The sequence below is a fragment of the Microcoleus sp. Pol11C3 genome, from assembly GCF_036701485.1.
Classification (GTDB): Bacteria; Cyanobacteriota; Cyanobacteriia; order Cyanobacteriales; family Microcoleaceae; genus Microcoleus.
In genome coordinates this window covers 1-40,821 of record NZ_JAUBQW010000046.1, presented here as the reverse complement: position 1 = coordinate 40,821, position 40,821 = coordinate 1, and the positions used below count along the sequence as shown (strand labels likewise).

The 40,821-nt window shown below is 45.3% G+C and carries 34 protein-coding genes and 1 pseudogene; 15 read left to right on the top strand and 20 right to left on the bottom strand.

The window, feature by feature from the left end:
* Window positions 1-99: 99 nt before the first annotated feature.
* Window positions 100-396: pseudogene (locus tag QUA40_RS13095) on the top strand (IS630-like element ISMae27 family transposase); the annotation flags it as partial.
* Here QUA40_RS13095 and QUA40_RS13090 read toward each other — a convergent pair.
* On the bottom strand, window positions 385-738 hold the full coding sequence (locus QUA40_RS13090; RefSeq protein ID WP_333126194.1) for a hypothetical protein: 354 nt from the start codon (window positions 736-738) through the stop codon (window positions 385-387). The pseudogene QUA40_RS13095 and the gene QUA40_RS13090 overlap by 12 nt on opposite strands.
* A gap of 66 nt (window positions 739-804) precedes the next feature.
* Window positions 805-1,065, bottom strand: coding sequence for a hypothetical protein (locus tag QUA40_RS13085; RefSeq protein ID WP_333126191.1), 261 nt, complete (start codon window positions 1,063-1,065; stop codon window positions 805-807).
* Between the two features lie 168 nt (window positions 1,066-1,233).
* Between QUA40_RS13085 and QUA40_RS13080 the strand changes: the two genes are divergently transcribed.
* Together QUA40_RS13080 and QUA40_RS13075 are read left to right on the top strand one after the other, a co-directional pair.
* A complete protein-coding gene (locus QUA40_RS13080) occupies window positions 1,234-1,446 on the top strand; it encodes a hypothetical protein (RefSeq protein ID WP_333126190.1) in 213 nt (70 codons plus the stop codon).
* Window positions 1,447-2,133: 687 nt separating this feature from the next.
* The gene (locus QUA40_RS13075) at window positions 2,134-5,682 is read left to right on the top strand and encodes a PAS domain S-box protein (protein ID WP_333126187.1); all 3,549 of its coding nucleotides are present in this window, start codon (window positions 2,134-2,136) and stop codon (window positions 5,680-5,682) included.
* A 360-nt stretch (window positions 5,683-6,042) separates the two neighbouring features.
* Here the strand turns inward: QUA40_RS13075 and QUA40_RS13070 are convergent, their stop codons facing one another.
* Window positions 6,043-6,204 carry a hypothetical protein gene (locus QUA40_RS13070; protein ID WP_333126185.1) on the bottom strand — a complete coding sequence of 54 codons (162 nt, stop codon included), beginning with the start codon at window positions 6,202-6,204 and terminating at the stop codon, window positions 6,043-6,045.
* A 7-nt stretch (window positions 6,205-6,211) separates the two neighbouring features.
* Window positions 6,212-7,210: a hypothetical protein gene (locus QUA40_RS13065; protein WP_333126183.1), complete on the bottom strand. Its 999-nt coding sequence runs from the start codon at window positions 7,208-7,210 to the stop codon at window positions 6,212-6,214.
* Between QUA40_RS13065 and QUA40_RS13060 the strand changes: the two genes are divergently transcribed.
* The 4 genes from QUA40_RS13060 (at window position 7,191) to QUA40_RS13045 (ending at window position 8,663) form a co-directional block, all read left to right on the top strand.
* A complete protein-coding gene (locus tag QUA40_RS13060; RefSeq protein ID WP_333126180.1) occupies window positions 7,191-7,421 on the top strand; it encodes a hypothetical protein in 231 nt (76 codons plus the stop codon). The two genes, QUA40_RS13065 and QUA40_RS13060, sit on opposite strands and share 20 nt — an antisense overlap.
* Window positions 7,422-7,574: 153 nt before the next feature.
* Window positions 7,575-7,823 carry a helix-turn-helix transcriptional regulator gene (locus tag QUA40_RS13055; RefSeq protein ID WP_333126177.1) on the top strand — a complete coding sequence of 83 codons (249 nt, stop codon included), beginning with the start codon at window positions 7,575-7,577 and terminating at the stop codon, window positions 7,821-7,823.
* A gap of 57 nt (window positions 7,824-7,880) precedes the next feature.
* Window positions 7,881-8,159: a helix-turn-helix transcriptional regulator gene (locus QUA40_RS13050; RefSeq protein WP_333126174.1), complete on the top strand. Its 279-nt coding sequence runs from the start codon at window positions 7,881-7,883 to the stop codon at window positions 8,157-8,159.
* 234 nt (window positions 8,160-8,393) lie between these two features.
* Window positions 8,394-8,663 (top strand): helix-turn-helix transcriptional regulator, encoded by a 270-nt coding sequence (locus QUA40_RS13045; protein ID WP_333126171.1) that lies wholly within the window; start codon window positions 8,394-8,396, stop codon window positions 8,661-8,663.
* A 39-nt stretch (window positions 8,664-8,702) separates the two neighbouring features.
* Here QUA40_RS13045 and arfB read toward each other — a convergent pair whose 3' ends face one another.
* Window positions 8,703-9,116: an alternative ribosome rescue aminoacyl-tRNA hydrolase ArfB gene (gene arfB, locus QUA40_RS13040; protein ID WP_333126168.1), complete on the bottom strand. Its 414-nt coding sequence runs from the start codon at window positions 9,114-9,116 to the stop codon at window positions 8,703-8,705.
* Between the two features lie 72 nt (window positions 9,117-9,188).
* The gene (locus QUA40_RS13035) at window positions 9,189-9,614 is read right to left on the bottom strand and encodes a restriction endonuclease (RefSeq protein ID WP_333126165.1); all 426 of its coding nucleotides are present in this window, start codon (window positions 9,612-9,614) and stop codon (window positions 9,189-9,191) included.
* A gap of 283 nt (window positions 9,615-9,897) precedes the next feature.
* Here QUA40_RS13035 and QUA40_RS13030 point away from each other — a divergent pair, with 283 nt between their 5' ends.
* Window positions 9,898-10,857 (top strand): NAD-dependent epimerase/dehydratase family protein, encoded by a 960-nt coding sequence (locus QUA40_RS13030; RefSeq protein WP_333126162.1) that lies wholly within the window; start codon window positions 9,898-9,900, stop codon window positions 10,855-10,857.
* Between the two features lie 381 nt (window positions 10,858-11,238).
* On the opposite strand, the gene gnd is transcribed toward QUA40_RS13030, so the two are convergent.
* Window positions 11,239-12,693 carry a decarboxylating NADP(+)-dependent phosphogluconate dehydrogenase gene (gnd, locus tag QUA40_RS13025; protein ID WP_333126159.1) on the bottom strand — a complete coding sequence of 485 codons (1,455 nt, stop codon included), beginning with the start codon at window positions 12,691-12,693 and terminating at the stop codon, window positions 11,239-11,241.
* Between the two features lie 293 nt (window positions 12,694-12,986).
* On the opposite strand from gnd, the gene QUA40_RS13020 reads away from it, so the two are divergent.
* Window positions 12,987-13,406 (top strand): hypothetical protein, encoded by a 420-nt coding sequence (locus QUA40_RS13020; RefSeq protein ID WP_333126156.1) that lies wholly within the window; start codon window positions 12,987-12,989, stop codon window positions 13,404-13,406.
* 39 nt (window positions 13,407-13,445) lie between these two features.
* Here the strand turns inward: QUA40_RS13020 and QUA40_RS13015 are convergent, their stop codons facing one another.
* The 5 genes from QUA40_RS13015 to QUA40_RS12995 form a co-directional block, all read right to left on the bottom strand.
* The gene (locus tag QUA40_RS13015; protein WP_333126153.1) at window positions 13,446-15,311 is read right to left on the bottom strand and encodes an ABC transporter ATP-binding protein; all 1,866 of its coding nucleotides are present in this window, start codon (window positions 15,309-15,311) and stop codon (window positions 13,446-13,448) included.
* An 84-nt stretch (window positions 15,312-15,395) separates the two neighbouring features.
* Window positions 15,396-16,904 (bottom strand): hypothetical protein, encoded by a 1,509-nt coding sequence (locus QUA40_RS13010; protein WP_333126151.1) that lies wholly within the window; start codon window positions 16,902-16,904, stop codon window positions 15,396-15,398.
* 165 nt (window positions 16,905-17,069) lie between these two features.
* Window positions 17,070-19,406 carry a glycoside hydrolase family 31 protein gene (locus tag QUA40_RS13005; RefSeq protein ID WP_333126149.1) on the bottom strand — a complete coding sequence of 779 codons (2,337 nt, stop codon included), beginning with the start codon at window positions 19,404-19,406 and terminating at the stop codon, window positions 17,070-17,072.
* A 1,058-nt stretch (window positions 19,407-20,464) separates the two neighbouring features.
* Window positions 20,465-20,824: a group 1 truncated hemoglobin gene (locus QUA40_RS13000; RefSeq protein ID WP_333126146.1), complete on the bottom strand. Its 360-nt coding sequence runs from the start codon at window positions 20,822-20,824 to the stop codon at window positions 20,465-20,467.
* Window positions 20,825-21,000: 176 nt separating this feature from the next.
* Window positions 21,001-21,240, bottom strand: a complete 240-nt coding sequence (locus QUA40_RS12995) for a hypothetical protein (RefSeq protein ID WP_333126143.1) — start codon at window positions 21,238-21,240, stop codon at window positions 21,001-21,003.
* A 228-nt stretch (window positions 21,241-21,468) separates the two neighbouring features.
* Here QUA40_RS12995 and QUA40_RS12990 point away from each other — a divergent pair, with 228 nt between their 5' ends.
* Window positions 21,469-22,071, top strand: a complete 603-nt coding sequence (locus tag QUA40_RS12990; RefSeq protein WP_333126140.1) for a 2OG-Fe(II) oxygenase — start codon at window positions 21,469-21,471, stop codon at window positions 22,069-22,071.
* Between the two features lie 57 nt (window positions 22,072-22,128).
* On the opposite strand, the gene QUA40_RS12985 is transcribed toward QUA40_RS12990, so the two are convergent.
* On the bottom strand, window positions 22,129-23,907 hold the full coding sequence (locus QUA40_RS12985; RefSeq protein WP_333126138.1) for an SWIM zinc finger family protein: 1,779 nt from the start codon (window positions 23,905-23,907) through the stop codon (window positions 22,129-22,131).
* Between the two features lie 426 nt (window positions 23,908-24,333).
* Between QUA40_RS12985 and QUA40_RS12980 the strand changes: the two genes are divergently transcribed.
* From QUA40_RS12980 to QUA40_RS12960, 5 genes are all read left to right on the top strand, one after another.
* Window positions 24,334-25,584, top strand: coding sequence for an alpha/beta hydrolase (locus QUA40_RS12980; protein ID WP_333126136.1), 1,251 nt, complete (start codon window positions 24,334-24,336; stop codon window positions 25,582-25,584).
* A gap of 900 nt (window positions 25,585-26,484) precedes the next feature.
* The gene (locus tag QUA40_RS12975; protein ID WP_333126133.1) at window positions 26,485-28,659 is read left to right on the top strand and encodes a glutamine synthetase III; all 2,175 of its coding nucleotides are present in this window, start codon (window positions 26,485-26,487) and stop codon (window positions 28,657-28,659) included.
* Window positions 28,660-28,862: 203 nt separating this feature from the next.
* Entirely contained in the window at window positions 28,863-29,864 is a 1,002-nt protein-coding gene (locus tag QUA40_RS12970; RefSeq protein ID WP_333126130.1) for a BMP family protein, read from the top strand.
* A gap of 41 nt (window positions 29,865-29,905) precedes the next feature.
* Window positions 29,906-32,737, top strand: coding sequence for a PAS domain S-box protein (locus QUA40_RS12965; protein ID WP_333126125.1), 2,832 nt, complete (start codon window positions 29,906-29,908; stop codon window positions 32,735-32,737).
* A 284-nt stretch (window positions 32,738-33,021) separates the two neighbouring features.
* Entirely contained in the window at window positions 33,022-34,029 is a 1,008-nt protein-coding gene (locus QUA40_RS12960) for an ADP-ribosylglycohydrolase family protein (RefSeq protein ID WP_333126122.1), read from the top strand.
* A gap of 209 nt (window positions 34,030-34,238) precedes the next feature.
* Here the strand turns inward: QUA40_RS12960 and QUA40_RS12955 are convergent, their stop codons facing one another.
* The 7 genes from QUA40_RS12955 to QUA40_RS12925 form a co-directional block, all read right to left on the bottom strand.
* Window positions 34,239-35,648, bottom strand: a complete 1,410-nt coding sequence (locus QUA40_RS12955) for a cation:proton antiporter (RefSeq protein WP_333126120.1) — start codon at window positions 35,646-35,648, stop codon at window positions 34,239-34,241.
* A gap of 249 nt (window positions 35,649-35,897) precedes the next feature.
* Window positions 35,898-36,671: a 1-(5-phosphoribosyl)-5-[(5-phosphoribosylamino)methylideneamino]imidazole-4-carboxamide isomerase gene (gene hisA / locus QUA40_RS12950; protein WP_332955518.1), complete on the bottom strand. Its 774-nt coding sequence runs from the start codon at window positions 36,669-36,671 to the stop codon at window positions 35,898-35,900.
* Window positions 36,672-36,817: 146 nt separating this feature from the next.
* The gene (locus tag QUA40_RS12945; RefSeq protein ID WP_333126117.1) at window positions 36,818-37,495 is read right to left on the bottom strand and encodes a TIGR02117 family protein; all 678 of its coding nucleotides are present in this window, start codon (window positions 37,493-37,495) and stop codon (window positions 36,818-36,820) included.
* Window positions 37,496-37,509: 14 nt separating this feature from the next.
* Window positions 37,510-38,712, bottom strand: a complete 1,203-nt coding sequence (locus QUA40_RS12940; RefSeq protein ID WP_333126114.1) for a glycoside hydrolase family 10 protein — start codon at window positions 38,710-38,712, stop codon at window positions 37,510-37,512.
* Window positions 38,713-38,846: 134 nt separating this feature from the next.
* Complete coding sequence (locus QUA40_RS12935; protein WP_333126111.1) at window positions 38,847-39,983, bottom strand: serpin family protein; 1,137 nt, start codon at window positions 39,981-39,983, stop codon at window positions 38,847-38,849.
* Between the two features lie 113 nt (window positions 39,984-40,096).
* The gene (locus tag QUA40_RS12930) at window positions 40,097-40,234 is read right to left on the bottom strand and encodes a hypothetical protein (RefSeq protein WP_333126109.1); all 138 of its coding nucleotides are present in this window, start codon (window positions 40,232-40,234) and stop codon (window positions 40,097-40,099) included.
* 16 nt (window positions 40,235-40,250) lie between these two features.
* On the bottom strand, window positions 40,251-40,463 hold the full coding sequence (locus QUA40_RS12925) for a hypothetical protein (RefSeq protein ID WP_333126106.1): 213 nt from the start codon (window positions 40,461-40,463) through the stop codon (window positions 40,251-40,253).
* Window positions 40,464-40,821: the final 358 nt, after the last annotated feature.

The following is a 40,821-nucleotide window of genomic DNA, read 5'->3' as shown; positions in this document are numbered from 1 at the left end:
ATCTTGCACTTTACTCTCGATCGCCCGCTCGAAACCTTTCGCCACGCAATATGCGATCGATTATTCAGCAAGCCCTATTTACAACTTTTGTAAATACAATATCCTCATGAATTACACATCATTCAAGTAGATAACGCACCCGCTCATAATTTAAGCTCATCTGAATTACCCGACAATGTTATTTTACTATTTCAGCCTCCGGCTTGTCCCGAAGTAAATCCGACAGAAAGAGTGTGGGAATATCTGAAAGATTTTTTAGCTTGGTCGGTGTTTAGTAATCTTGACGAACTCCGCACAAAAGTCAAGGAAATTTTGGCATCTTTCACCGCTCGCGTCATTGGTTTTCTCACCGGATGGTCTTGGATTTTACATTCTTTATCTCTATCACATCTTTAAAAAAATGGTATTAAGTCCTACGTTTTGTAAGTATTTGCGTGTTTTGTCGATATCTCGATCGCAGGCAACGAAAATTTCTTCGACCTGAACCAGACATCGTTTTTGAAAATCTGAAAATTTACGGGAATGAAGCACTCGATCGCATTCTGGGCATTCTTCTTCTAGCAGTGTCAGTCGGCGTTTGAATGTCGCTTCCGACATTGGTGCTGGTTTGCGCCTACTTTTACGACCCACACTCCCCAGAATTTGCTTTATTTGCGATCGAGTCCAGTAATTTGCTCTTCCTGCTTCGTCTTTAAACTGTACTGTGTAAGGCTTTCGGCACTTTTTCTCGTATCTCATGAGCTACTTTTAGTACCCTTTCTTTGATCCCTTCAAGTAGCTCACGATAGAGTAAAAAAAATGAATCTATTGCCTGCCAGTACCACGTTTCGGCGCTTCTTCAGGCTTAGCAGACTTAGTTTCTGGTACTGAGAGATTTTCTTGTCCTTGCGGGTAAGCTTTTTCTGCATCCCAGTATCCTAATTCCCGTCTTTGTTCCCAGATTTTTTGGGTTGCTGCTGCTGCTGTTTCCCCGAACCCTCTGACCTGGGAATTTGGATTGAATTGGCGCTCAACTACGATCGGATATTCGTTCCGATACGCCAATTGCGTCATCTGTAGTAACATAATTCTGTCTCCTAGTGTCGTGTATCGACATTGGTTGAAAGTCCAGAAAAGTGGTACCAACACTTTTCTGGACGTTTAAATAAACCGTAACATCCAATGGATGTTACGTCAAGAAAAAACTTGAATATTTAGCTAAGATTTGTTTCGCTCATCGAATATGCTAGATTTATGAGCGAGGAAAACAGTAAAAAAGGAAAAAGTAGGGATACTCGCGATCGGCTCACATTTGATGTGGGTGGGTTACGCGAGCGACTTAGATCTCAGGCGATCGAACCGGGTCAATCGCTGGCATCGATCGTCCGCATGGGACTGCTGGAATGGTTAAGGATTCGCGAAGAAAATCAACAAAATCAAGAATCTAAATCTAAAAAAAGCGATTAAATTGATATATCAGTTATTAAAAATGCTTAAATCCTATATCCCGTATATTTTTGAGCGATGCCAATTAAACCTTGACATCGTAGGGGTCACTGGTTCGAGTCCAGTTGTGTCCATACTAAAAACCCTCTCTGGTAGAGGGTTTTGTTGCTTCTACAACCAAACTGCTAGATTTGGCATTCTCAATTAGGAATGACAGAATATGTATAGGTCAGAGATTTAGTAAAGTCGCCACGTTTCGTCGAGGCTGTTGCTGAGCAGTTGCGTAGTTTGCATGAGTTCGGTGCTAAAGCAACGCTAGCCCGATTCTCCTAGGCACCCTGCCCATCGGTGAACAAAGGGCAAGCAAGCAGAACAAGAAAGAGAATAACTGTTAGAACGCGATCGCCTTGCAAGATCGGAAGCAGAAGCTACTAACCGCATTAAAGACGAATTTTTAGCGGTGCTGTCCCATGAGTGGCGATCGCCCCTTTGCTTAAACACTGAATGGCTGAGGTTTTGAGCATACTATATATTAGGACTTACGCACCAAAAGCCTAAAACCTCGATCGCCCCTAGCCCCCGTTTTTTAGGGGGAGAACAGTCAAAGTCCCTTTTTTAGGCGGCTAGGGGGATCTATGCGTAAGTCCTGTATATCTTGATTCTCTAACAATAACTGGCATAATAGGTAAATAGGCAGGACTAACCGCAATGAATGTAGAACGTACACACTCCTTGAATGATCGAGAAGAGCTTACTGTAAATTTTCCTCAAGAGCTATGTACGGACTGCCAAGCACTCGAAGCACGACGATTTGCGGTGATAGTAGATCACATGGCTGAGGCCTTTATTTCTATTAATTCAGATTGGCACTGCACCTATGTCAACCATAAAGCAGAGCAGCTTTTAAACAGGAAACGGCAACACCTGATAGGCAAAAATATATGGACTATATTTTCGATCGATCTTACCTCTGAGCTATATAAGTATTGTCATCAAGCGATCGCCACGCCAACTGCAATCGAGTTTGAAGAACACTACCCCTCACTCAACAAGTGGTTGAGAATTCGCCTCATCAAGAGTGAAGATGGCTTCCTTATTTACTTCCAAGACACGACTGAAACATCTCAACTCGATCGACAATTGAAATCCGAAATCGCCAAGTGCCAGCAGGTGGAAGCCACTCTTGATAAAAAACAGGACTTTTTGAAGGCAATTCTAAACAACGTTCAAGCTGGCATTGTGGCTTGCGATACCGACGGCATATTGACGGTATTTAACCAAGCAGCTAAAGATTTTCATGGATTACCTCAGCAGCCAGTTCCACCCGATCAATGGGCGCAATATTATGACTTGTATTTGCCCGACGGCAAAATCCGCATGAATACAGAGGATATTCCCCTGTTCCGGGCATTGCAAGGACAGAACGTTCGGGATGTGGAAATGATGATTGTTCCGCAGCAGGGAACTGCCCGAACGCTGCTAGCAACTGGGCAAGCTATCGTAGCTCCAAACGGCGAAAAACAGGGTGCTGTTGTCGTCATGCACGACATTACACAACGCAAGCAGGCAGAAACTGCTCTGCGCGAACGTGAAGCGCAATTATCGAGCATCTTCCAAACTATTCCCGATGGCATCGCCATTCTAGATTCTACCGGACAGATTACTGCCGCAAATAAGGCAGCAGAGAGGATTTTAAGATTAACTCGTAGCGAAATTATAGAGCGAGGCTATAACGATCCATCCTGGTTCATTACAACTGTGGATGGTCATCCTTTCCCACAAGAGGAACTGCCGTTTGTGCGGGTGATGCAAACAGGTGAGCCTGTTTATGGTATAGAACATGGCATTAGCCATGCCGATGGAACTCGCACGATTCTCTCGATCAATGCTTCCCCTTTGTTTGACGCAGAGGGACAAATTATCAATATCATTGCTGCTTTCAGCGACATTACTGAACGCAAGCAAACCGAAGACGAACGACTACAGCTTGTTCAAGAACAGGCAGCCCGTGCTTTAGCAGAGAATTCTCAACAACAATCAGCATTTTTAGCCCAAGTTAGTGCTGTCCTTTCCTCTTCGCTGGAGTACGAACAAACTCTCCAAACCGTTGCAAAGCTGGCAGTTCCTTATTTTGCAGATTGGTGTAGTGTCGATCTAGTGAATGACGATCGCACAATTGGTCGTGTTGCAGTTGCTCATTCAGATCCCGAAAAAGAGAAGTTTGGCTGGGAGTTGGCTCAACGCTTTCCCAGACATCTTGATGATGAGTATGGCATTGCTAAAGTCATACAAACAGGACAGGTTGAAATTGGGATTGAGATTACAGATGAACAGTTAGTTGCCACAGTGCCGAATGCTGAATACCTGGAAATCTTACGTGGAGTTGGGTTAAAGTCCTGCATCATTGCACCGCTACAGGCACGCGGGCGCGTGTTGGGTAGCATTACGTTTGTGTTTACCGAATCCGATCGCCGCTATCGCCTGGAAGACATTCCCTTGGCTGAAGATTTGGCTCAGCGAGCAGCGATCGCCATTGATAATGCTCGTCTCTATAATGAAACACAACAAGCGAAATTAGCCGCCGAACTCGCTGCTAACCGGACGGCTCGACTGCTGGCGGTGATGACAGCTTTGTCTGAATCGCTAACCTCGGCTCAAGTGGCTCAGGTCATTATTGAACAGGGAATGTCCGCACTAGGAGCAAGTTGTGGTTTGGTTGCCGTATTAAACCAAGAGGCAAGCGAACTGGAGATTATTAAAGTGATCGGGTATGAGCACGTAGAAGAATTTCCGCGCAGTTTTTCAATTCATGCACCCTATCCTCTCGCAGAAGCAGTGCGAAGTGGGCAACCTTTTTGGCTAGAAACCCTCGAAAACCGAATTGCCCGTTATCCTGATTTAGCCCAAGCGTATGCCAAGGCTGGTTCAAAAGCCTGGATTTCATTGCCATTGTTGATTGAAGGACAAGCCGTTGGTGGGCTATCGCTGAGTTTTTCGACTGTTCCCCAGCTTTGTGAGAGCGATCGCGCTTTCGTTTTGGCACTGGCACAGCAGTCGGCGCAGTCGATCGACCGAGCACGACTCTACGAGTCAGAACGGCAAGCACGGGCACAATCCGAAGCAGCTAACCGAATTAAAGATGAGTTCTTAGCTGTCTTGTCGCACGAATTGCGAACTCCGTTAAATCCGATTCTGGGCTGGACTCGACTGCTGCGAAGAGGGCTCCTTGATTCTGGCAAGGTGGCGACAGCTCTCGAAACGATTGAACGCAATGCTGAGTTACAAGTTCAACTCATTGAGGACTTGCTGGATATTTCTGGCATTCTGCAAGGCAAGCTGAGTTTGAACCCTACTCCAATTAATTTGAAACTAACTGTTAAAGCCGCGATCGAAACAGTTCGTTTAGCCGCCGAAGCGAAGAACATTCACATTCAAACTCAGCTAGAACCCTATGTGGGCGATGTGTTAGGAGATGCTGCCCGATTGCAACAGGTTGTCTGGAATCTGCTCACCAATGCCATTAAGTTCACCCCAGCTCGAGGTCGAGTTGAAGTTGAGCTAAAAACGATTGATTCCTATGCTCAAATTCAAGTCAGGGATACGGGGAAAGGGATTAAGCGAGAATTTATTCCCTATGTCTTTGAAACGTTTCGACAAGCCGATAGCAGTATTACGAGAACATTTGGTGGGTTAGGGCTGGGATTAGCGATCGTGCGTCACCTCGTTGAGCTACATGGTGGAACTGTCAAAGCCGAAAGTTTTGGAGAAGGACAGGGAGCAACATTTACTGTCACACTTCCCTTATTAGCCAGAAGCAAGGATGTGAAGAGTGACCAGAAGGACAATCTATCTCTCAATGTTCACACTTCACCCTTGGCTAGATTATGTATTTTAGCCGTCGATGATCAAGTAGACAATTTAGAGTTAGTTCAATTTATATTGGAGGAAGCGGGAGCCACCGTGATCTGTGTATCTTCAGCAACAGATGCGCTACAACAACTGAATGGATCTAAGCCAGATGTTTTGATTGCTGATATTGGGATGCCACAAATCGATGGCTATGAGTTGATTCGTCAAATCAGACAACTATCTCCAGAGCAGGGAGGACAGATTCCCGCGATCGCTCTCACAGCCTATGCAGGTGAGACAAATCAACAGCAAGCGCTAGCAGCCGGATTTCACAAGCATCTTCCCAAGCCTGTTGAGCCTGAAACGTTAGTGGAGACAATTGAGCAATTACTTGATCGGATAGAGTAAGGCAGAGCATTAAACATCTGCATAAATTAAGATTCAGCTACCTCGGTACAAGGATTTCAAGTTGATTATTGGAGATGTCTTTTGAGTATTGTCTGGGAAAATGTCACGAATTGAGGGCTAGCCTAATGCTGCTTGGCCTTGATGTAGGAACAGGCTCTGCTAAGGCATTGCTCCCCAAACCCCATAAGACATCGTTGACACCAACCCTCCGCCCACAACGCGGGAACTTTAAACTTTGCCCCACAGTTGGGAAATTTCGACAGTAAACGCAACTAATCTCGATCGCCCCCACCATCCCCAAACCATACCAAATCCCATCGCCCAGTAGGGACACGGCACTGCCGTGTCCTTAGCCGTAACTTATCGGCGACAGCCTTCGGCGATCGCCCTTAACACCGCTATCCGCACTTCTGGATGAGATTTCTCAAGCCCGTTAGCCCGAAAAATCCAGTGTCCGCCGCCCGCGTGCTCGATCGCAATCTTCTGTCCATCAGGCAAAACTATTTGCCACCAATTCAACACAGTAGCTTTAATAAGGTGGCACTGAATTTCGTTCAGTTGAGCCTCCATTAATTTCAGTTGACGCATGATTGGATTTTGGGCAGATGACTTCATGATTTTTCTCTTTAAATGAATTCGACTGTTTCTCGGCTTTGATTTCAGTTTGCCGATTTTTTAACTTAACTTCACCTTCCGAACTTTTCGCCTTTACTTCCCCTTCCGAACTTTTCGCCTTTACTTCCCTTTTACCACCTTTAGGCTCAACTTTCACTCCAAAACCTTTAGACTTAACTTTTCCTTGGGCAGAAGTTGAAGCCGGCAACGGGACAGGCTTCTTAAACTCCGCGTCTAATTGGTCTAAAATCTCCTCTTGTTCGGGAGTATGTTCCGCTGGGCGCTCTAAATTTCTGGGATTGTATTCGTCAACCAACCTTGCCAAAAATTCCGAAATTGACAGTCCGGCTGCGGCTGCTTTTTTCGTTAAAAGGGCGTAAGTGTCAGTTTTAATCCGAATTTGTTTGAGCCGGAGGTTGGGATTGTTGTCAACTGTTTCGGCAATAGTTACTGCCGTAATCCTTTCTTTTGGTATGACATCAACAACTTCTTGCCACTTTTCCTGTAAAAGACTGTCGCCGTATTGGTCGGTGATTGCGTGTTTGAACAAAGGGACAACTTGAGCAACGCAGCTCGGCAAAATCTCAAATCCTGCTTTAATTAAGCGCAGGCAAATGCTCGCTGATTTGATAATTTGCGTGCAGTAAAAATACTGCCTGCCTAATGCTTGTTCGCAGTAAGTTTTAAAGGTTTTGAACTTGTCTTTGTACAATCGCAGTTTTCGGATGGCGTCCAGCATGATTCCTTGCCGCACGTAGTCGAGGAATCCCCTTTTAATTTCGCCTGTCAGGAAGTCTAAATCGTGAAAGGGAGATTGATTCTGGATTTCTTCTTCAAAGTCAAGCAGCGGGCCTGCAAAGTGAAAGTTGGAGGCGACATCGCCTAGGTAGAAGTTGTCAATTGATGTGGGCATGATCTGGAATGGTTCGAGAAATGGAACGATACCACGGAAGTTGTGCGATCGCAAAGTGGAAGTTTTGGTCTGGATCTTTGGTACAATTTTGAGTTGGGTTGTGCTGTGGGTCGATCGACCTTTTAAATGGCACCACCTCCTCGGCGTTGAGGAAAAGGGGATTAAGGTATGCACTCAAGCCCCGAAAATACTAAGGATTATGCAGGCATAATTGATAGACACTACAAATAAGGCGGTTCTTCAAACCTGCATTTTGACTGTTCGGCTGGTTGAGCCGCCTTTGTTTTGTCTGTCTACTAGCAGTTTAGTGCCAGATGCCAACTTTGTCAAGCACTATTCTGCTAGCAATTAACTGCTACAATTAATGGAAGCTGAAGATCAAGAAACCATAACCTTGAAAAACCTTAGAGAAAGTGCAAATTTGACCCAACCCGAACTTAGTCGTCGAATGGGGGTAGGAATTCGCATTATTGGCGATTGGGAACGAGGAGAATCCATTCCTCGCTTCGATAGGGCCATTGCTCTGGCGCGCGAGCTAGGCGTGCCCCTAAAAACACTTGCTAGATGTATGCGACTAGACGTAACCAAAATTCCCGATGACCTATCAACGTGAAGTTTACGTCTTCTCAAAGTCTTTGTTAAGACGTTTACATCATGAATATTCCGTCCTATGATAGAAGGTTTACAAGAAAAGGAGAAGTCTCCATTGAGACTATTCAGAGAAAAAGCTGGACTAACACGCCCTCAAGTCAAAGAAAAAATCGGAATTTCCGAGCGAAGACAAGCTGACTGGGAATTAGGCAAGGCTCTGCCTAACGCTGAAAATATACTTGCTATGGCTAACCTGTACCAAGTTTCTCTAAAAACAATGTTTGAGGTTTTAGGATTAGACGTAACCAAAATTCCCGATGACTTGCCAAGTCGTGAGCCCTCGCCGAAGGACAACTAACCCGCAGGGGTTCGGAAAAGTCTAGGGAAAGGGGCTTGAGTCATGCACCCAAGCCCGGAAAATACTAAGGGTATGCAGGCATAATGGGTAGAAACTAAAAATAGGGCAGCTTGCTAAACCAAAGCGTTTCCACCGTCCGGCTAAAGCAGCGGCCTTTCTGTTATCTCTATCTTTAACAAGGATACTTGTAAACTTCCGAGTTGTCAACAAGTTTGCTTGTAAATTTCCTATGATATGCCCAGAAAGAAACAAACTCAAGAGTCAAAAGATATACCAGCACTGCAAATCTTGCGGGAGGCTGTTGGTTTATCGCAATCGGCCTTAGCAAAACAAATTCCCGACAAAACGGGCGCAAAAACCCTAAGCCAACAAGCAATCAGTAACTGGGAGCGAGGACTAGACGAACCAGAACTGACCATTGCTCAAATGAAAGCCCTTTGCAAAGCTCTCGGAAAAACGCTTAACGATTTACCTGACGACTTAGGCCCACCAAATCCCGACTGAAAACTAAAAACTCAAAAAGCCCGATCGACCTTTCATCGCTCAATCGGTAATTTTCCCTCTCAGAGCTTTAATCTGCCCTCGCTTGGTTTTGCTGTCGAGACGCTTGCGCTGGGAACTACGAGTGGCTTTGCTGGGTTTGCGCCTTTTCGGTATGACGATCGCACTTTTAATGAGTTCTTGCAGCCGTCTCAAAGCCTCCTCCCGGTTTTGTTCCTGGCTGCGGTGTTCCTGGGCTTTGATGACAATCACACCTTCGGAGGTGATGCGCTGGTCGTTGATTTGCAACAAACGCTCTTTGTAGCGATCGGGCAATGAGGAAGCTGGGATATCAAAGCGCAAGTGAATCGCACTCGCCACCTTATTTACATTTTGCCCCCCCGCGCCTTGAGAGCGAATCGCACTAATCTCGATTTCGCGATCGTCCAGAAACACTGTGTTAGAAATTTGTAGCATGATTCATCAGTGAGATTAAAGATACTGGGAAAGCAGTGCATCTTTTATATATAACTTACTTTGGTAGATCAATTATTTACACTTCTTAGCTGTCAGGATAAATTCGATGAGTTTTTTTCTATCCCATAACTCTATGTCGTTAGATTCAGCAAGGTTGTAAGCATTTTCGGTAAATCTGTTGTTGGTGATGACTCTTCCTTTATTTCCTTTGTAATGTCTGACTGCTCCTGCTACTTCTTGAACTGCTTTAATCCCAACTGGATTTTTGCTTCTTTTCGCTTGAACCACAGTTTTTGATCCATCTTTGTATAAAATTAAATCCGCCCCATAATCTTGGCTGTCTTGAGTTAAAATAGCAATATAGCCCAACTTTTCAAAATGGAGAGATAGAAATCTTTCAAACTCTTTTCCCGTCATTGAATCCACTTCTAAAATTCCACTCTCTAATAAACTTCTTTCAAGTTCTAACCATTCCGCCACCTTATTTAGGTCTAACATTAAATTACATTTTTTTTAAAGGATTAGTTAGGATTGTACCAGATTTGCTGAGTATAGTTATTTACCAAGACCTCAAGCACATTGCGAGCTTAATTACTGAGAAATTAAACATAAAATCCTCTTCTTTTAGCTCCCCGACTTATTAAAGAAGTCGGGACTCTGGGGATTCTGTAGAGAAATCATCAGCAACTGATCTCTACAATAACGACTTTTTCTATCAATAGAGGGTCGCGCCACAGTAGCCAGAAATAGTAAGCCTATAGAAGACACGTTATCAAAACACATGACAGACACAAAGCTGAGCATTGTCATTACCGGCGCAGAGACTGAACTCGGACAAGAAACCGTCCGGCAGTTTGTAGCGCAGGGCCACAAAGTAACTGGATTGACGCAGGACAAAGATGGTGCAGCAACCGTGCGTTCCCACGGCGGAATCGCGGTAGAAACTGACCCATCGAATGCTGTTGAACTCAGGGATGCGATTCTGGCCGCCAATGCAGATGTGGTGGTAAACCTGACTCCCCAAAAGGCAAATACGCTGCTAAGCGACGGGCAAGATTGGAAAGGATTCGATAAAACGCTTTCGGCAACGACTGGTGCACTGCTGACAGCGGTAAAAGACACGGATATTAAGTTGCTAATTCACACTAGCTACACTTTTCTGTACGGGAACGCGAGGGATGCGACGGAAAGCACACCGCTGAGTGTACCAGGTGATGACGCCATTTTCAAAATGGCGATCGCCACCGAAAACCAGGTGACAAACAGTCAAATTCCGAGTTGTGTATTGCGGCTGGGATACCTGTACGGGCCTGAATCGGAAGACCTCAAACTTTACATAAAATCGTTTAAACTCGGTCGTCCTTATTTTCCCGGGCCCGAGAGCAATCTGGGAAATTGGCTGCACTTTGAGGATGCGGCGGCGGCGTTGGTACAGGTAGCGCAACAGCAACCGAAAGGTGCAATTTTTAATGTTGTGGATGGTGTTCCGGTGTCTTTTGCTGATTTTATCGATCGATTTGCCTTCACGCTGGGCAGAAAACGCCCCGGGCACATTCCCATGTGGCTGACACCGCTGGCACTGGTGTTAGTTGTCACCCCTCAACAAGTGGATTTGTTAAAGCTTTCTACCACTGTTAATAGCGATTCATTCCGCAAGCAGTTTGGGTGGAGTCCGCGCTATGTTAGCTACCGAGAGGGTTTGCAGCAAACAGTTGATAAGTGCGGAGCGAGCGCTAGTTGAATAGTTTCGATTTCAGGCAATGTTTGCGGTTGTTCAGGAGTTAGGATAATGTGCTACCGCCAACATTGCCTACACCGATTAGGTGCACATTATTGGTCGTCTACTATCAACTAATGAGTGATATTACGCGCTCTTTAAGAACTACAATTAAATAGGTTTGTAGTGAGGAATTCAGTCCGCAAAATGCTCTCGTGCGGCGGAATGAATTCCGCATTACGAACCTATTTGATTGCGGTCAATCGACCGACACGATCTGATATTACGCGCTCTTTAAGAACTACCCTAAAATAGGTTTGTAGTAAGGACTTCAGTCCTCTGATTTTGAGGACTGAATTCCTCACTACAAACCCGAGCGGGTGCTTATGGCGCACCCTACAAAGATTAGTCGGTAGTACCGGTTTGCAGCGACTCTTTAGCAGTCTGCGTCCACTCTGAGTGGAAGAATTCGCCGCGCGGTTTGTCGGTGCGCTCGTAGGTGTGAGCGCCAAAATAATCCCGCTGAGCTTGCGTGAGGTTTTGTGGCAATCTTTCGCGTCGGTAGCTGTCGAAATAGTCCAGCGACGCGCTAAATGCCGGTACTGCAATCCCCAGTTGGCAAGCAGTAGCTAACACGTCTCGCCAAGCCGATTGGCGATCGAGAATGCTCTGTTTGAACTCCGGCGCTAACAGCAAATTCGGCAACGTGGGATCGTCCTTGAAAGCTTTTTTAATCTTGTCCAAAAATCCAGCCCGAATGATACAGCCACCCTTCCAAATTCGGGAAATTTCGCTCAAACTCAAGTCATAGTTGTACGACTTCGAGGCCGCGCTCAACAGCGCCATGCCTTGCGCGTAGGAGCAAATCTTCGAGCAGTAAAGCGCATCCCGAACTTTGTTCACAAACTCTTTAGTATCGCCTTCGTACTTGCCGCTAGGCCCCGTCAGTGCTTGGGAAGCTTTAACGCGCTCGTCTTTGTAAGAAGACATGATTCTGGCATTCACAGCAGCGATAATTGTGGGAATGCTCACGCCCAATTCCAAAGCACTCATAACAGTCCAGCGGCCGGTGCCTTTTTGACCGGCTGCGTCCATAATTACCTCAACTAAGGGTTGCTTAGTTTCCGGGTCAATATACTTGAAAATGTTAGCCGTAATTTCAATCAAAAACGAGTTGAGTTCGTCTGTTGTATTCCATTCGGCAAAAACTTCCTGCAACTGCTGGCCGTTCAATCCGCCAACGTTTTTGAGCAAATCGTAGGCTTCAGCAATGAGCTGCATATCCCCGTACTCAATGCCGTTGTGAACCATCTTCACGTAGTGGCCAGCACCCCCAGGGCCGATGAATGTGACGCAGGGGCCGTCATCTACTTGAGCCGCAATTTTGGTGAGAATTGGCTCTAGTAGGCCGTAAGCAGCGTGGGTGCCACCGGGCATCAGGCTAGCACCGTTGAGGGCGCCTTCTTCGCCGCCGCTGATGCCCATGCCGACAAATCCCAGTCCCGCTGCTTCTAAATCTTTGGTGCGGCGTTCGGTGTCGTCGTAGAGCGAGTTGCCGCCGTCAATAATCATGTCGCCCGGTGACAGCATGGGTTTGAGCTGGTCGATGACTGCATCTACGGCTTTCCCAGCTTGCACCATGACTAAGATTCGGCGTGGGGTTTCTAGGACATCGACGAATTCTGTCAGAGTCTTGGCGGCTACAATGTTCTTGCCGGGGGCGCGTTTGGCCATAAAGTCGTCGGTTTTGGCTGCTGTGCGGTTGTATACAGCCACGGAGAAGCCTCTGCTTTCGACGTTGAGCGCTAGGTTTTCGCCCATCACTGCTAGACCGATTAAACCAAAATTTTGCTTTGTCATGCTAATAACCCGCTGGTTGTTCCCGCTTGAGGATAGGTTTGCGAGAGAGGAAAGCGAGGCGGGGTGTACCGCTTTCCGGTGGACTAAAAGTATTGGACAATAGACCTAGGAGGTTTAGGTTTATTTTTATATTCTCAGAATTGCTGTTTGGTAAATCAGTAGGGTTTTTTTAAGATTTAAGGGGTATTAATGACGCGGGCAGGAGATGATAAGGCAGGTATTATGTCGATCGCGGTAACGATAGATACAAACAAGCGGACATTTTAAGGAAAATTTAGGAGACTGTTGTAACTATGGAAGATTTGCAGTATCTCGCGGCCTGGGTGAAGGAGCAACACGCTCGCGAGTATATTTTGACTTGGCTGCTGAGTCAACAGGGGCTGTGGTGGTCGGATGGGGATATTTATCAGGCCGTTTTGCAAAAGTCGGGAAAGCTTTTGAAAGCTTATGTGCAAAAAAGGCAAGCGGGAGAGTTATTTGAGGGAATTTCTGAGAAGTTGGTGGGAGATGATAATTGGGATGATTTGGTGCTGAGTTTAGGGCGAATTGTTGCTGTTTATCAAGAGGAATTGCTGAAGTTGCAAGAGCGTGATCGCCGGGGGGATGGGCTAAAAAAAAATTTGATTAGCCAACCGTTGACTGGGGATGCTTTGTCGCTTGAAGTGCAGCAAGCTTTGCCCGATCCTTATGCGGATACGCTGACGGGGAGATAGTCAACAGTTGACTGTTGACTGTTGACTGTTGACTAATTACTAAATATAGCTGCTAGCTTGACGGGTGAACATTGAGCAGTAAATTCCGTTTGATGCTATCAATTCGTCGTGAGTTCCTATTTCTGCTATTTTACCATTTTCCATGACGGCGATACGATCGGCAATTTTGGCCAACCCCAACCTGTGACTGATGACAATCGTGGTTTTCCCGGCGGCTATTTGGCGGAAGATGCTGTAAATTTCGTGTTCTGTCTTGGGGTCTAGGGCGGCGGTTGGTTCGTCAAAAATGAGCACTTCGGCTGTAGAAAGCCGCATTAAGGCGCGGGCGATCGCAATTCTTTGCCACTGTCCCCCCGATAAGTCTATGCCGTCTTCTAATTGTTTCCCCAACGGAGTCTCTAAACCTGCGGAAAGACTATTGACTTTTGCGCTAATTCCTGCTTCGGAAATAGCTTCATTAATTGCGGTGTCATCTGAGAGGGAAAGCAAGTCGCCGAAACCGACGTTTTCGCGAACTGTCGAGGGGAAACGGGCGTAATCTTGCATAACAACGGCGATGCGCGATCGCACGTATGCTAGAGAGTACGATCGCAAATCTTTGCCGTTCCAGTCGATCGTACCACTTGTCGGGTCGTAAAGGCGGCCGAGGAGTTTGCCAAGAGTTGTTTTACCCGCGCCATTTTCACCAACAAGCACTAGCATTTCACCCGGATTAATCGTTAAGTTGATATCTTCAACCGTGCTTTTATTGCTACCGGGATAGCAGAAAGATAAATGCTTAATCTCGATGCCAATTTTATCTTTTGTGGGGCGGGAGTCTTGCCCGTTTTCTGGTAAACTAGGCAGGCGAGATGCCACATCCACAAGCGGAGACTGTAATTCTGGTTTGAGTTCCAAAAGTTGAAAAATCGGACTAACGCTGAGAGAGATATCGTACAAATTAGTAGAAGTGCTAATCAGCATCTGCAAACTTTGCTTTACTTGGACAATCAAACCAGAATAGAGTGCTAAATCGCCCAAAGTATAGCGACCACCCAAAGCTCCTATTACTACATAAATAAATGGCAAAGCCACTCCGATTCTACTAAACATCGACCAGAAAAGTACAACAAAAGCTCCTTTTTTTCGGATTTGCTGCATCTCGCTAAAAAATTGCAAAAACTGACCCTGCCAGCGTTTTAGCCAAAGTTCTTGCAAGCCAAACAAACGCAATTCTTTAGCATATTCTTCGCCCGTCAATACTCTAGCGGATAAGTTCATTTCGCGGCTGATTTTAGCTTGCTTTCTTTGAACTCTCCAGATGATTCTGCTATATTTTCTTTGGGTGTAAATTGAGGGAGATGATGAGATTAACATCAGCAATGGCACCCACCAAGCTATTGCAGCAGCAAGGCCTATCGATGGAATAAATATAAAAATTCCCGTGATAGTCATGCTGATGGTAAAGGCGAGTTGCTGTATTTTGGATACTCCGCTTTTTGCGAGTTCTACTATATTTAATAGTTCCGGGTTTTCAAAGAGGGCAATATCGTCGAAATTGGCGACTTTTTCGAGGACTTTTCCTTCGACAAAGCCTTGAACGCGATCGCGCAAAGATGTCGCCACAAAAGAGTTCATTGTGTCTAGGGCATCGCCGACTAACTTGAGACTTAAGACTCCGGCAATACTCCACAGCAATATTGGCCGGGAAAGCATCAAAGCAAAGGGCTGTGCTGTTTGGGTTTGCGACAGCAACCGAGATACTTCATCAATGATTAATTTATCTAAAAATAGCACGGCAGATGGGGCAGCACCGCTGATAATGTTGAGTAATATTAAATTTCGGAGTTCAATGGGTGCAGCTTTGATTATCAGGCCCAGGCTGCGCCGCAAAGCTTGGAAGGTGCTAATTTGGATGGGTTGCATAGTTTGTGGGTAGGTGTCGGGTCTACTCATCCCCTGACGGTATATTGTAACAAAGGAAATCCTAGGTTGTCAGTAGTAATTTTTCTATTCACTTCTGTCAGGAAGACCAAGGCGCTGATATAGTTCTTGTTGCTTAGGATAGAGGAAAGAATCTTTAAAAGTTTTGCGAGTTTGTGAAGCCAACTCCTTTAACACATTATTAAAACTTTTGTGTTTTAAATCTTGAAGCACTTGAGATAAGTGAATGCCCGCTGCTAGATGAGGCTGCAAACGTTCTAGCTCACCAATTGAGAGTATTTGCCAATCTAGATTGACGATTTGTTCTTTTTTCAATAACTCATTTATGTGAGCGCGAAAATCATCACTATTAATTAAATACATATCTTCAAGAGTAACTAACACCGGCATAAATCTGCTGCAGTCATGAAATTCATCTAGATTACTGGCTCGGGCTTTGCAGGCTTTGATAAAGGTATCAATTTGTATTAAACCTTTTAGGACTTGTTCCAAACTATCATTGATATCCTCTTCAGATGAGATAGTTTTAGCAGGTAATTTAAATTTGGTTGCTTTACACTCCAAAACGATCGCTACGCTACCATCAATAATTGCATAATCAGGAGATTGTGAGTTTTTTATACCAAGGTCGCGTATATCAATAATTTTTTCTGAAGTAATAGAGTTATTTAAGATAAGTTTTAAATACTCTTCTAAAACATATCCAAAATAATCAGAAAACTTGTTTTTAAATTTATTAAATAGTTGATAATATATACCGATAGACATTCTATCATCAATTAAACCAGGCACGGGAGCGCACATAAAGTCTTGTCCAAAATTCCCAAAACCCTTACTTTTGCAAGGAAATACTAGGGGATATGTCTGCAGAGGATTAAAATCATACATTCTAAATCTACGATCGTTGTTTTTACGCTTGTCATACAAGGTCGTAATTTTAACTTGATCGCCTGCTAACTGGTAAACGACCTGAGAGATAGCTTTATCATCAAGAAGACTAATACCTTGGGAGCGTACTTTTTTAAACAAGTTTAAGGAAAACGCAAAATTGTTTTTTGCAAATGCAGATGCTGCAAATCCAATATGGATAAACTCATGTATAGAGACTCCATTAAGAGCCGAAAATTCTTTTTGTATATCGAATTGTCTAATACCTGGCTTACCTACTAAACTATTGGGAATCTCATGGCAAAGTAAGATAGGTCTTGAAAATTGACTGAATTCACTAACCTCAAATGGAAATTGGCTACAGGCTAATCTCAACATCACAAAAGCGGGATTAGAGCCCATAAAATTATTCTCTAATTCTTGGTCAAAGGTTATAGGGTCGGCTAGTAAGTAATCAGAAACAAGTCTTATGATTGTATCAATGTTTAGTAATTTAATTTTTTGGCTTACTATGCTAGGCTCGGAAAATCTAACAGCAAATAGGGCAACTCCCGCAGCTATAAAGGGACGCAAGCTATCTTTTCTTTGATAGAGAGAGTACAAAACATCACCTAGCCGGTATTTGCTAATTTCCTGACGAATCTTGAGTTCAAGTTTATCTAAATCCTCCAAGGTGTTAATTTCCATTTTTTTAGTTTTGCTGTACTTGCGGATGAATTCGATCGCACCACACCGGAATCAGAGACTTACCTATTTTCCATGATACGATCGCCCTTTCCATCTCAAACTCTGCCAGATCGAGCGATCGCCCTGAATGAATCCCACCATAGCATAAACCGCTTTATGCCAAAGTTATCCAAATGTCAAACGCCGCACCGTACCGTCATCTGTAAATCGCTGTTCGCCAACGCCAACAACTTCCACAATAACTTCGCGTTCTGATATCAAAAATTGACCCTCCCGCGCGGCAATTTCAACGATAATTTTTTCCCCTTCCAAATACACCTTGTAATTAGTCGTAGCCCAGACACCTTTTTCATGTTCAAAACTGTGTCCGTCGTCCTCATAAAGCGTCCATTCACCGCTTCCGGGCCAAATTCGCATTTTCAATGAATCAAGCGGTTCTTCGCTGACAAATTGCCTCACAGGCGCTAACGCAATTATGCCCCCGCCCCGCACGTAAAGCGGCATTCTCTCCAAAGGTGCATCAGCCAAAATGTGCATCGGGCCCTGATAGCATTCGCCCGTCCACCAATCGTACCAAGTCCCCTCCGGCAAATACACAGCGCGATGCTCAACTCCCGGGCGGTAAACAGGTGCAGCCATCAGCGACGGGCCGAGTAATACTTGATCGTAAAGGTGATAAGTTGCCCGATCGCGCGGAAAGTGATACAGTAGCGGTCGCAAAATCGGCGTTCCCGCCGTCGCAGCTTCCCAAAACAACGTGTAAATATAAGGCAACAACTGATAGCGCAAATTGATGTATTCGCGGCAAATCTTCTCAGTACGATCGCCAAAAACCCACGGTTCGTGCTGCGCCGTACTCATCGCCGAATGACCGCGCATCAAGGGATACAGCATCCCCACCTGCATCCACCGCGCGAACAATTCAGCGGTTGCATTCCCCGCAAAACCGCCGATGTCGCAACCGACAAACGCCACACCGGAAAGCCCCATATTGCAAAGCATTGGTAGCGACATTTCTAAGTGTTCCCACTGCGATTGATTATCGCCCATCCATACCGACGAGTAACGCTGAACGCCCGCAAAACCCGATCGCGTCAGCACAAAAGATCGATCGCCCGATCGCACTTTTTGCAACCCCTCAGCACAAGCTTTCGCCATCATCAACCCATACAAATTGTGCGTTTCGACGTGGGTAGCGCGATCGGATTCCGGGCCTTGCGGTGCATCCAGGGGAAAGCTGATGTGTTCGCCGCCGTCACCAAAAGGCCGTTCTGCGATCGCAGGTTCGTTCATGTCGTTCCAAATCCCCGCAATCCCAACATCTGTCAGAGTTTTGTGCAATTCGCCCCACCATTCGCGCACTTCCGGCCTCATGAAGTCGGGAAACACCGCTTTGTCCGGCCAAACGTAACCGTGGAATAGCTTTCCCTCTGCGGTGCGGACGAAATAGTCATTCTCGACACCCCGATCGAATATTTCATAATCTGCTTCCGGTTCGTACTTGACACCGGGATCGACAATCGTGACAACCTTAAAACCCGCTGCTTTCAAGTCTGCGATCAGTTTCGCCGGATCGGGGAAATGCTTCGGGCTCCAGGTAAAAACGCGGTAGCCGCGCATATAGTCGATGTCGAGGTGGATGACATCGCAGGGAATCGCCCGATCGCGAAATTCCTTCGCCAACTCGCGCACAATGTCCTCGGATTCGTAGCTCCAGCGGCATTGGTGGTATCCCAGCGCCCATTTTGGCGGAAGCGGCATCCGGCCAGTTAACTGCGTGTAGGTGGCGATAATTTGGGCTGGTTCCGGGCCGTAAATGATGTAGTAGTCGAGTTCCGGGCCTCTGGTTTCCATCCGCAAAACCCCCGGTTGTTCGGCGCCGATGTCGAATTGACTCCAAAATGTAGTGTTGAAGAAAATGCCGTAAGCGCGATCGGGATTCAGGGCGATGTAAAATGCGATCGCCTGGTACATTTCATCGGTGAGGGAATTGTAGTCGAGGGAGTCGGTTGTCCAGTTTGTCTTGACTTCGGAGAGTTTGTCGAGAAAGCCGGTGCGTTCGCCGAAACCGTAGAAGTGCTCGTCTGCTTCGATGCGCTTCCAGCCCGCGGTTGCACCTGCGCGCCATCCCATACTGCGATCGCAGTCGCTAGCAAAGGGTTTTCCCGATTTGTCAAAGCATTCGATTGCAGGGCGCTCTCGCTTTACGGAAATTAATATTCCTGCGGTTTCAATTTCTATTTTTTCCTCGGTTTCTCGCACTTCAAATGGTATAATTTCCCACTCTTCGTCAGCGAGGGTTATTGAGTGCGATCGGCTGTTAAATTCACCTGTAGGGGACATTCGCACTCGGATTAAATTCGGTGCGAGGATGCTGATTTTTAGGGAGGTTTCGCCGCAATTAAAGTGAAGGGTGCGATCGGTCTTATTGATAGATTGTACTGAGCCGATCGTTGACCAAGGCTGTTCAGTAGTTTGGAGTTTTCCGAAGTATTGCGGCATACACTCTGACTCGAAATATTATAGATTTTGCTATGAGCCGTTAAGGGTTGTCATCTGGCCAAAGGCCGAACTAAGTAAATGAACTAATTAAACGTAAAACTATCTCGCTGTTAGAGCCCCGACTTCTTTAAGAAGTCGGGGCTCTGGGTGTTCGGTTTTTTTGAGGTAGGTCTAGTTACAGGCTATTCAGTTTTAGGATTGGATAGGAACCGTTGGCGAAGAGCAAGTAAATGGCTAGTATTAAGCTTAGTAACTCTAATCCACTCTTGATTTGGAGAAATATCTTAATTTCGTCTATGACTCTTTTCATAGCTTTTTTCCTCCTTTTGCGCCGTCATCTGTAGACAGGCTTTTTGATTTTTTCGGTAGCTTAGTCGCCACGTAAACGATCAGTGTAGCCATATCCGCCATGATCTTAGCCTTCGCGAACCAGTCCCTCCCTTCAGGGGAGAAGCTTTTGGATCTCAGAAACAAAAAAGTTGGTTTTTGCCCTAATGATCGATACCTATATTTTAGACGGGTTTTTAGGGGCCGTCCTCTAGCTAAAGGAGGAATATAACTTGTCAGCATTTCAAGTAAATGGACAAATGCGGTCAAACTGAGATATTGCACTATTTTCAATAGGCTTTTTACGGGCTGGTTCTCCTGCCCAACCCCTAATCCCCACAAGAAAACTCACTCTTTGTGGAACAGGCAGTCGAACCTTTTAAGCGAGAATGGTGCTCTTCGTTGAGGTGAAATATACTTCAGCAATACCGTGGGTAGCCGAATAAGCTACTGTAAAAAATCAAACAGGTATCCATAAAGCAAGTAGAAAATAACTTAAAAAATCTACACAATCGATCGCCCGATTGCTTGCCACAACTCATAGGGGTATTGGTTAAATAGCTTTAGCGATCTTCGCCTCAATTGTGAACTCTTCTCTTCTCTTTCTTCGTGTCTTCGCGGTTCATTATATCCGGCACAAAACGAAGTGGAGCTTTCGCTTCACATTTACGAAATCTCCACTTTTTTCACTATTCTAGTGGCTGCAAAAACCATGTTGCCTTCACTAGATATTACTTGTACAAAACAGCCTCTTTCAAAGCCGCGATCTTACCTAGCGCTTCATCGAGATCCTCTTGGGACGCGCCGTGGGCAATGATGGCATCGGTCAAATGCTTCACAATTGCATCAAAGTGTTCAGGCTGTAAATTCAAACCTGCGTGGGCCTTCTCCATTGAACGGCCTGAGTATTGCTTGGTGCCCCCGAGGGCATAAGAGATAAAAGCAGTTTGATGGCGGCGCTGCTTTTCCATATCTGTATGATCGAAGAAGTGGCTCACTATCTCGTCAGCCAAAACATCGCGGTAAAAATCATCCACCATCTCTTTAATGGCTGACTCTCCACCCATTTTCTCGTACAATGTTGTTGCCATATCGTTTGAGGGAGTTTGTTATTTTGACTTACTCTTTAATTATACCAGGCACCTTTGCTTTTCTCCAGCCGGTGAAATATTGCTCTCATCTGACTAATTACTTAGTACCTGTTCCGACTGCTGGTATTTTTTTGATAGCCCTCTATGTGTAAACTTTATTAACGTTCTGTCGCCCGTTAGATATTCCCGATCGCCCTCCCAGCATTTGGATCTAATGCACGGATTGCTTTTTTTAGCAAGATGTTTCTTACACAGCGCCAACACGCATCTGTTTTCCAGCTAGCAAACTCAAGAAATCGGTGAGAAAACAGAGGCTGGATGCGATCGCAGAAATTAGGCCCGCCCCTGCAATTGGACAAGTTAAAATAAATGGGCGATCGGCTGCTAAGCGGCATCATGTATAATCGAATTGTCAATAAAATCTTCTCACCACAACGATCGCCTGTATAGTAATATTTGGCAGTTGCTAGTCGGTTGCGACACTTCCGGGCGATCGCCCGCAGTTAAGAAAAACCTTTGACTTAAGTACGCGGACTGAAATCAAGATTATTATGTCCTCCGCGAGGAACGAAGCAATCCCAAGTCTGAGTGATTGCTGCATTTCTATCTGCTGTTTCCTTAAACTTTGATGATTTTTGAGTGCCTTGAAATACTATAGCCAACATCCTAACGCTTTCTCGATCGACTACCTCAACGACTTGCGAGGAGCAATTCTAGCCTCCCCTTATCTAGCAATCAACAACCTCAATCGCGATTTCATTGGCACAAAAGGGTTTTCCGTGGTGTTTCAACGTTCGGAAATCGCCGAAGTAGAACGGCGGTTCCCTTTGTTCAAACCCTATCTAGACCAAGCATTACAGCGTGAATGCAATGCTTTTTACCTCAACCCTTTGTTGCTAGGTGAAGGTTCCCGCGTCGATCCGCATATCGATCGATCTTTGCGATCGTACTGCAAAACAGTTGAACCTCCCGCAGCCGTCAGCGTTTTGTACGTACAAGTACCGCCGAACTTGCAAGGGGGAGAGTTGATACTGCGGCGCAACAAACAGCAAGTCGGGCAGATTAAGCCGCAAGCCAACTCGCTGATCTATTTTCAAGGAGATTTGACTCACTCTGTCAACGCCGTTAAAAGTACCGGAACTCGTTTGAGTTTGGTTTGCGAACAGTACAGTTTGAGCGAAACAGAACTGCAAGATATTCCAGGATTCACAGTGGAATCTAGGGCCGTGAAAGCAAAAATTAAGTAAGGTTTATTTGATCCTGGGTTGGGTCGCTTTAACTTGGGTTTACGGTAAACTTAAGGCTCAATCTAAATCGGGACTTTTGAGCATTTCCATCAACTTCCGCTTCCGACTGTGTACTTGCATCAGTTGAGAACGATAAGCAGACCACTGAAGATTTTGCCCAGTTTGTAAATAGGCTGCGCGGGCTTTTTCCAACCACTTAATCGCAAGATTGTACTCGTTTGATTTCCCCTGATCCATAATCGATGCAGCACGCCGACAAGCATTGGCGATTACCCAATCGGGGCTGTGGCTGATAGCAGCCCCCATTACTCGGTGAATCAGTGCGGAGTGGTAATAACCCAAGTCATCAGCAAGGGCGATCGCCTCTTCAATCATTCCCTCATCCAGAAAAATATCAACCTTCGCGTCAGTAAATTTCCAACTTTCATTATTTTTCAGAGTTGCTAACAAATCGGCTTTCAAAGTTGACCAACTATCTCTTCCTAACTCCTTCACTAAACTATAATCCCTAAAGGACGGTTTGATTTTAAATATCTGGATTCTAGCATTTAACGCAACTTCGTCGTCCCCCAACTCAACAGCCAACTCACTCATCGAGATTGCCAGTTCGTAATGGCAATGACCAGACAAATTTAACCCAGCTTGACAAATTTTCAGAGCTTGTTCTAAGGCTCCCTGTTGTTTTAAAGTTTGAACAAGAGCAAAAGCATCTTCCGCTGATTGCATCTCAGTAGCAGCAGCTTCCACTGCTTCTTCTACTCTCCCCAAACGAGTTAACATCGTCAAGTATTGTTGAGCACAACCTTCTGCTTGGGCTAAGTATAAGTATTCTCGCTCGCGTTCCTGGCGATCGAGGATTTGCAAGCGAATCAATGCTAAGTCGCGAGCACAGTCTGGTGCGTCACCAGCCCAAACTCCTTGCCCAGTAATGTTTCCTTCAAGTACCTGTTGGAGTAGGGGGTCATCCCAACCTTGGCGTAAAGCTTCCAAGCTCATGCTGAAATCACAATCCCATTCATCTTGCCAAGCTTCTAACATCACCTGGAGATCGATCTCTTCTTCAGCAGTTAGTTGAGCAGTCAAAATGGCTTCTGTCCAAGCTTCATTTAAAGCGTTAGCTATCTCATAATTTTCAGCGCCAAACTCTTCAACATCATTCCAATCTTCAACGCAGGCTGTGGTGATGCCTTCTAAAATTACTAAGGCGTTGTTGCCATCCCCATGTTCGCTGAATTCCTGGGCTCGCTGAATTAGATCTAAAAGTTCTTCTGTAATCGGGTCTTCCTCCCATCCATCCTCCAAATACCTCACAGCCTCTCGCAAAATTCGTCGTACTTGGTGTCGAAAGGGAGCAGGATCGATGGAGGTGTGGCGGGGTGCTTTGGTTGGTTGGCTTGAAGGTGCAGGAATAGCAATTAAGTTAATGTATTGTTCGATCGCATCAATGAGTGATGGTTCTTTTTTTACTAAATGCTGTATTAATTGCTGGGTTTGTACATCGTTGAGGCGATCGAGCAATTGTTCCAGTGTCGGACCCTGCTCAATTATTTCTGGTTGCCGCAGACACAAGAACAAAGTCGCCACAATGTGTTTACACCACCCATCGTTATCGTAAGGACAAGTGCAGAATAAAGTAGATCCTAATCCGGCATCATCAAAGGGCAGGGTAACACGGTAGGGTTCTACTTGGGAACCCTCCACTACTGCTTGCACCATATTGCCACGCCGGACTGCGCTGGTAACATTGCCAGCTAAATAGTAAGCTTCACCCCGCTTGAGGGATTGGGCAGAGGTGTTATGCTCGATCGTTGTTTCACTGAGTTTGGGAATGGGCATGAGACTATGCCTCAGCAATTAAAGGATTAGACTTGATTTTACCTGAGAAATACACTTGCTCTACAATTTAATTGCGTTCCGATTTGAGGTTTCCATAAATTTCAAAAATCTGTAAAAAAACCCGGTTTCTCCACACCCGTGCCTAAGTGCTGTCTCTGCCTAACTACCAAAATCGGAATAATAGCCAAACTTTTGATGAGTAACAGCCCATACAGTTAGTTTAGCCAGACAGCCTCAACTTAAGATTCCCAGAAACAGCGAACAACGTCAAGGATCAAAATACAACGATACACAGCATTTTCGAGCGACGCAGGATGTCGGAGTCAATGAAGCTGCTGGTTGGGTAAAATGCCAGAGGCGATCGACTTACCAATAAAAACAGCCAGATTAATTTAAACTGATTAAAAATTAGGCTGCGAAAATCCGATGATCCGCAAGAAGAACCGCAAAAAGTTACCTTTATTAGCAGCATTCTTAGTCTCGCCATTTATTTCTTGGTTCCTGAGTGCGATCGCACTATTTCTCAGTCTCTGGGTCATTATACCAGCACCCACGCTATTTCTGTACCCTTTGGCGGTGGGAGCACCAGAAATCAGTCCTTGGTTAGTTGCTATCCATACGATCGCCCTTTTCCTAAACCTTTGGAAGCGACATTCAGGCAAAGTCTACATTATTTTACTGATTTGTAACCTGTTCGCCCTCATCCTGAGCCTGCTTCCCCTGATGCAATTCCCTGCAGCCAATGCAGCCATAGCTACCCAAATGCAAGCTGTTCTGGGGGAAAACTATTTAGCAGCCGTTCCTCAAGCCGATCGCGCGCAGCTACGCCCTCAACCCTTTATCCTCGCAGATGCCTTCCGAGGAATTCCGATTAGAGACGTTAGGATCGATCGGGCTATTGGATTTGCCAACCCTGACGGAGTTTCACTGAAACTAAACCTTTATCGGCCGATGCAAATTGGCAAATATCCGGCGATAATCACGATCTACGGGGGAGCTTGGCTCAGAGGCAATCCTGATTACAATGAGGAATTCAGTCGCTACATGGCCGCTCAAGGTTATTGTGTGGTTGCAATTGATTACCGCCACGCTCCCAAGTATCGATTTCCTGCTCAGCTTGAGGACGTACAAGCCGCTCTTTCCTACATCAAAACTCATGCCGATGATTGGGAAATCGATCTCAATAGAATTGCTCTGATGGGAAGGTCTGCCGGTGCTCATTTAGCAATGCTAACTGCTTATGATTCAAGCGTGCTTCCAGTTAGAGCCGTGGTGAACTATTACGGGCCAAATGACCTGATTGGGGGATACAATGACCCACCTTTTCCTGATGCAATAGATGTTAGAGCCGTCTTGCGTGCCTTTCTCGGAGGAACCCCAGACGAACTCAATCAGCTTTACCGTCGGGCTTCTCCCATCAATTACGTTAAACCGAATCTTCCCCCTTCTCTACTGGTTTATGCAGGTCGCGACCATATCGTGCAGGCTAAGTTTGGGCGATCGCTCTACGAACGATTACGCGCCACGGGCAATCGTGCTATTTTGCTTGAAATCCCTTGGGCTGAACACGCCTTTGATACAGTTTTTAATGGCCCTAGCAATCAACTGGCTTTGTATTATACAGAACGTTTTTTGGCTCATGCTCTGAAGTCTTCCGATTACCAGCCAATTAAATAAAATTTAAAATTTTACTCATTTATGCTCAATAAACGGCGTCTAAAACTGGCTGAAGTCTTGCTCTAAATCTCTTCATTTTAAATTCATATAAATCCCCCTTACTGCGCCGAGAAAGTTTTGTGGCGCTGCTGAATAAAAGCTTACCCCGCCAGCGGTGGGGCCACCACGGGGGGATTGCCCCTACAAATTTCATACCCTAATTCAGCAACGTCAAAGCGAGATCCCTTTCTTGGCACACTATATATAGTGTGCCTGGGTAAGTCCTGTAAATGTACGATCGCCCCCCTGTTTCAGCGCCCCGCGTCCTGTTAAACTGAAACCCTGCGGTTGTGTGCGATCGGTGCGATCGACCTTTCTGAAAAAAACCTAAACTTCTGTAGCCTAGGATACATTTATTTCGTTAATGATTGTTTAGACTCTCCAAGTGTAGATTGTGTACTCTCCATAATTCTCCAAAACCCCTAAACGAGTGCGTTGTTTGCTGGACTGCGATTTATCGATCGTCGAACCGTTAAAAACCATAAGTAGTTTTGACCTGAATTCATCGGAATTGATTCGCACAAAATTTTTGAGCTGACCAGGGTGAAGATTAGTTACTAAATCTGTGCAGCGAGGACATCTATAAAGCTGACTCAAGTTAGTACAAACTCTTGTCATCTATTTTCTTGCTAATAACCGAAATCCAACCGCATCTCACACTGGATTGTCACAGCCGGTGGACGGCGAAGTGATTGAGCCTCGCTCCTCCAATCTTTTAGAGCTTGCCAAAAAAGGCATCCTCCCATAAGTTAGCATTGACAAAAAATCTTGGGTAAATCCAACATATTTGTCAATCGTTAAACTTTTGCTAACATCTATTTTTTCACAACTACTCGTCCTGCAACCCAAATAAAAATAACCATGAGTGGAAACGAATCGCGCGTTCAAGCAATTTCTCAAATCGTCAACCGCAAACTGATGCCTGGTCGGCCTCCCAAGCGGCTAGAAGATATGTGGGCTACAGACGTTTTTACTCTGAGCAAGATGCAAGAAAGTCTGCCCAAAAGCATTTTCAAATCAGTAAAAAACACCGTTCAAACCGGGCAAAAACTAGATGCTTCCGTAGCTGATGTAGTTGCAGTAGCAATGAAAGATTGGGCTATTTCCAAAGGAGCCCTCTACTACGCTCACGTATTTTACCCCCTGACCAACGGTACCGCCGAAAAGCACGACGGTTTCATCTCAGTGCAAGGCGACGGCTCCGTCATCTCAGAATTTGCAGGCAAAGTTCTCGTACAAGGCGAACCAGACGGCTCCTCATTCCCCAACGGCGGCATCCGTTCCACCGCCGCCGCTCGTGGATATACAGCCTGGGATGTCACCAGCCCTGCTTATGTCATGGAAACAGACAACGGGATGACATTGTGCATTCCTACTGTTTTCATCTCCTGGACAGGTGAAGCCTTAGACAAGAAAACCCCGCTTTTGCGTTCCATTGCCGCAATGAACAAAGCAGCAACCCGAGTGTTAAAGCTATTAGGAAATACCGAAGTTGCTCCGGTAAATTCCAGTTGCGGTTCTGAACAAGAATACTTCCTGGTAGATGCCAATTTCACCAACAACCGCCCCGATTTACTGCTAGCAGGTCGCACCCTTTTTGGCAAACCTCCTGCGAAAGGTCAGCAATTTGACGACCACTATTTTGGAGCGATTCCAGAGCGCGTTCAAGTCTTCATGCAGGAAGTAGAAGAAAGAATGTACAGGCTGGGAATTCCTGCCAAAACCCGGCACAACGAAGTAGCTCCCGGTCAGTTTGAAATTGCACCAGTTTTTGAAGCGGCAAACGTCGCCAGCGACCACCAACAATTAACCATGACAATTCTTCGCAACACTGCGAAGAAACACGGTTTTATGTGTTTGCTGCACGAGAAGCCTTTCGCCGGCATTAACGGTTCTGGCAAACACGTCAACTGGTCGGTGGGCAATGCCACCCAAGGGAACTTATTAGACCCCGGGGATACACCGCACTCGAACATACAATTTCTAGTGTTCTGCGGCGCTGTGATTCGCGGAGTTCACAAATACGGGCCGCTGTTGCGCGCCGTAGTTGCTACTGCCAGCAACGACCACCGATTGGGTGCAAATGAGGCTCCACCAGCAATTATCTCTGTCTATTTGGGTTCGCAATTAGAAGATATCTTCGGGCAAATTAGCCGGGGAGAAGTTAAGGACTCTCAATGTCGGGGAATTATGAACTTAGGTGTAGAAACACTGCCTACTTTCATGAAGGATGCTGGGGACAGAAACCGGACTTCGCCCTTTGCCTTTACTGGAAACCGATTTGAATTCCGTGCAGTAGGTTCCGGTCAGTCTGTTTCCGGGCCGCTGGTGGCGATGAATACAATTCTTGCAGATTCTTTGGACTGGATTGCTAACAAATTAGAAAGCGATTTGGCTAACGGAACTGAACTGAATGCTGCCATCCAAACAATTCTCAAAGAAGTGATGGACGAGCACGGTGCGGTTGTATTTGGCGGCAATGGCTATTCGGAAGAATGGCACAAAATGGCTGTTGAGGAACGGGGTTTAGCTAACTTGCGGACTACTGCAGATGCTTTGCCCGTGTTGAAGGAAGGATATATTGAAGACTTGTTTGAAAAGACAGGTGTTCTGACTCCCGTTGAATTGGAAAGCCGTTACGATGTTTATGCAGAGCAGTATTTGCTGGCAATTGAAGTCGAAGCAAAACTGGTATCAAGCATGGCAAAAACTATCATTTACCCGGCTGCGGTGAGGTATTTAGCTGAACTTTCCGGCACGGTTTCTAAGTTGAAAGAGATTGGGATTGAACTGGAAAAGGAAACGGCCGAAAAAGTAGCGGTGCTGGTTAAGTCTATGATGGATACTGCGGGCAAGTTGAGTGATGCTTTGAGCAAGCACGATTTTGCTTCGACAGAAGACCATATGCAGTATGCTTCGCAAACAATTCGTCCTTTGATGGATGAGGTTCGCAACTATGCGGATGCTCTGGAGGGTGAAGTGGCTGATGATTTGTGGCCGCTGCCTACTTATCAAGAAATGCTGTTTGTTAAGTAATCGCGAATTCGGTTAATTTCCGGTGATATTTGTAAGGACACGGCAGTGCCGTGTCCTTACTTGTTTTTGAGGTTAAATCAGTGTTACGCTGAATCTGTCAAAGGCATTAAAGACAAACGATAGTAAGAAATTTGAAGATTGTTGAGATACCGTTTAAGAAATTTATCGGCGTAGAAAAAGTAATCTGGTTGCGAAAAGCTATTATGCGAATTCAATCTTTCTTGAAACAAATGACTCTGGCGGCTCTAGCTCTGGTTTTTGTGATAAGTTGCAGTCGATCGACTCCGAACGTAAACTCTTCCCCTGAAGCAAGTACCTCTAGCAGCTTTAGAGTGGCGTTGCTCGTCACAGGCTCCAAAGACAAGAACAGTTGGGCTCAAGCCTGCTTTGAAGGGTTAAACCTAATCAAAGATAAATTTAATGCTCAGGTAGACTTTAATGGCCTTGACAATGAAGATAGTGAAGCTGCCATTCGCAAATATGCCCAGTCAGGCTATGACCTGGTAATTGCATGCAGTGGTGCCTATGTCAAAGCTGTCGAAAAGGTCGCTCAAGAATTTCCGCGAACGAAATTTGCCATGGTTACAACCTATCCAGGGAATAACCAAAATTTGGGGGCTGTTGCCTTTCGATCGGGTGAGGTGGGGTACCTCACAGGTGCTTTGGCTGCCATGAAGACCAAAAGCAATAAAGTTGGATATATTGTAGGTGCAGCTTATCCGGTTTACAAAGAAGAAGAAGCCTTGTTTAGGCGGGGAGTGAAGGCAACGAATCCCTCTGTTCAAGCCTCGACTGCTTTTCTCAATTCTTGGGTTGATACCGACAAAGCCATCAAAGTCGCAACGGATATGGTTGCCTCTGGAGTAGATGTTTTGGCAATCAACGCGGATCAGGCAGGGTTAGCCGCGCTAAAAGCCGTTACGCAAAAGCCAGGAGTCCTTGTGATTGGTTGGGCCAAGGATCAGTACGAACTGGCTCCCGGCAAAGTCCTAACTAGCGTTCTGCAGGACATTCCCAATCTGGTGCTAAATGTGGCAGTGTTAACCCAGCAAGGTCGCTGGGAAGGAAAACTTTACAAGTTTGGGCTCAAGGAGAAAATCTACGACTTTGCCCCTTTCCGTGGCACTCTCACGTCTCAGGAAGAGGACACTTTCAAGACCATCCGAGAAGCTGTGACGACTGGCAAAATCGATGTTTCTCCTTAGTGCGCCGATTAATTGATTTACTAATATTGAGCCTAAGTCCGATGCAAAATCAACGCCACGATCGCGCTCTTCCGATCGCCAAAAGCTCCCCTTCACATCTCTGGCAACCCTTCTTTTCTATTGCAAATCAGCTCCGCTATGGTTTGATATTTTTGGTTCTCCTGAGCTTACTGCCCACTGGTGGCTTGCTGATCTACCTCAGCTTTCAGGCGCAGATCCAGCAATCGCGATCGCTCCAACAAGAGCGTAGTCAGACAGCAGCAGGGCAGATTGATAATTATCTAGATGACTTGAAACGAAAACTGAGCTATTTAGCTAGGGTCAAAGGACTCACAAACTTTCAACCTCAAGCGCAGCAGAGCCTTTTGGAAGGGTTGACTCGTCATAATGATGCTTATGAAGCCGTTGCCATTTTGAACCGGAAGGGACAAGTTGTCGCGTCAGTTTCACCATACGAACCGCTCAAGTTAGAAAATCCAGCCAATTCGCCACTGTTTATTCGTGCCTTCAAACAACAGGAAGATTATGTCAGTTCTGTAGAAATTAATCCTCAAACCCACGAACCAAAAACCCTTCTGGCGGTTCCGATTCGGAATGAGCGAGATGAGGTGGATGGGGTACTATTAGCACAGGTAAATCTCAACTTTCTCTGGTTTATTGTTTCCCAAACCGAGGTCGGCAAGACGGGTTATGTTTATGTAGTTGATGAGCGTAATTTTCTCATTGCTCAAAAGGGTAGTAAGCCAGAAAATTTTCAACTTCAAGATATTTCTCAGCGCCCTTTCTTTCAATTTTTGAAAGCATCCGAAGATACTAAGCGCCTTAACGTTTATCAAGGTCTAAAGCAGGTAGAAGTATTGGGAGCTAGTGCCTTAGTTCGGAGCGTGAATTGGAATGTGGTTGTAGAACTGCCCACGGCTGAGGCTTATGCTCCCGTTTACCAAATGCTCTCAATTATGGGAGGCTCATTGGCGGTGGTGACGATCGTTGCTATTGGCATTGGCTTTCTCTTTATTCGGCAAATTGTGGTGCCGCTCCAGCGCTTAACCACGGCAGCTATTGAACTCAGTGCGGGGCAATTAGAGACGCGGGTCAAGATCGACAGCCAAAACGAACTGGGGACATTGGCGATCGCTTTTAACAATATGGCAACCCAGTTAGAGGAACTGATTAAAGCAGTTGAAGTGGAACGCAATTTCGTTTCAGCCATTCTTGAAATTGCAGGTGCCCTGGTAGTTGTGCTCGACCCGCAGGGACAAATCGTTAGCTTTAACCGAGCTTGCGAACAAATGACTCATTACTCCTTTAGTGAAGTAAAAGGGCGCTACCTTTGGGAATTGTTCCCGAACTCAGACTTAGCAGGACAAGCCAAAACTGCTTTTGAGTCTTTACAATCTGGTAATTTTCCCCAGCAGTATGAAGGCAGTTGGGTGAGCAAAGATCAACAACTCAGACTGATTGCCTGGTCAGATACTGCTTTACTGGATAATCAAGGTGAAATTGAGTACATCATCAAAACAGGGATTGACATTACTCAACGGAAACAGGCAGAAGAGGAACTCAAAGCGTCGGAACAGCGGCTATCTTTTCTATTCCGCCAAAGCGCACTGGCAGTTGTGGAATGGGATTTAAACTTTAAAGTCACGGCCTGGAATCCAGCGGCAGAGCAGATTTTTGGTTACACGGCTACAGAGGCGATCGGACACCATGCCGCAGAATTAATTGTGCCTGCGTCTGCCAGAAAGATAGTCGATCAAGTTATGAACGAGTTGTTGAGTCAGGTTGGAGGAATCTACAGCGTCAACGAAAATATTACCAAAAACGGTCAAACCATTATTTGCGAATGGTTCAATACGCCTTTAGTAGGGAATGCTGGAAAGATTGTTGGAGTTGCATCCTTGACACTGGATATTACTGAGCGCAAGCAAGCCGAAGCTGCGTTAAGGCAAGCAAAAGAGGAAGCTGAGGTTGCACTCAAAACCTTGCAGCAAACTCAGGCACAGCTTATTCAGGCAGAGAAAATGTCAGGTTTGGGGCAACTGGTTGCTGGTGTTGCTCACGAAATTAATAATCCAGTCAACTTTATCTATGGCAACCTGAGCCATACTGCCGACTACACACAAAATTTACTAAAGTTGATTCAGCTTTACCAGCAAACCTATCCAACTAATGCCCAAATTCAGGAAAAAATTGAAGAGTTCGATCTGGACTACATTAGTGAAGATTTGCCCAAAATGTTGACTTCAATGAAGGTAGGAGCCGATCGCATTCGTCAAATTGTCCTGTCGCTACGAAACTTCTCGCGGCTGGATGAGGCCCAAATGAAGCCAGTGGATATCCACGAGGGAATTGACAGCACATTGATGATTTTGCAAAATCGACTGAAGGCAAATCCGGCTCATCCTGCTATTGAAATTGTTAAAGAGTACGGCGACTTACCGCGAGTAGAGTGCTATGCCGGACAGTTGAACCAAGTCTTTATGAATATTTTGGCAAATGCGATCGATGCTTTGGAAAACTACGACAATCAGCGTTCTCCAAAAAATATCCAAAAGAATCCCAGTTGCATCACTATTCGGACTAAGTTAGTCACAAAGGAAACTGGGCCCGGTTATTCTAAAAACGTGGTGATTCAAATTGAAGACAATGGCCCTGGGATAACGGAAACTGTTAGACCACAGGTGTTCAATCCCTTTTTCACCACAAAACCAACTGGTAAAGGAACAGGATTAGGGCTATCCATCAGCTATCAAATTGTAGTTGATAAGCACGGTGGCTCCATCGAGTGCTTCTCTCAACCCAATCAAGGAACAGAGTTCCGAATTGAAATTCCTGTTTTGCAAAGCGGTGCTGTAGCACTCGTGGGTAAATAAGTGCTATCACATTCCTCTTTTATATGCTGACTCCAAAAAAGTCAATTACTAACGCCTAAATTAACCGAAATAGACATCTTTTAGGGCTGATATTACTATAGGTTATTTTGGGAATCATGTTCGGTTCTCTGGGAGATAGAGACCGAGGAAGTAATGTTTTCATTCAGAATTACAGAGGGTTTTAGTCTTAAGTTGACACAAATGGGCAGTGTCCCAGTCCCCGCAGGCTTTAAGAAGTCGGGGATTTAACATAAGATTAGATCGACCTACTCAAAGCTAGATAAATGACAGTACCGCGTCTGGAACAATTTAGAGGTTGTCTGATCGGTCAGTGTTTCGGCGACGCTATAGGCTGTAGAGTAGAAGGCTATCCTCCCGAAGTTTGCCAAAACTTTGTCCGCTACGAAGTTAGACTCAAAAAAATCAAAGATCGCGATCGCTTCGGCTTTCCTTTTGGTCAATACACCGACGACTCCCAACTCGCCCGCGAACTCCTCCAAAGCTACGTCGCTTGTGGCGAATTCGACCCCAGCGACTACGCTACCCGTATTGCTGACATTTTCGCTCAAGAGCGCATTGTCGGGCGGGGTCGATCGACAGAAGAAGCTGCAAACCGCCTGATACGGGGCGTTGCTTGGCAAAAAGCTGGTACTCCTGCTCCCAATGCTGGTAATGGCAGTGCGATGAGGGCTGCACCGATCGGCTTAATATTCTACGATGACCCGTCCCAGCTTGTACAAGCTGCTTGCGATCAAGGGCGCATCACCCATCAAGATTCACGGTGTTGTGCCGGGGCTGTGGCGATCGCCGGGGCTGTGGCGATCGCCCTTCAATCTGACATGATGATTGAAACTGAGCCATTTCTGAGCCAACTGAGCGAATTGGTAGCAGAAGTTGATTCTTCCTTTGCTGCTTTGCTCAAAGATTTGATTGATTGGGTCAAATTGCCCCCAGAGTCAGCCGTAGAGTTGATTTCAAGAGCTGGACTACCGTTAAACTACCAGCACTCTTGGCAAGGAATCTCGCCTTTTGTAGTCGGTAGCGTCTTGTGGAGTTTATATGCGTTTTTGAGAACGCCTCAAGATTACTGGGAAACTCTCTGCACTAGCATCGCCGTCGGTGGCGATGTGGATACCACCGCAGCAATGGCTTGTGCCATCAGCGGGGCATTTCTGGGCCGAGAAGCCATCCCGAATCAACTAGCGGAACTTTTGAACGATCAGGGTAGCTGGGGCCTCGGCGAACTGATTGAACTCGCTGACAATTGTTATCAGTTGAAAGTTAAGTTGTAGCCGCTTCAAACAACTTAGGACTTATTATTACGGCTCAATAAATTGGGACGATCGATATTTATGTTTCTAAATCAGTCGATCGCCCAGACTCAAATTCCCTCAATCATATCAAATCCGTTAGCATCGGAATAGTAAATTCGAGTTGACTGTCAACCGTCAACCGTCAACCGTCAACAGTCAACATCATTCCGGTGTAACCGGAAATGATATCAAACGATTTTCTCGCTAGAAAGTTCCCCGCTAGCAGGAGGCTCTACCGTATCGCCAAAGGCAATCCGCAGAAAAGGCGGAGCCAAAAAAGTCGTCAGAATCACCATGATAATAATCGAGACTTCTAACGGTTTATCCAAAACCCCACTCGCGGAACCGATGCCGGCAAACACTAACCCGACTTCGCCCCGAGGAATCATCCCCACTCCGATCGCCAATCGATTGATTCCCGGCTGACCAAACACCACCCAACCTGTTACGATCTTGCCCAAAATAGCAACCACAATCAAAAATACGGCAATCAAAAGTCCTGCCCGATTATCCGGCACTGTTGGGTTCAAAACCCCCAAATCCGCCCGTGCTCCCACCGCCACAAAGAAGATGGGTACAAATAAATCGGCGATGGGTTTCACCATTTCATCCAACTCCTGGCGGGCATCGCTTTCATCCAACACCAAACCAGCCGCAAACGCACCCAAAATCGCTTCTAGATGAATTGCATTGCCCAGAAAAGCCATGAAGAAAGCAAAAATAAATGCCGGGATGATAATATTGCCGCGACCTTTTAGTTGACCCACCACCGCCGAGAAGGTTTTGTCGAAGACACCGCCCAACAGAATCGAACCTAGCAGAAAAACAGTGGCGCTGACAATCAAATAGATGACATTAACAACATCAATCTCACCGGTTTTGGCTAAACTGGCGACAACAGCCAGGACAATAATTCCCAGCACATCATCAATCACCGCCGCACCGACAATGATTTGACCTTCTTTAGAGTTCAGTTGTCCTAAATCAGACAAAACTTTGGAGGTAATTCCAATGCTGGTTGCCGTCAAAGCTGCCCCCGCAAAAATTGCTGGAATTGCCGCCGTGTGGAAAATTATCATTAAGCCCGCAGTACCAGCGGCAAAGGGAAATGCCACACCTACGCAGGCGACAACGGTAGCTTGAATCCCCACTTGCTTGAGTTGTTTGAGATCCGACTCTAAGCCAATTTCAAACAGCAGAATAATCACGCCTAATTCAGCTAGCACTGAAATGACTTCACTCTGCGATTCAAAGACACTGGTGAGGGCGGCAGGAGACAGATGATTAATCGATTGCAGAACTGTCATAATCCCTGAGTCTGAGGCTGACAGCCCGCTTCCGGGAAAAACGAGCAAGTGTAAAGCAGATATTCCAATAATTACCCCTGCTACAAGTTCACCCAAAACCGGGGGAAAATCAAATTTTAGAGCCACTTCCGCGCCGATTTTACTGGCGATATAAATCACTACCAAACTGAGCAAAACTCCGCTGAGGACGATCGGCGAATTTTCTGCCTCGACTGTTGCTAACAAAGGTATGGGATCAACTAGGGATGCCATCCCAGAACTTAAAGCTGTAATTGTATGGTTAAAAAACATGGGTACGATGATGGTAAGAAAGACGATTCTACGCTGACTGACGATTCTACGCTGACTGTTGAGTGTTGAGTGTTGAGTGTTGAGTGTTGAGTGTTGACTGATGACTGATGACTGATGACTGATGACTGATGACTGATGACTGATGACTGATGACTAATGACTAATGACTAATGACTGTTGACTGTTGACTGTGAGTCGGAAAATTGATAACTGTTACATATTGGGTAGCCAGTTAACTCGACATGACTATCAAGCAAAACTCGAAGAGCCTAAATCTGGGGGTACATCCTGCCAGCGCCCTTGTCCGACTGCTTGAATTGCTTCTTTTAGCAAGATATCGCCGGTATAAATTGCCCTACCGACGATCGCACTTTTGACACCAATTGGTTCCAAAGCCAGCAAACTCAACAAATCTGCGATCGAACTAACGCCACCGGAAGCAATCACCGGAATCGAAATAGCGTTAGCAATTTCGCGCAAAGATTCCAAATTCGGCCCTTCCATAGTACCGTCGCGGTGAATGTCAGTGTAAATAATTTCAGCCGCCCCTAACTCTGCCATTTTTTGCGCCAATTCTGTTGCTAAAACTTCCGAAGTTTCTAGCCAGCCTCTAGTCGCAACTTTACCATTTCTGGCATCTATTCCCACCAGAATTCGGCCGGGAAATTCGGCGCACAATTCGCCGACTAATTGCGGTTGTTCGACGGCGACAGTGCCGAGAATGACGCGCCGAACGCCTAAATTGAGGATAGCAGCAACAGAAGCGCGATCGCGCATTCCCCCACCTACTTGACAGGGAACGTCTACTGATCGGACGATCGCTTCAATGGCTGCTTGGTTGACTGGATGACCTGCTTTGGCGCCGTCGAGGTCTACTAAATGCAGCATGGTTGCGCCTTCATTTACCCACTCTCTGGCGACGGCGACGGGGTTGTCGTTAAAAGTTTGAGACTTCGCGTAGTCTCCCTGATACAATCTGACGCATTTTCCATCCAATAAGTCGATCGCTGGAATTACATTCATAATTTTTCCTCAAATTGCTAATTATACCAGTTAAAAAAAAGAATGCAACTTTAGGCAAACTCCCAACCCATACATAATCATTCATTCCAAATTTTAAAATCTAAAATCTAAAATCTAAAATCTAAAATAGTATTACCCATTACCATTTATTTTTGACATTTGCAACCGCTCGTTAAATGAAACATGATCGCAGAAGAAAGCGTAGACCATAAAGGAGTCTTGACATCGGCTTTTTGCAAAGCTTCGGCCGTCCAGTCGTTGCAAGTTCTCAAAATAGAGTAACTGCCTTTTGCTTCATAAAAACTCTCCGTGTTGTCGTAGCCGTAGCTAATTTTGATTTTATTACCTGCTGCGTCTAATAGGAATGAATTTTTAATAAAATTTACCAGCCTCAGATAATTTGCCCCACTAATTTTCACACATTTGGTTTCTAGATTTCGGGGGATAACCCGATAACTTTCAACGTGTACGGTAGACGGAGTAGGGAGAAATAGGGCTTTGAAAGCTGTAACTGGGTTGATACTTCCTGATGTGGGAGTTTCCAGCATAAAAGCTCTATCTCCCCATCCAAAAGACAAATATTTATAATTAGAAGTGGCATCCCGCCCTATTTCTGTTAGCGGTAAATATTGATTCCACTCAAAATATTCATTTTTAACTGGAACGATGACCTCCGTGTGAATGCCTTCGTTGGAAATGTATAGAGAGATTGTGCAATCTGCTTGCGAGTAATTTCCCCACTTACTGGGAGTGAGATAGCCAATTGTTAGGAAAATGGTCAAAGATAAGATGACAATTCCTAAGCGCTGTATGATTTTTCTCATTTTAACCATGGGTTTCAAATTCTGCCTTCGGATGGCGGCCGCTGCATCTTTGTGGGAAAGAATTCTTGCAAGGCCGAATTGCGCTGTTCGGGGGTTTCGCTAGCCCAATTCGACAAACTTTCGTAGAAAAAGAACGACACGCCAGCGAAATCTCTTTTTCGCACTTCTTGCACTTGTTCTTGAATTTGTTTGAGCGGCACAGAATTATTTTTAAGACCTGTTAAAATGCCGATCGCAGTTGGAATGTGAAGTTTAGCTAATTTGACTTCTTCCCGTTCCAGTTCGGCACTAAAACGCTTGATATCGCTGCGATAAATTTGCAACACAATTTCTTGGATATAGCCGCGTCTTTCCCAGGTAAACCAGTCCTGCAAGTGGGCGGGTAAAGAAAAGTGAAAAGGGTTCGGAGATAAGCTGACAATACATTTTTCTTTGCGGGATTTGATGGCGCGGGAAAGTCGCCCCATGAAGTCGTTGATTTTGTCGGCGCGCCAGCGCACCCAGAAGGTTTCGCGGGCGTCGTCGGAGGGAGGGCTTTTGATTTGTTCCTGATACATTAACATTGTTAACGGCTCGTAGCCAAATTCTACTGGCAAGCCGAAATGGTCGTCAAATTGAATGCCATCTATGTCATAATTATCGACAATTTCTAGGATTAAATCTAAAATAAATTGCTGCACTTCGGGATGAAAAGGGTTCAGCCAAACTCGCTCGTGTTCGCCTTCTTTCCAAATAGTTGAACCGTCGCGTCGCTGCGCCAGCCAGTCGGGGTGAAGAGTGGCTAATTCCGATTCGGCGGGAGCCATGAAACCAAACTCAAACCACGGGATTACTGCTATACCTTTGGGGCGGGATTGTGCTATAATCTCTTTGAGGATGTCTCGGTCTTTCAATCCGGGCGAGGGGTCGATCGACTGTCCGAATACTCTTTGGGCTGCAGCGCTCGGATAAAGCGTATAGCCTCCTTGCCAAACCGTGGGATAGATGGTATTAAAATTGAGTTTGTCCAGTCGATTTACAGCGTCAATGATGTTGTTGCGGGAGAAGATAACCTCGCTGTCAATGTTCGTCAGCCAGACGCCGCGCAATTCGGTTGTTGGGGTTTTGGGCGGGGTTTGAGCTAACAGACGCGGGGATAATATGGCGGAGGAGGTAAGGGCGATCGTAAAAACAACTATTAAACCCAGTATCCGCTGCCATTTGTGCAATTTAATCATCAATTTGTCGCAAATATGATTATTTTTAGACTGATATTTTACCCTATAATTAGCTTGTTAGGGTGCGCCAGCTAGGGTTATTTTATTAAAAGGCGATCGAACATTTCCTGACGCCCCTACTCTTTTTGATATTATTAGGGGTCAACGATGATACCCATAAATAATATTGTTCCTGTAGTATTGTCTCGAATAGCACAAAAGAATGGACGGTTTACATTCATTTCAAAAGCCGGCATAGATCTCGTCATCTCAATTACAGTCACGGCTGCTGCTTCTGTACCTTCTTCGTTAACTTCGACAAATGTTTTGTGTTTTACCGATTCTACTGCTACTGGGCTATCAGTCATCGGGGAAAAGTCTGTTTTCAATCCACCGAAAAATTCTGCCATTCCCAAAGCTATAAGTGTGTCGTTCAGTTTAACTTCATACTCCATTTTGAAGCGCGGTATTTCAATCATTCCACTTTTAACTCTAAATTCTTGCATCCATTTATTCCAGTTTTCTGGTGTTAATTGCTGCGAGAAAGTTGCCAAATTGGTATTGGAGTTTGGCAAGAAAATATACATACTCAGAGCGCCTTTTTGGCCGTAAGGTAAACTGACTGCTTGAAAAGTGTCTGTTTTGTAGCACCGATAAGAGCCCTTCTGGGACATCATGGGATGCTGTTTGGAAGTGCTGTCTGTTAAATAAAAAGTTTTGTTGCCAGTTTGAGATTTATCAAATGGCGTTTCCCAGTTGCCTTTGAAATAGATGGCGTTAATCAAAAACAAGAGTGTATCAGGCTTGATTTTAGTGACTATTTTATCAATTTTTCCTTGAGTTTTTTGGCTCACCCAGTTGTTAATGATGCTGAGAGCTTCTTGCGGACTCTGAAAGTCTATTTCGCTAATATTGGCTTGGTAGTATTGTTGATTTATTTGCAAAAATTCGGGTTTTAATGAGAAGCCTTGTTTGACAAAAAGCGCGTTGGCAATTGATACTTGCACCTTGGGGTCATTTTTTTGCAAACTGTTTTGCAAATTTTGATTTGCTGCGTTGATTGCTTTTGGACTCATTTTCGTTAATTCGAGAGCTTTTGTCATTTCTTGTTTGGTTTCTCCGCTAACTCCGTTGTATGTCATTGACAGTGCGAGGGCGACAGAAGTAGGCGAAATAAAGATATTTTTATTCGGCTGTTGTTTGCTTAGGGTGTTGAACAACTTAAAGCCAAATTTGGTATTAGCTGCAACAAGTCTGGCGTCTACATTTATCGGGTTGTTAGGGGGTGTCATGGCTAGAGCTCCTGAGTGATTGGGATTTGCGAGGTTGATTGCGTTAATTTTTAATGGCGGCGCTAATTATGTGATTCAACCGTACATGATATCATATTGTATTGGTTAAATTTTTAAGAATAACCTTGTAGGTTCATGACTTTTCGATAGTGGGCTTCTATTTCACTTACTGTTTGAGATTGACGCTTGCTAGTTCCCTTGCTGCGATCGAATAATTCCCGCCTCCAAGCATCAAACTCGATCGTTTGCACCTTACTTTTGCCACATTTATGAATAGTCAGTGTGCGCGTTGATTAAACCTGGCTGCCGCAGCTTATTTTTGCCCTTAATAACTATTTTCGCAGCAGTTGAATTCTGAGCGATCGCACTTATGCAATTATTCACCACTTGCACATCTGCGGTTTCATAACCGCTATCAACCGGAATTAAGGCATTTTGAATTGTAAAGCTCACAGATTTACCATTTCTGTAAATTGACATTGATTTTTATTGTATGATTGCAGGGCGCTAACCTTTGCGATCGCTAAACTGTAATCAACTTAATAAATCCTAAAATTTATCAAAAAGTCGCCCCTGATACTTCATTAGACCTCTTGCGAAAGTCTTAGGAGATCGCTAGTTTGTATTCCAAGAAAGTTCATAATTATAAATACCAGCGATCAAATTAAATCTTAATCCGAAGCGTTTTCTTCGATTCCGCTACCGTGATGAAAGTATTCTAAATATATTTAAAGTTCGATGTATGTTTTCAATAATAACTAGGTCTTTTGCTAGTTGCCGATTGAAAAGTTTTTCCGCTGGACTCAGTTTTTGGTATTTGGTTTTTTTGAGCGGTGTT

Coding starts and splice junctions, on each gene's coding strand:
- QUA40_RS12925 (WP_333126106.1), bottom strand. CDS start 40,463: ATGTCAATTTACAGAAATGGTAAATCTGTGAGCTTTACAATTCAAAAT.
- QUA40_RS12980 (WP_333126136.1), top strand. CDS start 24,334: ATGATCCGCAAGAAGAACCGCAAAAAGTTACCTTTATTAGCAGCATTC.
- gnd (WP_333126159.1), bottom strand. CDS start 12,693: ATGACAAAGCAAAATTTTGGTTTAATCGGTCTAGCAGTGATGGGCGAA.
- QUA40_RS13045 (WP_333126171.1), top strand. CDS start 8,394: ATGCCCAGAAAGAAACAAACTCAAGAGTCAAAAGATATACCAGCACTG.
- QUA40_RS12940 (WP_333126114.1), bottom strand. CDS start 38,712: ATGATTAAATTGCACAAATGGCAGCGGATACTGGGTTTAATAGTTGTT.
- QUA40_RS13030 (WP_333126162.1), top strand. CDS start 9,898: ATGACAGACACAAAGCTGAGCATTGTCATTACCGGCGCAGAGACTGAA.
- QUA40_RS12955 (WP_333126120.1), bottom strand. CDS start 35,648: ATGTTTTTTAACCATACAATTACAGCTTTAAGTTCTGGGATGGCATCC.
- QUA40_RS13035 (WP_333126165.1), bottom strand. CDS start 9,614: ATGTTAGACCTAAATAAGGTGGCGGAATGGTTAGAACTTGAAAGAAGT.
- QUA40_RS12945 (WP_333126117.1), bottom strand. CDS start 37,495: ATGAGAAAAATCATACAGCGCTTAGGAATTGTCATCTTATCTTTGACC.
- QUA40_RS13010 (WP_333126151.1), bottom strand. CDS start 16,904: ATGGAAATTAACACCTTGGAGGATTTAGATAAACTTGAACTCAAGATT.
- QUA40_RS13075 (WP_333126187.1), top strand. CDS start 2,134: ATGAATGTAGAACGTACACACTCCTTGAATGATCGAGAAGAGCTTACT.
- QUA40_RS13080 (WP_333126190.1), top strand. CDS start 1,234: ATGAGCGAGGAAAACAGTAAAAAAGGAAAAAGTAGGGATACTCGCGAT.
- QUA40_RS12975 (WP_333126133.1), top strand. CDS start 26,485: ATGAGTGGAAACGAATCGCGCGTTCAAGCAATTTCTCAAATCGTCAAC.
- QUA40_RS13050 (WP_333126174.1), top strand. CDS start 7,881: ATGATAGAAGGTTTACAAGAAAAGGAGAAGTCTCCATTGAGACTATTC.
- QUA40_RS12970 (WP_333126130.1), top strand. CDS start 28,863: ATGCGAATTCAATCTTTCTTGAAACAAATGACTCTGGCGGCTCTAGCT.
- QUA40_RS13055 (WP_333126177.1), top strand. CDS start 7,575: ATGGAAGCTGAAGATCAAGAAACCATAACCTTGAAAAACCTTAGAGAA.
- QUA40_RS13000 (WP_333126146.1), bottom strand. CDS start 20,824: ATGGCAACAACATTGTACGAGAAAATGGGTGGAGAGTCAGCCATTAAA.
- QUA40_RS12965 (WP_333126125.1), top strand. CDS start 29,906: ATGCAAAATCAACGCCACGATCGCGCTCTTCCGATCGCCAAAAGCTCC.
- QUA40_RS12985 (WP_333126138.1), bottom strand. CDS start 23,907: ATGCCCATTCCCAAACTCAGTGAAACAACGATCGAGCATAACACCTCT.
- QUA40_RS13015 (WP_333126153.1), bottom strand. CDS start 15,311: ATGCAACCCATCCAAATTAGCACCTTCCAAGCTTTGCGGCGCAGCCTG.
- QUA40_RS12960 (WP_333126122.1), top strand. CDS start 33,022: ATGACAGTACCGCGTCTGGAACAATTTAGAGGTTGTCTGATCGGTCAG.
- QUA40_RS13020 (WP_333126156.1), top strand. CDS start 12,987: ATGGAAGATTTGCAGTATCTCGCGGCCTGGGTGAAGGAGCAACACGCT.
- QUA40_RS13065 (WP_333126183.1), bottom strand. CDS start 7,210: ATGCCCACATCAATTGACAACTTCTACCTAGGCGATGTCGCCTCCAAC.
- QUA40_RS13085 (WP_333126191.1), bottom strand. CDS start 1,065: ATGTTACTACAGATGACGCAATTGGCGTATCGGAACGAATATCCGATC.
- QUA40_RS12935 (WP_333126111.1), bottom strand. CDS start 39,983: ATGACACCCCCTAACAACCCGATAAATGTAGACGCCAGACTTGTTGCA.
- arfB (WP_333126168.1), bottom strand. CDS start 9,116: ATGCTACAAATTTCTAACACAGTGTTTCTGGACGATCGCGAAATCGAG.
- QUA40_RS13005 (WP_333126149.1), bottom strand. CDS start 19,406: ATGCCGCAATACTTCGGAAAACTCCAAACTACTGAACAGCCTTGGTCA.
- QUA40_RS13090 (WP_333126194.1), bottom strand. CDS start 738: ATGAGATACGAGAAAAAGTGCCGAAAGCCTTACACAGTACAGTTTAAA.
- hisA (WP_332955518.1), bottom strand. CDS start 36,671: ATGAATGTAATTCCAGCGATCGACTTATTGGATGGAAAATGCGTCAGA.